This window comes from Paenibacillus sp. LS-5 (assembly GCF_056121505.1).
In genome coordinates this window covers 1-57,671 of the sequence record NZ_JBWAVA010000006.1, presented here as the reverse complement: position 1 = coordinate 57,671, position 57,671 = coordinate 1, and the positions used below count along the sequence as shown (strand labels likewise).

Here is a 57,671-nt window from a genome sequence, read left to right as displayed (position 1 = left end):
ATACTTTCAACAGATTAAGGGTGCAGAATTGAAGATCTGCCAAGTTAAGAACATCATCCCCTGTTGTTTCTTCTGTATGGATTGCCGTGACAATATCGTCAATATTTTGTTGTGATCCGGGCATCTGTAAATCATTTCCTGCTTTGATGCAGAGCACACTGGATGAAATCGGGTACTTATGGATCTCACCTGTTAAATCAATGGAGGTGTACCAGTCACTCATAACCAATCCCCTGAAGCCCCATTCATCCCTGGCGACAGCTTGAATCAGTTCTGCATGATTTGCCGTATGTGTCCCGTTGAGCAGATTATAGGAGGTCATGATGGCTAGTGGCCCAGATTCCTTCACGGCAATCTCGAAACCCCGTAAATAGATTTCCCGAAGAGTCCTTTCGTTGACATGCACGTTGGTGAACATACGATTATCCTCATGATTATTGGCTGCGTAATGTTTAAGGGTGGTTCCGCGTCCAGGATAAACTTGAACCCCACTGGTTACGGCGGCCGCACACTTCCCCGTAAGCAGCGGATCTTCGGAATAGTATTCAAAGTTCCTTCCGCACAGCGGGTTCCGGTGGATATTCATGCCCGGCGCCAGCCACAGATGAACATGGAACTCCTCCATTTCCTTGCCGACGATTCCTCCGACAGTCTTCAGTACCTCCATGTCCCATGACTGCGCAAGCGTAGTAGCAATCGGAACGGCAGTGCAGTATTGATAATAATCTACGGTCCCTTCCGGTGCTTCCACAGACAGCGGATTCACCTGATCGCCGAACGTTTCTCCGCCGGCTAACAACTCGCCTTCCAGTGTAGTCCGGAAATGTGGTGTTAGACGCAGTCCTGCCGGTCCGTCAGCCAGCACCATACTCTTAATGCCTCTGTCTTCGAGTGCAGCCGATTCGCCGCCCGCTCCAGGCACACGCTGTGCCGCATTTCCGACAACCGCCGCCTGGCCTCTTGATGTTCCAACACAAAGCCCGGCCATTTCCTGAACGGTTAGCTGTGCTACCAGCTCTTCCAGTGTATATTTTTGATTTTTCACATCTTTAATCGTAATTTTCACACCGGGGTGTAGGTCCCGTAATAAAGGTCTCTGGCTTTTATAGCTGGCAGTTTCACAACGGATTTGTCCGGAGTCCAGAATAATGACTTTGGCCTGTTTTTTTTCGGCTGCCTCAGAAGCATAGGAGTATGGCTCAGCATTTACGAGCTCCATTTCCTTCAGTTCTTCGTTGTCCCGGAACAGGTTGTTCAGTTGAACGGTCTTTACCTTGTCCGGCAATGAGACTGCGGCTTCAACCTTGGTATTTCTGGAGTGGTTTCCTACCCGCACATAATAATTGCCAGCTTCGAGCACCCATGCCGCTTCCTGTTCACTGTACGACGCCATAGCACGTACCGGAAAAGAAAGGTGTAGCACCTCCTTTTCACCTGGAGCCAGCAGCCTGGTCTTGGCAAATGCGGCTAATTCCTGGTACGGCTTCCCCAAAACACCCGCAGGTGCAGAGGTATATACCTGGACAACCTCCCGACCCCGGTGATGTTTGCCGTTGTTCTCTACTTCGACGGTAACCGTGATAGTCTCCCCTTCAGCTGCAACATCCAAAGTCCGAATTGTGAAATCAGTGTATGATTTTCCGTAGCCAAAGCAATAATTCGGCGCAATATTCAATGTATCAAAGTAACGGTATCCAACATAAATTCCTTCCTTATAATACTCGTCGTCTACATTTCCGTTCATATGACTGAAGCTATCCGCGGACGGATAATCCCAGTAGCTTGCGGCCCAAGTATCCGTGAGCTTGCCGGATGGGACAGTCTTTCCGAGCAAAGCATCCGTTACTGCATAACCAGCGACATTCCCAGACTGACCTACCAGTACAATAGCGTTAATGTCCTGAATTTCTTTCAGCTCGGAGGTATCGATGACCCCGCCAATGTTCAGTACAACAATGCACTTCGCATAAGAATCGGCAAGGAAACGGATCGCCGCCAATTCCTCTTCAGAGAGTAGATAGTCGCCTTCATCATAGGTCCTGTCCTTGCCTTCACCCGAATTTCTGGCCAATACATAGATTGCCGTATCCGTGTCTGAACCTTGATAGTCCGCATTTGTTATGGCTTGGACATGCGGTTCCTTAAAGGGATTTCCTAAGTAATATAGAACGCTTGCGCCTTCTCCGCGTTCTCTTTTTACGGCCTCCAGCTTTTCGGAGTAAGCCTTCTTGGCGTTCTCGACCCGCCGCTGGTATTCATCCAGCCATGGCTTAGTGGTTACCGCAATGCCTGCCGCCTCCAAGCCTTGCTCAATATTAATGACATTCCGGGAATTTACATCCCCCGATCCGGTGCCTCCTTTGACGGTATGTCTGGCTCCGTTTCCGTAAAGGGCGATCTTAGCGGGAGGATTTTGCAGTGGCAAGGTCCCGTCATTCTCCAGCACAACCATACATTCTGCGGCAAGCTTGCGAACAGTGTCCATATGCCGCAGTTCTCTCTCACTGATTTCTGCTGATGTAGCTGCATAGAATTTAGCCATTTAATTTCTCCTGTTCAATGTCGTTGTCTAGATTCAGTCCATCAACGTATTCGAATTCCCGGCTTGCCGGAAGTCTCAAATAATCGGGTGTAAAAGCTCTGTGGTTAGTCATCGGGCTTACGATCCACACTCAGTCGATAGCCGCTAATTCAGCCTCAATGGCATCAAATTGATTTGAAGTGATGAGAACCATTCCGTTCTCGTATAACTGCTTCAAACTCTGATTTCGGATCAAGTGAACGGAAGTTTCTTTTATGGCATCGGGAATATGTTTGCTCAACACTTCTAGCGCCGCTTCATCTGACAACAGTTCTTCAATAATCGTGTCAGCATTATAATGGGTTCGGAAAATTTCCCCGGTTTCATAAGTAAAATGATACGTACCAGATCCAACTTCAAGCCGTACGCCCACATCTGTAACCGTCACGGAAAGAATTCCGTTCACCCGTTCAACCGCCTGCCCGTTTTCTGTCAAGCCTGAAGCCGTCGCGCCTCTCAGCATCACTTCTGCGGTGCAATTGGCCGGAATCCGTACCGTTACCGTGACACGTTTGCGGTCCTCAATACACCAACCGGATTCGATTTGTCCATACATTGATTGATGTGCCGATCGCGCATAGGTTAGCCTATCGCGGCCGAACATCGGCTCAATCCGTATCCGTTTGAAAGCTGGAACAGTTAGATCCATGTCAAGTCCCGCCACTTTGCGGTACATCCAGTCGCCAATTGCACCATATGAATAATGGTTGAACGAGTTCATATCATCCTTCCAGAATGAACCGTCTGGCTTGATGCTGTCCCAATGCTCCCAAATAGTCGTTGCGCCTTTCGACACGGAATACAACCAGCCTGGATAGCTTTCCTGCATCAGCAATTTTACGGCGGTATCGTGATACCCATTGTTAGAAAGCGCGAAGCATAAATAGGGCGTTCCGACAAAGCCCGTTGTCAGATGATACCCATTATTAACTATTAATTTGTTTAAATCTTTTGCTATCCTTGCACGTATCTTCCCTTCAACGAGCTCGAACGTCAGGGCAAGCACATGTGCCGTCTGAGTCGGAGCAGCCATTCTTCCATTGACCGTTACAAATTCATTGCGAAATTCCTCAACGATGCGGCTATAAAGTTCACTGTATTGACGTGCTTCTTTCGTGCGACCGAGTAAATGCGCAGCATCTCGAACGATTCGCGTTGAGTAAGCGTAATAAGCTGTGGCTACGAGGTCATCCGGGGTTGCCCCGAAATAACTGTTCTCCTTAGCATCAAGCGCTAGCCAATCTCCGAAATGAAAGCCGGTATTCCATAGATATTCGTTATCGCCTTGTGAACGAATGTATTCCACCCAAGCCTTCATGCTGTCATATTGTTCGGCAAGAAGACGCTGGTCTCCATAATATTGATAAACAGCCCAGGGACAGATCACAGCGGCATCTCCCCAAGCAGCAGAGTTCGCGTCTCCTACGATATCCGGGATCACGAATGGCACGCCGCCATTCGGATGCTGCTCCGCCCTCAAATCGTGCAGCCACTTCGTAAAGAATGGACCTCCTTGATAATTGAACAAAGCCGTATTGATGAATACCTGCGCGTCCCCCGTCCAACCTAGTCGCTCATCCCGCTGCGGGCAATCGGTTGGCAGGTCGAGAAAATTGCCTCGTTGTCCCCACTTGATATTGCTTTGCAACTGATTGACATGCTCATTTGAGCACTCAAACTCCCCGGTCGCTGCCATATCGGAGTGAATGACTTCACCAACGAAAGCATCCAACGGCAACCCGTTCTCTGCGCCCGGGAATCCTTCTACTTTGACATAACGGAAGCCCATAAAGGAGAAATGCGGCGTATAGCTCTCTATCTCTTCACCTTTAGTCGTGTAGACAACCGTCTGTTTTGCGAAACGAAGATTACCGAAGTAAATATTGCCGTCTTTGTCAAGCACCTCTGCGTGCCGCAACGTGATTCGAGTGCCTGCGGGTGCAGACACAGTGAACCGAATGCGGCCAACCATGTTTTGCCCCATATCAAGCACATGATCGCCGGACGGGGTGACGATGCCGGCAATGGGACGAATGGTTTCTGTCACCCGTGTCGGCCAGTTTTCCTGGGCAACCAACACGTTCATGGGAAGGTTCAGTGTCTCCGTCGTTTTCCAGTCTACATCATCAAAACCCGAGCAGTTCCAATCTTTGATTTCCCGCCGGGCATCATAAGTTTCGCCATGATAGATGTTAGAATAGAGAATCGGTCCTATTTCCGCCTTCCAACTCTTATCTGATGTAATAATACTTTCCGTTCCGTCTGTATAGGTCACGTGCATTTGTAGCAGAACCGCTCGATGCTCGCCATACAGATAATTTGCATTTTCAAAGCCCAAGCGGCCTTTGTACCAGCCGTCGCCAAGCTGAACGCCGATAGCGTTCTCACCCTGTACCAGAAATTCGGCAACATCGTACGTTTGATACTGAATGCGTTTCCGATAACTGGTCCAGCCAGGAGTGAACAAGTCTTTCGAGATACGGCAGCCGTTGATATAAAGCTCATAAACGCCCGCAGCCGTCGCATAAATCCGCGCTGATGCGACTTCCTTCTGAAGCTTGAAAGTCTTACGAAGCAAAAAGGAAGGCTCAGTATGAGGATCAATTTCTTTCGTATCCGGCGTAATCCAATCAGCTAACCATTCCGTATGTTTAAGCAGGCCCGTCTCGAACCAAGAAACTTCGCTCCAATCGGACTCTTCACCGGCTTGATCCCAAACTTTGACCTGGTAATAATAACGTGTACAGGACTTCAGGTCAGTCCCGTCGTAAGGAACATGGATCGATTGTTCCGATATTACGCGTCCAGAATCCCAAAGCGGCTGTTCGAAATTCCGTTCGGGACCGGAAACGGACAGACGGTACGCCTCCTGCAGCGTTGCTCTGCGGGTTGATTCCATCCTCCAGCTAAACCGCGGCCGCTCAACTCCGAGTCCAAGCGCCTCCATTCTATACTCGCAGGTTAAATCCTTTACACTAAATTTTGTCATCGGCTCTAATTCTCCTCCATAATCACTTCTTTTGGAACTAGCTCCTTTGTGCACTCCGATACGCTCTTATCCAGAATGAAGTTATCTATTAATTTCTCCGTTCTATAAATCATTATCTGGCTTCGTTCAAAACAATTTGACCGGACCAAGCAGCCCACAGGTATCCAGTGAAGCATAGGTCGAAGCCATCAGAGAAATGGCAAAGCCCTCATTCTGCCGGTTGTCCCTCGAACGCGTCCGATTATTGGTTACAATAATTTCGAGGCGATTCGTTCCTTTCCTGATAGCGTTGTTCAACTCAAAGCGATAAGGGGAAGCTACAGCAGCACCCAGGAATTTGCCGTTAACCCATACCTCCGCACATTCCGATACTCTGCCTAAATCCAGCATCTTGGGCATAGCTTCTTCCACTGCAAACGAAGCCGTATATTTAATTTTTCCAAAGAAATCCGGCTGCGTGCCGGCAGCCCCGATATCAACCAGACGGTCCGTTGTAAATGTCTCCGGTGACGGCCCACCGTCCAAGGACTCAAAGGAAACCTCCCATACCGTTTTTATTTCATCTGTGTGCAGACCGGAGAGCAACGGGGCATCCTCAAGTTCCTCTCCAAACAAGAACAGTACCGATTCGAACTGTCCGAGCCGTAACGGGATTTCTGTATAGCCATCCTTAACCTCTACCTTTGGATGATAGAGACGGTTGTTCATCACATCATACAGCCTTACCGGCTTATCGCTGGGAATGGAAACTACGGTTTCGACGTCTTGTGCCGGTTCTTCGTTGTGGAACATGTATAGATCAATAGATTTACGCTTGTAATGCAGGTAGCGCAGATAATGCTGGGAATTGGAAAGGCTGATTTCATAGATACTGGCTTGTCGGAGCTCCTCTGCAAGCTCGCTAAGCGGGATCGCTTTGCAGGAGAAAATCTCTTCTGGCAGCCTATCGTTACTCTCGCAATAGCCTTCAGGATGCTGGTCCACAAAGTAAATCGGGAATTCAGCTTTCAAGGCTTCTATGATGGCTTCAACAAGAACCCCCGGAATACGCTGACAGTAAGGAATGACCAGAGCACTGTACGTTTCCTTATGAATCAGAAGCTTACCGGATGATATCCGGGTCCCATAGTAATCTGTATCAATGAAGACATCCTTCGGTATTACGTCATAGTCGATTTGATTGCTAGCAAGTGCCTTTCCTGCTTTATGGAAGTATTGGAATTCGCCGCTCCACTCCGCATCGGCATGATAGAGAACCGCCACCGGGGCAATATGCACACCGCCATTCAGGATATGGCACATCCGGTCGGTGTATTGATTAAGCATCCGGGAAAAAGCGAGATCAAGCTCCAATCCGGACTGTGCGGGAATGAAATGATTAATGCCGTTTACCAGTAAGTGATCAATTACAAATTTGCGGAGCTTGCTTCCAGCAATATCTCCGTATAATCCCAGGAGCTCGCATATGCTTCTCCCCTGTTTTTTGGGATCAATATGGCCGGCGGAGGAACCCAGCTTGGCGAGACCGTAATGGTAGAACTCTCCATCTCCATCGGTTGCGCCATACCAGCTCATCCCCGGATCATCGAGTCCAGGCCATAGTTGTCCTCCAATTAAATCGATGCCCGCCATATGCTGTCCTTCCATAACGCGGAAGATATTTCCGGTACCACAGCCAAGGCGGGTGTGGGAATTCTCATCCTCCAACACATGCCCTATATAAGTAATGCCTCTTTCCTCACACCACTGGTAGACCTGGCCGTTATAGTTTCTGGCAATTAGTTCAGTAATGATATCCATATAGGCATGTCTGACGATGGATGTCTGCTCTCCGCAAGAGTACCAGAGGCTTGGCAGCAGATCGGCCAGTTTTGTACCCAGCCGTTCCTCCAATAGTTTCGGAACATCCGGATTCCAGGGCAGTGGTATAGTCATTCCTCTATGCGTCTTGCCTGGCAGGCTGTCAAATACATAGCCGCCTAAATTACCAAGCTCTGGTTCATCATAGAAGAAGCCCATCCAGGTTTTTCCGAGCTCCTTCTTTAAGTACTCGTAGTGTGGAGCATGTACGGCATCAATCTGCACACGCACAGACTCTGCATCCAGCAGATTCATGAAGTGTTTTCTGCCGCCGCTGTAGGTTTCAATAAAAACGAATATCCGCCAATTCCCGGGTCCCAGGTCGGTTCTTAATACACCCTCTTCCACCCGCTGGGTAAGGTCGATGACCGAAGCCGGATCATATCCCTCTCCGTCAGGGGATTTGGCAATAGCAACAGCATGCAGAAGCCGGTTGGGAAGATCACTGATGTAATTCAGTGCTTCCAGCACATTGCCTTGTACAGCTCTTACAAGCTTATCAACGGATATGTAGGCATCCTGAACAGGTCCTCTGATATCCATATGTCTTTCTGCAATAAACTTTTTACTTTTTTCACGATGCTCAGATGTTTGAAAAGCGCCATTGGCAGAACCGGTAGGAAAAGGAGCCGCATCCTGCATCCAGAACGTCATCCCCAACTCCCCGCAAATCTTAGCAACATAATCCAGCCGTTCCCACCAGAATTCATCAAACTTTGTCGTTGCGGTAAGTGAAATGCCTGTCTTGTCATACTCCAGCACCATCGAGTAAATCCCGTGCTTGTAAAGCTCCGTGATGCGTTCCCGTAAGCTATCTTCTGTATCTTTATCACTAATTTTAAAAAAGGGCTGTTGGTAATGCAGGCTTTTCCCTGTGATTGCTTCTTGTATCAGCCGATCCATTTGATCACTCCCCCTACCATATATGCGGTACTTCCTTAATATACCGCTGGCCCGGGGAGGAGGCTTGCAGTTAGGCGACTCCTTTGTTATGCTTTCCCGACTTCTTTTAATATTAGCCCGGGCAGTTCCGATTTTTATGGCGGTACTCTATAGGACTACATTCCATATATTTTTTAAAGATAGTAGTAAAATGAGAAAGATTCGTATAGCCTACAGAGCCTGCCACCTGACTGATAGGCATATCGGTTTTAACAATGAGCTCTGCGGCAATCCGGATCCGTTCCTGAAGTAGATAATCCGAAATGGATAAGCCTGTTTCCCGTTTGAAGATTCTTGATAAATAATCTGGATTTAAGAACGTTTGGGCAGCGATCTTATCCCGGGTCAGCTCATCATCTTCCAAATGCAAAGCGATGTATCTTTTAACCTTTTCCACCACACTTTCTACTTCCGCATGTTTCAATGCCTTGCTGATTACATGCTGCACCCACAGCTTCATATCGGAAATAGAGCTGGTAGATTTGCTTGAAAGCTCTGCGGAAGTCGGGTCGCTGAATAACTGGTGAGCCTGGATGCCTTTCAAATTCAGCACATAATAGATCATTTGCATCAAATCAATTTGCAGCTTCTGTAGAAGTTCAGCACTCATTTGGCCGGTTGGGACAAGCCGTTCCAAATAAGCCGTGATCTCGTTAATGATAGTTTCTTTCGCACCTTTTTTTAGCAGCGCAGCCAACAGCTCCATATCAGGCAACTTGGCAGTTCTCGGCTGTATTGTGTCTGTTTTAAGTAGAAACACCTTATTGTTGTAAGCTACATTGCTGCGTTCCAGCATTTTTAGCTGCTCAAACATCCCAACGAGCTCATGGATATGAACAGGTATTCCGATATAGCAGGAAATATCACAATAAAAAAACTGATTGCAGGATTCAATGTAAGCATTACACCTCGTTTTTATGGTGTCTGTTAAGCCTGTTACTTCCGGTTCTTCGGCTAGAATAACCAGCATACGGTTAGGATCCAGTGGAACGACGCTGCCAAATGGGGATTCGGCAATAATTACTTCGACTGCTCCGTTTTTAAGCGCATACTCCATAATCGCCCTGTCTCTTAATGTCATTTCTTTATGATAGCGCTGTACACTAAGCAATAGCGGAATAAATTCCATCTGCTCCGAATAGGGCAAATTGCGTTCTTTCATTACTGACGAAATGGCTTTTGGACTCGAAGGAACAGTCTGCTGCAGTAAATCCAGCCAAAATTTCTCAACCATTAGGGGGTGATGCTGGGTCCAGAATTTATGATAATGATTGAATTCGCTCGTCTGGCTTAGTTTATGGATAGCCTTCTCTATCGCCTTCTCGAGATCAGCAGTTGGAACCGGCTTCAGTAGGTAATCCAGACTCCCTAGCTCAAGTGCTTCTTTGGCATAGGAAAAGTCTGCATGGCTGGTAATGATAATGGTTTCGGTTGCAGGATGATGCTCTTTTACCCATGCCAGGAGCTCAAGTCCGCTCCCCTGCGGCATTTCAATATCGCATAACATCATATCCACCGCGTGCTGAGCAAATAATTCTTTTGCCTTCCGTATGGTATAGGCCGTGTATACCTCAGCAATATTCAGTTTCTCTTTATCAAGATCATATAGCAGTCCATCTACAACATGCATCTCGTCATCAACAATCATCAGGTTATACAATGCTGTCTCCCCCTTGCTTGTTCACAGGCTTCATTGGAAGCATAATCTCGACAACTGCACCTTGCGGCATACCGTTGCTGAAGCAGATCTTGGCTTCATGATCATATAGCAGCCGGATCCGGCGTTGGATATTCCATATCCCAGTATGTTCCCCCTTCGAATTGACTATGGATATTCCTTGGCTGATGGCCTGGAGAACGTGCTCAGGATATCCTTTTCCTGTATCTTCAATCCGGAGAATGATAAAAGTTTCCCCCCCAGCTTCTATGATATCGACATCAAGCGAAATGCAGACAGGCTCATCCAGCGTCACTGCGTGCTTCACTGTGTTTTCAAAGAAGGTCTGAATAATGAGCGGCGGAACTTCAACATCCTGAACATAATCCGGCACACTGATCGCAGAGGTGATGCTTCCCGGAAATCTCAATTCCTGAATCCTTAAATAATTCCGGCTGTGCTCCAGCTCATCCCGTAAGCTTACAAAGGTAGAATCGCCTCGGAAAATAAAGCGGAAATGCTGGATCAGACACATCGTCATTTCCATCATCAGGCTCGTTTTATTCATCTTGGCTAGATTATACAGAATGGTTAGCGAGTTCATAAAAAAGTGGGGATTCATCTGCAGCTGCAATCTGAGCAGCTCTTCTTTTTGCTTGCTTAGCTGCTCCTCGTACACATCCAGCTTCAATTGGCGAATTTCATCCACCATTTCGTTAAAGGTATGATTTACAATTTGAAATTCATCCGTAATTGATGCTGTTTCGACTTTGGTCGTTAAGCTGCCGCTGCGGATACGCTTCATGGCTGAGAGCAATTTGCTCAGCGGGATGAGAATCGTTTTTCTCAAGTAGAACAAACCAAGAGGAATGAGCAGTAGCGTTAATAATGGTAAAGTTAACAACACCCGCTGGAGAGCCGGCAAACTTTGTAAAATTTGCTCATCCGGTATAACAACAATCAAGCTGAAATCGCCATTAACCGAATGTTCTCCCACAACCAGATATTTATGCTTATCACCTGTTAGATCATATCCTGTCTGCTGTAGAGGGAGATGAATTCCGCTTATCTCTGCCAGTTGTACGTTCGTAATTGGACGGCCTTCATCATCTGCCAGCAACACACCGCCCCGTTCTCCCAGTTCAAGCAGATGCAGCGGAGTTGCAAGCTTATTGGCCTCTATAACAGCCGTTATATACTGATTGGAATACTTGAGGGTTTGAATCAGAAAATAACTGCTGCCGATCTGTTTGACCGTCCAGCCAAACGTATGATAGTTGCCAGATGTCTCTTGTGCGGCTTGAGCACTGATGAAATCATACACCTTCACTTTTTTTTCATAGTCAATGACTTCCTTGATCACATCAATGTATTCATTACGGGACTTGTTATATACAAAAAAGGAGCTGGCCGCAGGATACATATTGATATCATTGGTCATTCTGTTGCTGAGCATTAACTTGGACAGAGTATAAATATCTTCCGATGAGGTCTGGGCCATCGCCACAAAGTCCTGGTTGAGCGCAACGACATTGTTCATGTAGATTTCAATATTATCCATACTGTTATCCATCTGTTTCATATACATTTGTGTCATCTGATTATAGGATAGGGCCACCTGATTTCTTACAACTCCAATCGCATAGAAGTTGCTGTATATCAGCATAGCAATCATCGGTAATGTAAGGAGAAACACACCGATTATCAGTTTAGCCCGGATTGTATGATGAAATTGGGTCCATTTTTTCATTGATGCCATCAGGTTAGCCTCCGCCTTGAAGTGTAAGTTGTACATTTCCTGTCAGGAAAGGCAAAAAGTCCACTCGGCTGAAGATATTCACCAACCCCGGATGGACTTAAGCTTACTATTCATTGTTATCCTTTTACTGCCCCTACTGCAATACCTTTAACAAAATACTTTTGGAAGAATGGATAAGCCAGGAGCATTGGCACTACGCCGATTACTGCAATGGCCATTTTTACTGTTTCGAGCGGTGCGCTGGTGTTGGTCATGTTAGCTCCCCAGCTCGTATTACTTGCCAGGAACTGGGCGTCCATCAGAATCCGGTTAAGCAGTGGCTGAATCCCATACAGCTTGGAGTCCGTCAGGTAGATTAACGCGTTATTCCAGTCATTCCAGTAAGCGATCGTCTGAAATAATCCAACTGTTGCCAGAATCGGCATCGACAAAGGCAGTACAATGGACCTGAAGGTACGCCACTCTCCTGCTCCGTCTATTTTAGCGGACTCAATCACAGGCATTGGAATCGATGTTAGGAAGTACGTGCGGATCAGCATCACATTAATACCATTCATCAGTAGTCCGGGAACAATCAATGCCCAAATGGTATTCTTCAAATCGAAGAGTTGAGTGTATACCAGATAAGTAGGTACTAGTCCGCCATTGAACAGCAGAGTGAAGAATACGATAAAAGCCAGCGGGTTACGAGCCGGATAATCTCTGCGGGAAAGCGGATAGGCCAGTAGCGCAGACATTAACAAGCTGGATACCGTTCCAAAAACTGTTATAAACAGGGTAATGCCGTAGGATCGCAGGATGCCGGAGCCCCCATTGAGCAAATACCTGTAAGCATCCAGACTGTAAGCAGATGGGAAAAAGGAATATCCGTCCCGAATAATAGCCTGTGAATCGGTTATGGAAGCCTGAATTAACAGGGCGAATGGTAATATACAGGCTATGGTAAAAAAAGCAAACACAATATGTCCAAGAATACGCCAGCCTCTGTTTTCTGTTGTCATTGTAATACTCCTTTCTAAAACAATGCGTTATCTTTACTGAATTTGCGGACGAGCCAGTTGGAGAGCATTACAAGCGAGAAACCGACGAGCGATTGATACACACCTGCTGCAGCCGACATGCCTACATCTCCTAGTCCAAGGAGACCCCGGTACACATAAGTGTCAATAACATTAGTGGTTTCATATAATGGGCCTGAGTTCATCGGCACCTGATAGAACAATCCGAAATCTGAATAGAATATTTTGCCAATGGAGAGCAGCAGCAGCATTACAATCGTCGGCATAATCAGTGGAATGGTAATGCCTTTAATCTGCTGCCATTTGCTTGCCCCATCTAGACGGGCCGCTTCATAATACTCTTCGTCAATGCCGATAATGGATGCGAAGTATACGACAACGGAAAATCCGATGCTTTTCCACATATGCACTATTGTCAGAATGACTGGCCAGTATTTAGCTTCAAAGTACCATGCAATCTTATCCAGCCCGAGCATAGGCAAAACGGTATTATTCATAAATCCCGTATCGCTGAGAACAGCATAGACCAGATAACTGACAATTATTATCGACACCAGCTGCGGAATCAGGATCATACTTTGATAAAAACGGCCGAAAAATTTATTACGCACTTCATTTAGCAAAACCGCTAGAAAGATGGCTATAGCGATTCCCATGATGATCCACACAATGTTGTACAGCAGCGTATTTCTTGTAATGATGAATGCGTCGGATGTAGTAAACAAATACTTGAAATTTCGTAATCCTACCCAATCGCTTTGAAAGATGCCTTTTGAAAAATTAACATCTTTAAAAGCGATCATCATTCCGAACATCGGCAAATAGTTGTTGATCAGTAAATAAATCATCCCCGGAATTACCATGAAGGTAAGCGGCAAATATTTGCGGAAGGTTTTCTTTCTTGCTCTTTTAGGCGTAATTACGTTTGTTGCAGTCGCACTCTGCTGCATCTCTATCCCCTGACCTTTCAGTTATTTCTTACTTCTATCCTATAAAAATAGAGGCCAGGCAGCCTTCGGTTTGCCGACTTTGTGGTAACGGTTTTCCGACTTTGGACCATTAGAAGGTAAGTTAGCTTTAAAATAAATAATTCCGGAGCATGGATTTATGCTCCGGAATTATCATTACAGGTTTTTCTGTGCCCAAATATCCAGCTGCTTCTGTTTCTCGGCAATAACCTTATCAATGCCCGCACTCTTCAGCTTTGCATTAAATTCAGAAAGATGTTTTTCCGGATCAAGAATACCCGTCTCCAGAGCTTTCTTGTATTGGTTCATAACATTGGTTAATGCAGTAATCTCTGCTTTTACCGGTGTTGAATCGAAAGCGAAGCCCAGTGCTTTAGATTTGATTGCGCTTTGGTTGAAGGCCTCCATCTCAGTCCATTTATTTGGATCTTCACCTTTTCGCACATAGGACAAGAAGCTGTTACCGAATAGCCAGGACAAATCCCAGAAGTAAGGATGATTTGCCGCAGTAAGTCCCTCAGGGAAATCAATAACATTATCCGTTCCTTCTACCTTTACATAATGCTTGCCTTCGATCCCGAAGTTGAGCATATTGATAATTTCAGGATCTGAGAACATTAAATTCAGGAACTGCATGGAACGGTCTGCATGCTTGGCGCTGGTCGGAATTCCCCACATGATCATTGTAACATCTTTGGTTGTAACAACCGGAGGATTGATCTCTTTTTTAATATACTCCCCGCCGCCACTCAGCATAGGCAATGTACCCTCGACAAAGCCTGGAGGCAGCTGAGCAGCCGTTGCAAACAACGTGTTCGCTTTGTAGAGGTCGTAAGACATCGTCTGAGTAGTGGCAATATCCTTCAGAACATATCCAGCCTGATACCATTTATAAATGGTTTTCAGCCGTTCTGCATATTCCGGCATTTCATATTGGTTGACCACTTTGAGAGCATTATCATAATTCGGCAGGATGCCATATCCGTCTCCCAATGAATCACCAAGCGGCAGAAAGTCAATAAAAGTTCCTCCAGCCCCCTGAGTGGTTATAGGGGTGATACCAGGCTCTTTTTCTTTGAATGCTTTAAGCACGGGTTCAATATCATTAAATGATTTAACATTGTCTACGCTAATCTGTGTCTTATCAAGCAGATCCTTACGGAAGATCACCCCGTAACCGGTCCCCATATTACGCTTGGTTGGCACACCATAGATCTTTCCGTCAATTTTCATAGCGTTAAGGAAATCGTCTCCAAGTGCCTCTTTAATGCCGCCGCCATACTCCTCAAGCAATTTCGTAATATCCTGAAGCTGGCCCTTGCCTACGGTAAGAGAATAGTTAGCCGGCGAAAAGGTAAGATCCAGCTCTTCATTACTGCTAAGCATCAGGTTCATTTGCTGGGTCCAATTGGACGAACTGATCGGCATTAATGTGACCGTCGTATTGATTTTGGCTTTAGTCAGTTTATTCAATTCGTCTTGCACAAGCTGTAAATCTTCGGGTTGAACCAGACTTGGAAAGGCTACCTTCAGATTGATGGTTTCTTCCTGCTGACTCTCCCCCACTGCTGAAGATGTAGGTTCCGTCTGTTCATTGTTTGATTTCGAACCACATCCGGAAAGTGTAAGCGCTACCGACATTGTCAAAGCAAGTACAAGAGGAATGGTTGAACTTTTTATTCTCATCTTCTCAATAACCCCCATCAATAATATGTTGCTGTTGATAGTAAAATATTAACACGGATGCAGATTTGCAACTTACGGTTTGGCGACTTCCTGCTTGCGGTTTAACGACTTTAGGAGCTGGAGATAAAGAAACAGCGTCAGTAAGGGACAAAATTCAAATCCATTCTGGCGCTGTTTTATTAAACTAATTTCATAATGCATTATCTTTGTTTCTTTATTTCTCCCCATGCTTGAGTAAACGGTAATCTTTTTGATTCATCAGATATACCTGAAATAGCCTCCTGCATGGCTTTGTCCATTTGTTCAACAGAGTGGTTATCCATCCATACGTTAAGCTCGTCAACCACTTCCTTTTTGTATATTTCAAGAGAACCATAAATAGTATCATTAACACCGACATGTGCTGGAAGCTGAACACTGTTGCCCTGGTATCTTTCTAATAGCAATAAAAGCTTGCCGGGCATAAGTTGTTCTGTTTCCGCAAGAGTTTTCTCCATCATTGCTTTTACATAGCCGGTAACGTCCCATGTTCCACTTCCAAGTGCAGAAGAGTGACTACCATAAGACTGAGTCGGCCCGTCATCGTAGATATTTATATTAAACATTTTACCGATATCATACGGCATAACGGTATCGATGTCCGGATCTTTAATGACTGTCAGGTTTACACTTGTAAGTTCCGAAGGCAATTCATCCACCAGCGAATGTCCAAGCACTCCCGGATTATTCTCGTTCAAGGCAGTTGAAAAGCTTTTTGGCATCGTTTCGCCGGGTTCCTTTACAAACTCTCTGGTGGTCTGATCTATCGGAACGAGAACATCTGAAGTATTATGGTTGATGGCCATCGGACTGCTAAATTCATCTGTCAAAGCCACCGGGGAAAATGACTCCCACCGCTTCATATCCTGTTTGTCAGGAAAATTATCAAGATTGGGTTCAAACACACCTGTTGTCATTCCAACAAATGGAATAGGCAGCTCCAACATGCTTTTGATTAACGTCCCTGTTTTGTTTTCCGAAACAAGCATCCCTGCAAGTCCTTTAATATAGACTCTGGGCATCCATAAGCGATTGATTTCCTTGACGGACATAAAATATTGATTCAGATTAAAATAAATATTGGATATGGGGGAATTTGCAACCGATGCCGTGTTTCCCATCTGGAGGGCATTGAGCATAAGGGTCATATACCCTCCAGCACTACCGCCCACCAACACAATTCTTTGATTATCAACCTCTGACATATGGCGCAAAGTATAGAGAGCTGCGTTATTAAACACAAGATCGTCATCGGTTAGCTTGCCGTTATATTCATTCTTAGCATTGGCAGGAGATGCAACCGCCCATCCCTGTGCCAGATAGGTACGTAATTCCACGGCATCTTCTTTCATTTCATAATGCGGAATATAGACTACCGGCAAGGGCTTCTCTACATTAGTGGGCTCATAAAACCACATGGGTCTCGTATTTACAGTCTCATTTTTCATGATGTAACTCACATCAATTGACTTGATCTCAACATTTTTAAGAGGAGCAATCTCGCCATCAGCCTCTTTTTGCAGAGACATCAGCTTGGTCATATTTGTCTCACCCAGTTTATCCGCATTCTTAGAATAAGGAGTCGGAATAAAAAGATATATCAGCAATATAATAAGAAGAACCAGTAATACAATACCAATTATTTTCAACACTTTACGTCCGCCCCTTTTTGTAGTTTTCTGTACGTTTTCCATCTACAATCCCCCTTAAATTAGGCAAACCGGCTATCATACTGTACATGATAACCTGTTAACTTCAACCCAACCTCAACGGATATGAGTTTCTATAAAGAACCTCTTGCTGCAATGATCATATTATAGTTTGACTCCGTTAAGCATGATATCTGACTGCTAGGTTGATAATTAAAACAGCGACAGTTCAGGACTTGAATTCCTCTCTACTGTCGCTGTTTCCTTTTAAATTATTTATTTCCCGCCTTGTTTCACTAACTATTTTTGATTTAACCGGTAATACAGATCATTCCAGCGCAGCTCCTGTTCAAGCTCTCTAAAGGTGGTGCCTGAATGAATCAATACACATTCGATACCTGCCATCCGCGCCCAATCCGTTAACTGTTCACTGGTTACATGGTAGGAAAAGCCAAAGTGATGGGCCCCTCCTGCCAGAATCCAGGCTTCAGCTGCACTGGTTAAGGATGGCTCCGGCTTCCAAAGCACCTGTGCCACAGGCAAATTCGGCATTGGATTCTTGTTGTGGGCAGCGTTCACTTCATTAACAATCAGACGGAAACGGTCACCCAGATCAACAAGCGTAGCATTTACAGCTCTACCGGCAGCACCATTAAAGATCAGACGGGCCGGATCTTCTTTTCCCCCTACGAACAATGGATGAACTTCAATTCGCGGTTTATTGGCCGCTAGTGTCGGACAGATCTCCAGCATATGAGCGCCAAGGACCATTTGGTTACCTGCCTGCATGTGATAGGTATAATCCTCCATAAAGGATGTTCCCTTATTTTCTGTCATCACTTTCATCAGCCGGACCAAGGCTGCCGTTTTCCAATCGCCTTCCCCACCAAACCCGTATCCGGCGGCCATCAGCCGCTGGGCTGCAAGGCCAGGGAGCTGATTTAGCCCATGCAAATCCTGGAAGCTGGTGACAAAAGCGCCATAACCTCCATCCTCAAGGAATCCCTTTAAGCCTATTTCGATTCGGGCCTGTTCCCGGATTGCTTCACGTTCAGCTCCTTCCAGGCGTCCACCGTCAGTAAAATCATATGATTCTGTATATTCATCCATCAGAGCTCTAACCTGAGCATCAGTCACAGATTGTACCCGTTCTGCCAGATCGCCGGCTGGATAGCCGTTAACCGTCCAGCCAAACCGTATCTGGGCATCCACCTTATCTCCTTCTGTTACGGCAACATAGCGCATATTGTCACCGAAGCGGGCAATCTTCAGCGTCTGGCTTTCGGTGAACGCTGCAGCCGTTCTCATCCAGGATCCGATCCGGCTGCGCACTTGCACTTCCTTCCAATGGCCTGCTATTATCTTGCGGGGAATACTGAGCCGAGCTCCAATATAACCAAATTCCCGGTCTCCATGAGCTGCCTGATTAAGATTCATGAAATCCATATCAATGCTGTCCCAAGGAATTTCAACATTAAACTGGGTGTGCAGATGAAGTAGAGGTTTACGGAGCTGCTTTAACCCGGAAATCCACATTTTGGCCGGGGAGAACGTATGCATCCAGGTAATAACTCCTGCACAGTAGTCATCCGAATTCGCTTCCAGACATACCCGGCTGATTGCTTCCGGAGTCGTCACTACAGCTTTAAACTGAAGAGTATACGGAAGTGCAGAATCTTGATCGAGTTCAGCAACTATCTCTTTCGTGTTCTGTTCCACTTGCGCCAGTACATCGTCTCCATACAACCCTTGACTTCCGGTAACAAACCAGAAGGTGTAACGCTTGTTTTGAATCATTTGAATTCCTCCTATAGGTTATAAAATACTTTCATGGCTTTTTCGATATCTGCCTTCATTCCTTCAGTCGCTGCTTTGGACAGGTCATGGAAAAAATCTACTTTTTGCTCTTTGAGCAAGTTCTCGACGCTGTATACACCGGCCCTGGACATATATGAATAGTAATTGATTTTCCGGATTCCTTTGCTGATTGCGGTTGTATAGTCCTCCGGACTTACTCCCGAGCCTCCATGCATCACAAGCGGGATATTGACGAGTCTGCTAATTTTATCAATGCGTTCAAAGTCCAGCTGCGGTTTTCTTTTATAGAAGCCATGTGCTGTGCCAAAAATGGCTGCCAGTGCATCAATTCCGGTATCCTTCACGAACCTTTCTGCTAAATCGGGGTCAGTGTATACGCCTTCCATCGTTTCTTCTTCCGGCTCGCTTCCTCCGGCTTCCCGTCCGGCAAGAATGCCAATCTCTGCTTCAACGCTGGCGTTATATTTCTTTGCCAGTTCGACTGCCCTGATCGTATTGGCTACATTCTCTTCATATGGAAGAAGGGATCCATCATACATAATAGAGCTGAAACCCAGTTCCAGAGATTTCTCAATATAATCAAGAGATTCGCCGTGATCCAAATGGACACATACGGGAACAGAAGCATTCCTCGCAAAATGCAGCATTACCGGAGCAATTGTCTCCAGCGGCATAAGCGATTCATGAAGCTGGGCATGACTGATAATAACTGGCACATTAAGCTTTTCTGCTGTTTCGATTACGGCCAGAATCGATTCCAGATTTGGCGTATTAAAGGCCCCTATGGCATAATTCTTTTCCTGGGCGATATCAAGTATTTCTTTCAAATTAACTAACATTGTTTATCCTCCTTTACTTTCTCCCAAGCTGACAAACCTTCAATCATATCAAATGCAATGGCATAATGGATCTGTTCACCGGGCTGAATGAACTTTAATGTTCTTTCCTTACGCATAATATCTCTACCGTCGGGATGACAATTTCCAGGCTCTAAGCCGAGCACATAATCCTTTTCGCCAAGCATCTTCCATTGTACGAAGTAATCCAGAGCATTGGCGTCAAAAGAAATCAACAAGCCTTTCTGAATATCAGGATTATAAATGCCGGCCAATCCATTTCCGCCCTCAAACTTATGATAATAGCATTGCTCAATGAACTGTGGCTGAGGTTCCGTTACGCTCCCCCATGACTCTATATCCTTCTGTGCATGCGGGTTTCTCGCGGCCACTTGACTAGAGGGTATATACAATTCGGCCTGTTCACTGAGCAGCGGATATCCGATATTCGTATGGTACAGGATCATAAGCGGGGTTACACAATCACCCATGTTCTTAATCCGGTCCTCTATCAAAATACGGTTGTTGCTTTTAAAGCAGGTAATTTTTCTGTACAGCATGAGCTTGTCGGAGAAAATTCCCATCTGGTTGATTACTGCATTGATGACGATCTTGTCCTCATCTTCACTGTAATGAACCTGTTCTACAGGGGTGTGGTTTAACGTTCCATGCAGCGGGAGTTCCTCTCCTTCATCTACAGAAGGGGCGCCAACATTAGTTAATCCACAGGTTGTCAGAAAGCCTGCTGTAAAAGACTTCAGAAATCCAGTACCTTTATCATCATAGTAAGCTGGGGCAACATATCCGGAAGGTGCAAAAAATCCGAAATTATCGCCTTTGAAAAACAATCTGGAGATGTCCGCTCCCCGATCTACAGAAACCGTGAAATGCAGACCTTGTCCATTTCTGACTTCCAGCAGACGCATTCCGTCACCTTTGCCGCCAACCAAGCGATGCTCTTCCACTCCACTGATCTGAGAGTGATGACCAATATACTTATGCTTCATAGCCATTCCCCGCTGTCATGCTGTTAAGATATCTTTCACAGCACCGTATAATTTTTTGTATTTTTGATACAAACCCATGTATTGCTCATGTTTCTCCAAGTTTGGCATATAGGTTTCTTTCACATGGACCAGAATTTTCTCCGCCTCATCAATTGATTCATAAATGCCGCATGCAACCCCGGCCAGCATAATACAGCCCAACGTACCCGATTGCGCCGCTCCTAATGAAATAACCGGACGATTTAGAATATCTGCTTTCATCTGTAACCAAACAGGCGACAAGGCTCCCCCGCCGGTTGCTCTGATCGTACTAATTTCAATTCCGCTTTCCAAAAGCCGCTCCAAATTCAAGAGCATTTCATACGTAACCCCTTCCATCAACCCTTGATAGATGTCCGTGCTGGTGGTGTCTGTAGTCAATCCAATAATTGCACCACGGGCATCTGCATCCATATACGGGGTTGCCGCACCTGCGAAATGGGGTAAAACCAGCAATCCTGAAGGTCGGGTTGAATCCACCTTGGAGTTAAAATAATGATAGGGGTTATTGCCTTCATCTCTGGCAAGATCCGCCTCCATGTTCGCCAGCTTATCTCTATACCATTTCAACAAAGCCCCGCCGGTAAAAGAAAAGGCATACGTAACATACTGATTATTCAGAAAAGGAACAATGGCATAACTTCCTTCATACAGCGGCCCACGTTCGATATTGCTGTCAAAGACCGGAGTGATGCATTCCACCGTCCCCGTACCGTCAACAGCCATTCCCGGTGTACTGACACCGGTTCCTATAGCTGCGGCTACCTGATCATGGCAGCCCGATACAATAATTGCTCCTACATGAATTCCCAGCTCCTCACCCAGGGACTTTCGGATTTTTCCGGCCCGGGTCCCAATCGGTACCGGTGTGGGCCATAACCCTATGTCGGTACCCGCATATGCCAATATGTCCTCGTTCCACTGAAGGCGATTAATATCAAATGCCATTGTGCGGCTGGCAAGGGAATAATCAATTTGCTTAATCCCGCTTAGCATATAAACAATATAATCCCCGAACAAGGAGATACTCCGGCAATTACTCCACAACTCCGGATACTGCTCTTTGAAATATATAAGCTTGGAGATACTGTACATCGGGCCGGGATGCAATCCTGTACTGTCTGCCAAATATTCTTGTCCGAAATGATTAACTAACCGTTCACATTGCTCTGTACCCTTCGGATGGGTATAGAGCATAGACGGGGCCAGCGGTAGGTCATTCTCATCCAAAAGCACAAAAGCTTCTCCAAAAGAAGTCACACCTATCGCTTCTATTGCTTCGGTTGTACTGGCCGCTTCTTGTAAAACAGCCTTTGTATTTTCCCATACAAGGGCTGCATCGAGTACGTGATCCGAAGTCCATGATGGATACTCCCTGTATGCTTCGTTTAACAACTCTCCCTCCCGGCTGTACACTGAGCATTTACATCCCGTTGTACCAATATCAATGCCTGCTATTGCCACAAATCTCACCCTCATGTGTAGTATTATTGTTTTGTCTCCTTATTGATCATAGCACTGATAAAATGTATGATTATAGTAATAATCGTCTCTTAAAATAGTCATTTTGTTTCGGGAGGTGTTCAAAGTGAGTTTGTTGTTTAATCCTGCTGACTTGAAGGATTTACTACAAAATTTCTATACATTAACGAAAATCCGCACTGTGATTTTCGATGATTCCTTCCATGAGCTGGCAGCGTATCCCACCCGTCATTCCACTTATTGCCACATTATAAGAAGTGACCCCCGCGCAGAATCTAAATGTATTACCTGCGATCAGACAGCTATTATGCACTGTAAAAATGAGCAAAGCATGTATACCTATCAATGCCATGCCGGGCTTACAGAGACAGTCGTGCCCATTAAGGCTGATAATTTGGTCATTGGATATATTATGTTTGGTCAGATGCTGCAAACCGATTCCCGTGAAGAGCTATGGCATACGATCTGTACAAACTTAAGCTCTTATCATATGGATAAAGAAGCACTTTACACTGCCTATCTTCGAAAGAAGAGTATTTCCAAGGACATTATTGCCGCCTACGCCAAGACCATGGAGATGAGCGCAAGTTATCTTTACCTGTCGAGAAAGCTGGTAATCAAAAAGGATGTACTAGCCCAGGAAATTGATACTTACATCACAGAGCATATCCAGGAGGATCTATCGGTTCCGGTTTTATGTAACCAATTTAGAATTAGTAAATCTTTTCTCTATAAACTTTCGGAACAAAGCTTCGGAATGGGAATTGCCGAGTATATCCGCAAAATACGGATACAACTGGCGAAGAAGTTATTAGGGGATTCAAACATGCCTGTTTATGAAATTGCCAATCAAATCGGAATTCCTGATTATAATTATTTCACGAAGGTCTTTAAAAGAGAAGCGGGGCTGCTGCCAACTACCTATAGGAGGGAGTATTCCATGCGTTAGTTGGCAGAGTAACTAGAACAGTATCTATATAGACTGAACTTTTGAATTACATTCGTATACAAAGCCGATCAATGACCTCCATCGGGTTATCATTGGCGCGTTTCATGAAAGCAGCGACGTTGATGCGAATGTGGTAGAACTTCTTGTAAAATACGTTGTGGACAACGTCGCTTTTTAGCCATTTCCATAGCCCTTCGACCAAGTTGAGCTCTGGTGAATACTTGGGCAGGAAAACAAACTGCAGCCGTGTATGCTTTTTCAGGTAGGCTTGCACCTGTTCAGCATGATGAATCCGGCTGTTGTCCAGAATCATTACAATCTTACCTTTCGGATACACTTTCCGGACAGCATCAAGAAACTGGATGAGTGCCGGGGTGTCGTATCGCTCGCCATCCCGGTAAAAGACGTGCCCCGTCTCGTAGTTCAGGACACCAAACAATTTTGCGCCTTCATGCCGGCCATACGTCGGCACCTTTCGCTGCTGGCCTACCGGAAACCAGGTGTATTGCAGCGACTGATAGGCCCGAATCATACACTCGTCTTCGAACAGCAAATGGTCGATTTCATGGTTTATTAGCTTTTTTTTAGTGCAGGAAAGGTTTCTGACCTGAACGTTTCCTGCTCCGCAGGATCGGCCAGTTCCATGGTGTAGGTTGCCTTGGTATGGCTAAATCCGAGCCGGTGCAGCAAGACTGACATTCCTTTTTCCGTGTAAGTTTCACCGAATTCCCGCTCGACAAAGAGCATGGCCAGCTTAAGCGTCCAGGTATACTTGGCTTCGATGCCAACGTCGACGGGACGCTTGGTTGCAACGGTATCCGCCAAAGTCTGCTCCTGCTGGTCGGTAAGTCGACGTGGTTTGCCTGGTGAATGGCCCAGTGTAAGACCTTCGATTCCGTCACGCTCATAGCTATGAATGTATCCGGCAGTCGTTTTCTCTGTGCGCTTGATCATCTTAGAAATGTCCTTGATCGTTCGACCTTCAAGACGGTGTAGAACCGCCAAGTAACGCTCAAACATCCGTTTGTCAGGAGTTTCACGAAGAGCCGCTTCAAGCTTTTGTTTTTCATCGGTGCTTGTCATGAAATCACGTCCTAAATGGTTGTTACTTTCTATTACCCCATCTAGGAGTGGACGATTTTTCTATATGAAGTTCTTTAATTCAGTCTATATAAAAGATTTTTTGCATACATTATTTTCTTATCGCTTAATTGTCTCCAACTTCCGCCACCCTTTGTAGCGTCCTTTCCTCATAATAAGTAAAAAAAATCAACGGAGAATCATAGGGACAAATTAAAGCACAACTTCTACACACAAACTCAGTACAGATTCTGTGTGATCTTCTCCGCAATATATTTAATACGCGGGGTAATGCGACTATCGTCAACTGTATGTAGCTTGTCCTGCTTAAATAGTTGAAACTTCTTGAGCTGGTAGTAGGCGAGCAGCGCTTCGTAAACGGTCAGATGATGCTCCATCAAATATTTTACATCCAACAGGTGCTGTAACATTTGATCCTGTAGCAAGATTAAATGACCATTGACGGGATTAAACATTTCCTCGCGTATTCCCTGGTCATAGAATGCTAATACATGTTGCTCCCAATGCTTTATCGCACTTATCAGCTGCGCCCAACTCTCCGGAAAACTGCTCTCCAGTCCCTTCAGGAACATATCCGTGACCGATTCAAACATCAGAACGGACTGTTCAAAGATCTGCTGAAACCGCTCTGCGTACATCTGATCTGAGTCAGAACCGACCATTACTTCATTAATGTATTGCACCATCACTTCCACAACATAAGCGACCAGGTCTTCTTTGGTCGAGAAATATTTATATAACGTCCCCCGGCTAATGCCTATGATCTTAGCAGCCTCGTCCATACGTAATGATTGAATCCCATTTTTCCTAACGTAAGGCAGCAACTTATCAATTAGTTTGCGCTTGGCCTTATCCAGTTTTTCTTGCTGGCTAACTTTTCTCATCTTAGATCCCCCTTTAGTTATGATTATACTTGATTATCCTGATTATTTGCACTTTAATAAACAAAATGAACAATATATTGTTTACTTTGTTTATTTTTATGTGTTATCATATCGTTTAAGATTAATCATTAGCGTTCTATAAGGGGGATATAAAAGATGAATAGCAAGAAAGTGATTATGCTTACAGGTGCGAGCGACGGCATTGGAGCGGCGGCAGCCCGCCAGCTCCAAGAACTAGGGCACTGTGTCGTCGTCATCGGCCGCTCTGCTCAGAAGACCGCAAGAGTGGCAAACTCCATCGACGCTGACTATTATGTGGCGGATTTCACACGCCTTGACGACGTCCGGGCCCTGGCGGATTCGTTGCATCAGAAATACCCACGTATCGACGTGCTTGCCAATAACGCTGGAGGCGTGTTCGGCGACCCCGGACGCACCGTCGACGGATTCGAGAAGACATTCCAGATCAACCACCTAGCCCCCTTCTTGCTCACCAGTTTGTTGATGGACACGCTGCTGGCTTCCAAGGCGACGGTCATCCAGACCTCCAGTGTTGGCGGAGAGCAAGTCCGAAATTTTGATCCCTACGACCTCAACTTGGAGAAGAACTTTTCTCCCATTCGGGCATATGGTGCAGCAAAGTTAGAAAACATATTGTTCACAATGGAACTGCACCGCCGTTACCATGACCAGGGACTCTCCACGGCTGCATTCTACCCGGGCAACGTGGCCACAAACTTCGGGGCGGAGACCACTAGTAAGTTAATGAAATTCCTGGCTACGAATAAAATTACCCGCTCTATTCTGATCACGCCTGATAAAGGTGCAGAGCAACTGGTCTGGCTGGCAACAACAGAACCTGATACCGAGTGGAAGTCCGGTCAATACTACTCTAAACGCAAGACCAAACAAGCTAGAATGGCCACCCAGGAGAACGCCATTGCCCTTTGGGAAGAATCAGAGAAACTCCTGAATAAGATCATCCATTGATTAACTTGTAGATAAAGGTCGGTCCAAGCTGGGAGAGACTTCGCTTCAAAAATCCCAAGAACGTTGAGCATTCAACATTCTTGGGATTTAGATTTTTTTATCTTATTTAATTGACCTAATGTTCACTCTGATAAATAATTTTGCATCCTTCCATGCTGATGTTCTTCTCGAAAGCTTCTGTAAGTTTATCAATATTGTAGCGATGTGAAATGATAGAGGTGATAGGAATATCGCGAAGCGTGCATTCTTTCAGAAATTCGCAGGCCTGCAGCCAGTCTTTTGAAGCATAGGTCCAGGAACCGACTACTTTTATTTCTTTGTTACAAATATCAAGATGCGGATTATACGAAGTTTCGCCATTGTCTACGAAGAAACCAAGCTCACACAGAGAACCGCCGCGTCTCACATAATCCCAGAGCATGGATGCTGCTTTCGGAGATCCTGTAACCTGAAAAGCCATCTCTGCGCCGAGACCACCTGTCACCGCTTTAACTGCTGCTACAGGATCTGGCGACTGTGAAATGTTCACAACTTCAGTAGCTCCTAATTGTTTGGCCAAGTCCAGCCTTTTTTGATCGGCATCCACAGCGATAATGTTCCTTACGCCCATCGTCCGTATCAAGCTCAGTAGAAGCAGCCCGATTGGCCCGCATCCTTGGATGAGCACATAGGAATCATGTTTAAAATTGAAAATCTCTTTGGCCTTCTCAACCGCATGAACAACAACAGCAGCTGGTTCAATCAGAATACGCAAATCTGTCTCCATGTCGCTAACGTTGAACACCACACCGCCTGCATTTACTTTCATATAGTCACCAAACCAGCCGTTAAAGTAATGAACTTCCCCAGGCAGTAGTCCGAAAATCTCACCATTCTCGCACAAATGAATTTGCTCCGGATGGTTCAGACAAACATCGCATTTTCCACAGGGTTTTAGGCCAGTCACGATCTTATCGCCAACATTCAGCGGCTTACCAGAATAGTCAAGGGTAACATTTTTGCCGAGCTTTACAATTGTGCCGGTTCCTTCATGCCCCAAATGAACTGGAATGTAGCCAAACGGATCGCCCTTGTATTCATGTACATCCGTTCCGCAAATACCGCATCCATCCACACGTACCAGAATTTCATCATCGCCTATTTCAGGAATAGGAAGCTCTTTAATCGTAATTTCCCGATTACCAGTTAAGACTGCAATTTTTCCTGTTGCCGGAATATTAAACTCTTTCAATGTAATTCCTCCATAACATAAAATTAATTGTGAATGATTTCACAACATTATTTTAGTACTGGGAGCATTTTCACGCAGTTTCCATTCAGGAATATCTGTCACTATACGTTACAACTTCATCGTTCTGTAACATCAGGAGCTTTGCGTTCCGGTTAAGTGCTGCAAACACCGATATACTTTTTGTAGCATTAAATCGATTAGTAGTGAGGTCATATATTCCGAAGTAATATATTACGAGGTGTCCGGAATGACTGAAAAATAAAAATCACATGCTGGCTTGTTATACCAACCTAATGATCCAGAGCTTGTTGCGGACAGTGATGTCACTGTGAAGAAACTGTACGACGACAATAATCTACACCCAGATGTGGAGCAACGTTTGGCGGGACTAGAATACAAAGCTCCTGTCACGATTGGCAACGCTGTCTGGATCGGTGCAGGAAGTGTTGTTATTAAGATATTGCGCCGAAGACTTTGGCTGTCGGCATCCCTTGTACGGCAATCCGCTCACTTTAATTGTCACACAGACATTATCATGCCGCATAAGGTGAAGTAGATACTTGTGTACGGCTCTCCGCGCTGTCTGTAACGGCAAGTTTTAGGGCCATCTTTTTGCGAGATGGCCCTATCCTTTTTCTCGCTTTGTTCAACTATCGTACCCGTTATTGTAAAGAACGTATGCTTCTAGTTCTCGACTGATTTTATGGCCGCAAAGCTCCATCCCAGTTAAAATATGCCTACTCCTCCCCCAGGGACGATTTCTCCATGTTTCATAATATCAATTGGGCAGCACCCAGTTCGGTTTCTTCGCTGATCTCTTGTACTCAATAGCTTCACGCCAAGTAGGGTTAGCTTCCGCAGAGGACAACTGCTACTGAGTCATTGAACTAAAGTTCCTTCATCAGCTTAATTTTTCATTACCAAAGAAGCGTAAGTATGTATACATGCCATAAATTATTGCTTTCAAAGGAATAACTATTATTTCATCCCATGTGATGAGAGAAGCGACGACATGGCATCGGCTGATTCTTGCATGCCACGACCAATCCATTCTTCGATCCAGCCATAAGTCCTTAGGCGACAAAAGATATAACATAGGCTGTCATCTTGTCATACTCGGTTTTGGCTCCATATAGGTCGGTAAAAAATGTTTAAAAACAGATAAAATAAATTTCTTTTTTTAGTAAAAGATAAAAATCGCTATATTCTTTTAAGTGCTTAAACAAACTGCCGTAAGTCATGCATTGGAATCATTTATTAGTTGTTAATCCGCATCCCACTTTGAAATATAATTCTTAATGTGCTTCAGTAAGATATCCTCTTTATCGACATAATTTTGGTAGAAAGAATTTCTGCTCACCTGTGCTTTGGTAGTGATTTGACTTATAGAGAATTGAGAAAGTTCGTATTTCATTAATAGCTTTAGGGTAACTTGCGTAATTTGTTCTTTTACAAATGTGTTTTTTCTTCGTTATTCAAGATGATACATTTCCTCCTGATTTGTATCATTTTTGTTGTAAATGTTGATCTTGCCAATAAGGGCTGATACATTTGATACGTCGATAGAGTGTATCTACTGCAACAGATTGTCAGGGACAAAGGATACGATTGAAAACGCAGAGATAAAGGAGATACATAGTGCGAATTGTTTATTAATCTGATGGTCGGCGGATCATTGTTCTAAGGTGACTTTCATGAGTAAAGGTAAAATAGAAGGGAAACAAAACAGGCATGTTTATTCTGCTGTATATAGGGGCGTCTATCCTTTCTTCTGCAGCGTCGGCTATCTTCAAGACTTATACTTCTCCGGAATTAAAAAATATTCGGTAGACTGGAACGATGAGACTGGAACGATGAGATTGGAACGATTAATACCGATTTAGCTTACGGAGATGGCGAAGCTAAAAGCAAAATTCCCGCTGTTGTCAAAGAGGCTCAAAAGTTAGTCTACAACCTAGATTAGATGGCAATATCCGGAGGCGGCAGCCGGATTGTTTTCAATCATGACCGGTACTGAAATTACTGCGGATAAGTTCGGCACGGAAGCTTATGAAGAGGCGATCAAACCGATTTCAGCATACAAGTGGGTCTATAGAAATTCGGTCCCTATAGGTCGTTGCCTAAGGTGAATACGACAAAGTGTGACCGTTTGATACAGTAAAGCATTTGATCTATGCATTTAGAAAAAAATAACATAACCCATGATTACATCGAATTCCCGCATTCGGGGCACGCACTTCAGAATGACAATGCTCTGTATGTAAAGCATATGGAAACAGCGGATAAATATCTGGATACTTATCTACCAGTCGAATAATTTAGCAAACAGAACAGCAGTTCCGTTAGTCGTATAAAATTAGAGTGTGGAGGTAAACATAATGAGAAAAAAAATGACAGTGAATAATAGAAGTGAAAAAAGAAAAATTAGGTGGTGGCGTATTCCAATTATTATTTTGGCAGTAGTAGGTGCAGGTTCACTTCTACTTAATGGGTGCGGGAAAGTTATGGAAAATATTCAGAGTGTCCCTGAGAATTACACAACAACAGTGAAAACAGCCGGTGAACTGGAAGCTAAATATATGGCTCTGGGCAGCCATAATGTAAGTTATTTTGAAAGCTATGCAATGATGTCGTTTCAAAAATACGAGATTTTTTACCCCTCAGACATTGCAGATATAAACAAGCAGCTTCCTGTGATAGTTTTTGTCAATGGCACGGGAATCAAAGGTTCTAAGTATAAGGCTCTTCAAAAACATATGGCATCATGGGGATTCATCACAATTGCTACCGAAGAAGATTTCGCGTGGAATGGTTTTTCTGCCGAAATGAGCGTCAGATTCCTTGAAAAGCTGAACAGTTCCGAACTATTCGACAACAAAGACAATGTTTTCTATCAAAAAATAAATTTAAAAAGCATTGGTGTTACAGGACATTCACAAGGTGGTTACGGTGTTGTTAATGCAATTACCGTTCAAAAACATGCGGCAAGCTATAAGGCTGCTGTTATCCTCAGCTCAGACGCTTCTTTTAGTGGCAATGATTTTATGTGGGATGCTGATTCAACTCTTATTAAGACACCTTCGCTGATTGTTGGCTCTACAGGTAAATTCGATTCTGTTGTAGCATCTCTTGAAAATTTGCAGGGACTGTATTCAAATATACAGGATGGAACAACTAAAGTATTGGCAAGAAGAAACGATGCCGATCATGGACAAATGCTCTACTATGCAGATGGATATGTTACTGCATGGTTTATGTATTATCTGCAGGATGATGAAGAAGCCAAAGTGGCATTCTTTACAAATGATGCTGAAATATTAACCAATCCACTTTACCAGAATCAGCAGATTTATCAGGCAAAATGACATAACTTTTAGATGAAGAAAGAGCGAATAAATATCAGCAGATATTAAAGAAAACGATACCTAAATTCAATGAACAAGCTGCTGCACACTTGTTTATTGGGGATGGCTTACTATGCTATGATGATCCAATATATTTAACAGTGTAAATATGTCTTGAATGAGGTTAATGGCAAGTTGGAAGATTACGGTCTGGATGTAGTTGACAAGACATACCCTTCGACTAATGAAGACTAAATAATACAACAAGATATGTAAGTAAAGGATCGGGAAACCGGTCCTTTACTTATGCCCAAAAAACGGAGGTGATGAATTTGTATTTTGTATCAAGCTTTTCTCAGTATCCATATTCTCCAGTATTCTTGGCACTCTATCTTTCTACTGTAAGCGTCAAACCCAGACCACCTTCAATAGCCCAATCATTCATGAGAAAATGAAGGCAACTCATTAACAGGAGGTTGCCGCATGACCGACAGAGACAAACGCCGCCACGAATGGACAATCCGTGTGGCAGATTACAGAGCCAGCGGCCTTACCATGTCTGAATGGTGTGCCGCCAATCAGCGCTCGAAAGAATCATTGAAATATTGGCTCCGTAAATTGAAACAGGATTCCTCTTCATTATCTACGCATTCAATGAATTTGCTACCGCTCACCGTTGTCGATCCGCCCAGTGCTGCAATCGTCAAAGTTTCGTCCCTCATCGTTCGGATCGGACAAGCAAGTATCGAGCTCCATCCAGACTTTGATCCTCATCTGCTGCGCAAAATCGTCCATGCTTTGGAATCCTCATGCTGATGTTGCCAAGTGTTCCGCATGTTTATCTTGCTACTGGCGCAACCGATCTGCGCAAGTCCATTGACGGTTTAGCTGCCTTGGTGCAAGAAGGCTTCGGTCTGAATCCCTTCGAGCCGTACCTGTTCGTGTTCTGCAATCGCGAACGCAACAAGCTCAAAATCCTCTACTGGGAGCATAACGGCTTCTGGTTATTCTATCGTCGGCTTGAACGCGGTACGTTCCAGTGGCCGGCCGGCGGTAGCACCCCGCTCACCATCTCCAGTCGAGAACTGCGCTGGTTGCTCGACGGGCTTTCGCTAAGCCAACGGCAAGCCCATCCACAATTCACAGCGCAGACAGTCATTTAAACCAAAGTTCGCTGAATTGACATACCTGTGAGCAGGGTGACACGAATGGCTTTCGAATATATGTAAATATGGAAAATATGACAGAAGCAGCAAGCCTTATAACCGAAAATTACGAAGCGACCATCGCCAAGCAGGACGCGCAGATTGCCAAGTTAACTGCCAAGCTCAGATGGTACGAAGAGCAGTTCCGCCTCGCGCAGCAGAAGCGCTTCGGGGCTTCAAGTGAAAAGACGAATCCGGATCAGATGGAGCTCGATCTGTTCAACGAAGCCGAAGTGCTGGCAACACCCGAGACGCAGGAGCCGGACATTGAGACGATCACGTGCAGCCGCAAAAAGTCGGCAAGCCGCAAAACCCAGCTGGAGCATCTCCCCATTGAAACGGTCGTCTACGAGCTGCCTGTTTCGGAGCAGGTCTGTTCTTGCTGCGGCGGCAAACTCCATGAGATGAGTACGGAGACGCGCAATGAAATTGCGATCATTCCAGCAGAGGTGAAGGTCGTTCGTCATGTGCGGCAGGTATATGCGTGCCGCCGCTGCGAGCGCGAAGAGATTCGCACGCCGATCGTCACCGCTCCGATGGCGAAGCCTGTCTATCCGGGAAGCCTGGCTTCGCCGTCAATCCTGGCGCATGTGATGAGCCAGAAGTATGTGGACAGCCAGCCGCTCTACCGGTAGGAGCAGCAATTCGCACGCATGGGACTGACTCTATCCCGTCAGACACTTGCCAATTGGATGATCTATGGTGCGGAGCACTGGCTAACGCTGCTGACCCAGCGGATGAAGACGCATCTATTGAAGCAAGATGTCTTGCATGCCGACGAGACAACGCTGCAGGTGCTGCACGAACCGGGCAAATCGGCAGAATCCCAGTCGTATCTATGGCTGTATCGTACGGGTCGTATGGGTCCGCCGATCGTTCTGTACGACTACCGTCCAACGCGAGGCGGCGAGAATTCGCGGGATTATCTTAACAGTTTCAGCGGCTACCTTCACGTGGACGGCTATGCCGGTTACCACAAGGTGAAGGGTGTCACGCTCGTGGGCTGCTGGGCGCATGCACGCCGCAAGTTCGACGAGGCTTTGAAGGTTTTGCCTCCTTCTTCGGACAAAGCGGAAACGGCGTCCAAGCAAGGGCTTCAGTTCTGCAATGAACTATTTGCCATTGAGCGAGAACTGAAGGATGCAGCGCCGGAAGAGCGTTTTAGCATTCGAATGGAGCGAAGTCGCCCCATTTTGGATGCTTATTTAGCATGGCTGAAACAGCAGCGGTCCCGTACGCTGCCGAAGAGCCTGCTTGGCCAAGCGATTGCTTACAGCATGAACCAGTGGGAGAAGCTGACGGCGTTTCTAAAGGATGGTCGGCTGGAGATTGACAATAACCGAAGTGAACGGTCGATTAAGCCATTCGTCATCGGGCGGAAAAACTGGCTGTTTGCCAATACGCCTCGCGGTGCCAAGGCCAGCGCCAACATCTACAGCGTTATCGAGACGGCAAAGGAAAACGGACTGAACCCGTTCCAATACTTGAAGTACTTGTTCGAGCAACTACCGCAGCTTCCCGATCCGAGCGATCTCGAAGTGCTGGATAGTCTGCTGCCATGGTCGCCGACTTTGCCTATGGCTTGCCGGGTGTTTAAGTCTTAAAAGATAAAGTAAAATCTTTATCAGGGGTTTTGACATAAGGTGCTGGTGCGGCGGCTGACATTTCTCGTATGAGGGATGTCAGCGTTTTTTTTTAGTGAATTCGCGTACATATTCATTGGCGTAACCTCCTCGTTTTTCAAGGGGCTGCACCTCACATTTCTACCTACTCGTCAAGTCTTATTTCCTTTTTTTACGCAAAAAAGAGCAGGCTATCTTTTCGATAATTTGCTCTTGTTCTTCCAGGCCTTATTTCGAATACATATCAAAGAAAGGAGGGATTTGATTTGATTATTACTCCAGATTTACCAAACTTATCGTTTACCGAAAGAAACGGAGTCAAGTATTTTGAACTTGTCGCCGAACCTGTAAAACAAGAGTTGTTGCCTGGTTTATTCATTAACGCTTTGGGATATAACGGCAGCTCTCCAGGACCCACAATCATTGTTTATCCCGGCGATTATGTACAGATTCGAGTACACAATAAACTCTCGGATCCAACAAGCGTACATTGGCATGGCTTAGATGTTCCTAATGTTATGGATGGAGTACCAGAAGTAGAACCATCTCCCAAAATTCAACCGGGCTCCTATTATGATTATCATTTCAAAATTGTAAACTCTCCTGGCACACATATGTACCACACTCATTTCCATTCGGTAAAACAAGAAATGATGGGATTAGGTGGAGCATTTATCATCGCTGACCCGAACGAATATAGGACAAAAATTCAAAGAGATTACTTTATAATGCTCCAAGAATTTAAAGTTAAGGGATTAGAGAAAGGTGAAGTGAAAGAAGGGAATTATAATTTAGATCCTTATTCGGATATGTTTAATTTCTTTACGATGAATGGTCGATGTTTCCCATATACGACACCTTTGCAAGTTCGATACGGTGAACACGTACGAATACGTCTAGGAAATTTAATGATGAACGCCCATCCGATTCATATGCATGGGCAGCAATTTGTGGTCACTGCGACAGATGGAAATTCACTTGCTCCACATAATAGATATTTTAAAAATACTATCTTGGTCGGTTCAGGAGAAACCTATGATGTCGAATTTAAAGCTCATAATCCTGGGACGTGGGTCTTTCATTGCCACATTCCTCACCATATGGCAAACAACTTTACTGAGAAATTAGGCGGAATGACTACTACGATTAGATATGTTTAATTGGAGAACCACTCTCTTTACAACGAGAGAGTGTTTCTTCCTCCCTTCTAAACCGCTACCATACCCGCCATCTGACGATATGCTTGAGCACATTCGCGGCAGATTTTTGCGTAATCTTGACAGTGCGCGTCTTTAAACGTAAGCGTACTGTTCAATGAAAATAAAGAATTAGATTGACTTGCCTGAAACAGAGCGCATTATGGCGGTTAAAATCATCAGGATTGCGATAATAAGTTATAGACTGGCTTGGATAAAGACGCAGCGGCAGCCTCGGACTGAAAAATAAAGTCCTAGACTGCCGCTGTTTATTTGAACTAACGTCTCCCGTTAGGAGCTTAATGAAATGATGCAACTGGAAGAAATATACTCATATCGTTAATCAAAATTTCCCTTCATCAATGTATGTTACGTGAACGTTTTTCCTTACTATCTCGCTAAGTCCATTTTGATTATAGTAAGGCATCAGTCTATCTGCCTGTTCAACATCTATCCACGATATTTTCATTATTTCATCTGGTCTATTAATTTTTTCAAGTCCGCCTATTATCGAGGATCTAAACGTAACATAAACAATGTGCTCTGATTTCTTTTCAACTTGATATTCATTCAATGCAACAACACCAATTAATCTAATGTCTAGTCCTGTCTCCTCTTTAGCTTCCCTAATGACTGCTTCTTCAAACGTTTCATTTTTTTCCACTGCACCTCCAGGAAGTGTCCATCGGCCTCCATCTCTATTTTGAACCATTAAGATTTTGGAATTTGTTTGATCAGTGATTAACGCATATGCTACATCGATTCTTTTCAAAATACCGATCTCCTTTCAAAAAAATAAAAAACGCTGTACCTGCAGGAGCGAGTACAGCGCGCGTCAACATGACAAATATGCGCATATATATGACTCCCTACGATGGCATTATCCAACAGGTACTTTCGGTCTACGACGGTATAGCCGTACTCTCAGCCTGATCCCACAAGCTTCCGCATATATTTTTATTTTACATTAAATGAGTTTACTACAACTCGATGAAGTTAATCAACGAATGCTACGCTAACCTCCTGTTAGCTTAATGCCGCTTGCCAGTCTACAACTTTATTTTCCGGTCTAATACTTTATTTTCACTGAACACGTAAATTACCCCTACTTGATAAGGTGGGGGCTATTTTACGCTTACTTTCTACTCTTAATCCGTCGCTTGCTGACCCAGTCATTTGACATGAAATTTTAAAATAATGATTGTACAGGCTGCCGAAGAATGCGACTTACGAACTACTTTTTGTAATTCTCGATGGCTTTTTTGCGCTTCTTGTTTAATTCTTCAGATAAACCTCCCAAAGTACCATTCAAAATGCCTTGTTTTATTTCATCATAGCCTCAACAACTTTAGGCTCCAATCCCATGCCTCACTTTTTCATACGATAGGAGATATTGATTGAATTCCATAGCTCCTAGCTCGGTAAAAGACTTGTTGTGAGCCACACCTTTGATAGAAGTGAGGTCGGTACCGACCTTCAATTCGTCCATGTAATCCATCATGGCTTACCCCATATCCTTCCTGGTCGGTCGGATGGATCTTTTTTATTATTGTAATTTCGGCAAAACACAAAGAAAAAGGATGAACGATTCATACCCTCATCTATTCATCCAAACTTTTCTTATAATAGAACTATTGTTCATTTTATAAATAATCCTGCTTCCCTCCATGCTGATGTTCTTCTCAAACGCTTCAGCAAGATTATTGCGTCTTACATAATACCAAAGCATAGATGCTGTCTTACGTCTGAGAGATGTTCACTACTTCAGCAGCGCCTAATTGCTTAGCCAAGTCCAGCAGTTTCTGATCGGTATCCACAGTGATAATAATATTGCCTACGCCCATTGTCTGCACCAAGCCCAGCAAGAGCAGTCCAATTGGCCCGCGCCACAACGCCTGCATTCACTTTCATATAGTCACCAAAGCAGCCGTTAAAGTAATAAGTTTTCCCAGCTAGCAGCCCGAAAATCTCGCCGTCTCGCACAAATGAATCTGCTCCGGACGATTGAGACAAATATCACGTTGCCGGTCCCTTCATGACCCCGATGAACCGGAATATATCCAAACGGATCGCCCTTGTATTCATGGACATCCGTTCCGCAAATTCCGCATCCGTCCACACGGACCAGAATTTCGTCATCATTGATTTGGGAATAGGAAGCTCTTTAATCGTAATTTCCCGATTGCCAGTTAAGACCGCATTTTCTCCGTTACCGGGATATTAGACTCTTTCAATGTAATTCCCTCATAACTTAAATATAAATTATGAATGATTTCCAATAATTATTTTAGTACTGAGGACATTTCCTCGCAGTTTCCATTCAGAAATATCTGTCGCTATGCGTTACAAATTTAATGATCTTTAACATCAGGAACTTTGTATTTCGGCTATGTGATGAAGGCTTTGGTATACTTTTAACGGCATCAGATCGATCAGCAGTGAGGTCATATGTTCAGGGGATTGCTTCATCCCATGGAGCACCCAGTCACCGGTCATTTGCAGTGCTGAGCGGCAATAGTATTGGAGCAAGATGTCTATATCTTCGTCCAGCTGCATTTTTACCCGAATTGTTTCTTTGAAGAACCGGTAAATACATTCATAATCATAATGCAGCAGACTGTTATAATCAGAAGAAGAAAAGGCAGAAATGAAAAAATAACGATCTTCCTTCATCAGCTCCAGCTTTTTGATCAGCCCTTCCTCAATCGTAAGGCTCCGCCCCATTTGCCTGATTGTCTTCTGCACAATTTTATCAAAATACCAGTTTACCAGATCATATTTATCTTTGAAGTTACGGTAAAAGGTTTGTCTTGTTGTGCCGCACTCGGCAACAACTACACTTACACTAATTTTGTCCAGTGGAGTCGTCTTCATCAATTCCTTAACGGCATTGGCTAAAGCATATTTGGTCCGTTCTTGAAATTCCATGCGTTTGCTCCTTTTCCATACCATTTGCTATTCTATGTCCGGGCTGGTGTATCTTTCCCTATACTCCTTCGGTGTAAGACCATGTTTAGCTTTAAATAACCGGTAAAAATAAGTGCGATTGGTGAACCCCAGACTCTGTAGAATCTCTGAAATACTGCTGCTGCTGCTCTTCAAAAGTGTTTCGGCTTCCTTCAGAAAGAAAGTTTGCCCATATTCAAGCATACTTGCTCCGGTATATTTCTTGACGATACGGTTTAGATAATCAGGGTTATAGCTTAAAAGCTTAGACAGCTCGCCCCGTGAGATATGGCCTTTATGAGCTTCTAGCAAATAGGATATCCGCATAAAGAGCAGATCTTCGTGATTGGCAGAAATACCGATGCGTTTTGACTTATATAGTGATAAATCTTCCAGTACGAAGAAAATCCGGGAGAACAGGCCTTTAACCATATAGGACCATCCCGGCTTCTGACTTAATATTTCCATAATTAAATCGTTGATTAAGCGTTGCAGCTGATCAGTGTAGCCGGGAGCAGGTGCCATATCGTTTAAAGAAAAGTGTAGATATTCCTTTCTATGATGCTGCCGCTTGTTCAAGCTATCCATGATAAACGTATAAACCGGACTCGTATGGTTTACAAGCTTGTTGTCCTCCTGATAAACCAAGTCATTGTGAATGATGTCTCTGATAAATTCATGGGAAATACAAAAGTAAACCGCATAGAAATCGGTTGTAAATTCCTCAAAATGTCTGATGTTGGGCCCAAGTATACACACATCGCCCTTCCTATACCGAATACAGGTATCTTCAATATAATTCCGCACTTCTCCGCTGAGCACAACCATAAATTCGAAATAATCGTGATTATGGATGGTCCGCTCATGATATTGGGAGCTCAATTCTTTCTTGGATAAGTAACGGAGATCATGTTGACCGGGTATCACCGTGTTCACAATCAGGGCAGCATCTGGGTTACTGAGATCACAGTACATGCTGAAAATGCTATAAGGAACAATAAGCATGTATTGTTCTGCGACAGTACTCCCCGCGTTTTGTACACGCAGAGATGTATTCCACGAATTCATAGAAACCTTTTTCATCCTGGTTGAGTTCATTAGATAACCCTCTTAACTTTAGTCTGTTTTTGATACACTTCCTGAATATGAAGGCCTGTAATCAACATTGCCCCGTCTAATGAAGCGGTTACAATTGTATTATAAGTACTGCTCCAGGGCTTAGCAAGCCTTCCCAAGGCAGACTTTTGATGATGGAAAACTAATCATGGGGGGTTTAAAATGCAACTAACAACAAAAGTATCACAACAACCTTTAACCGAGGTAAGAAAAATCGGGTTGGGAGAGCGTCTGGCCTATGGTTGCGGCGATGCTGCCAGTAATGTGGTCTGGGCTTCTATAGCTGCGTTTATGGTGTATTTTTTCACGGACAAAGCCGGACTGACTGCAGGGGTGGCCGGGATCATTTTACTGCTAGCGCGTATTCTTGACGGTTTTGTAGACGTGCTTGTAGGAATTTTGGTAGACCGCACCCATACCCGTTTCGGTAAAGCACGTCCTTGGATTTTATGGATGGCCTTGCCATACGGGATTTTGACCGTCTTGCTGTTCAGCGTACCGGATTTCGGAGTGACTGGCAAAATTGTATACTACTCCATCACTTACCTGCTCATCAATATTGTATTCTCGTTTATTAATATCCCATACGGTACGCTGAATGCTATGATCACCCAAGACCAGTACCAGCGAAGTATCCTGAATTTCTTCCGGATGAGCTTTGCCCTCGTGATGAGTATTGTTGTCAGTGTAGGTACCACCGGCTTTGTGCATGCACTGGGAAATAACGCGGGAGCCTGGCAAAAGCTTTTTATTATTTATGCTGTTTTGTCTGTGATCCTCTTTATGATTACCTTTATGTTCACTCGGGAGAGAGTAGCGGCCACCACTGCAAATCATGAAACGACGACCCTTCCGCTCAGTAAACAATTGGCCTCCTTATTCAAAAACAAGTACCTCCTTCTGATCACAGGCGCTATGCTTATGGCATATATTATCAATGGTCTGCTAGGGACGGTGATCTATTATGCCAAGTATGTTCTGGGAGACGAGAAGTTAAACGGTATTCTGCAGTTAGCCGGGCTGCTTCCCATCGTCGTTATCATTCTGATTCTCTCTCCTTTTGTCAAAAGATTCGGAAAACGTAATTGCTGTCTTGCCGGTACGGTACTCATGCTTCTCGGTAACCTGATAATTTCGCTTAATTCATATGGCCTAGAAATTGTATTGGCAGGTACAGTAATTAGAAGCGTCGGTACTGCACCGATGATCGCCTGTGGATTCTCAATGATTTACGATACAATCGAATACAATGATTGGAAGACAGGGGTGCGTTCTGAAGGACTTGTTACGAGTATGGCAGGTCTGGCGGGCAAAGTAGGCTCCGGGCTTGGAGCGGCTTTGATTGGATGGATGCTTTCGAGCGGCGGATATGTTGCTGACCAGGCGGTTCAAACCTCAAGCTCCTTGTTTGCTATTAAATTTGGTTATATTTATCTGCATGCTATTTTGGCTGTAGGAATTTGTGTTTTACTTTGCTTTTACAAACTGGATAAGCTTTATCCGCAGATTATGGAAGAGTTAAAACAGAGAGAGCAGTAACAACAGGTCTGTAATAGATACAGGCTTAAGCTTAATACGTCTAGAACCGACATTGAGCAAGCTTAGGTATGAAATTATACTAAGTGTTACGCTGGAAAGTGGAAGGAGACTTAAGGTTATGATCAAGCAAAACTTTAATGCAGATTGGGAATTCTCTTATCCTCTAGGGATCCTCACCATGGAGGATGGAAAAGGATTTCTGCCTGGTAAATCTGTGCATCTGCCCCATGATTACATGATCTTAACGGAACGCAGCGCGGATGTACCGGGCGGCTTCGGTTCTGGATATTTCGAGACTTCGGATATGGATTATGTTAAAAAGTTTGTAGCCCCTGCGGATTGGGCAAGCAAAAAAATATGGATTGAATTTGAAGGCGCTTACTCTAATGCAGTGGTATATTTGAACGGGCATTACCTTGGCAAACGGCCGTTTGGATACAGCCAATTCTGCATGGATCTGACACGTTACCTGAAAACTGGTGAAACTAATAAACTCAAGGTCGCCATCAAGAATGGTACCGGCATGAATTCGCGCTGGTATTCAGGTGCCGGGCTCTACAGGAACGTTAACCTCTACGTTACTGAGTACACGTATATACAGCTTGACGGAGTGAAGATCAGCACGCCTTCCATTGACCCGAATCTTGCTGAAGTGCTTGTGAACACGACTATTGTGAGTGAAGACCGCGGTTACCGGGAGCTGCGGATTCTTACCGAGCTGTATGATGCAGACGGTAACAAGCTGACATGGGACAGCACGCCTGTCACCATAGGCACCATGGAAACCCTGCAGGTCCGTCAACGAATGTATGTTGATAATCCGAGACTCTGGTCGCTGGAAGACCCGAATCTTTATTATTGCGTGACGAAGCTGATATCTGATGACAGCATTCTGGATGAGACAAGAAACCACTTTGGCATACGGAAACTTCAGTTTGACACCAAATACGGTTTTCGGCTCAACGGAACGCCAATTAAGCTCCGCGGAGGATGCTTTCATCATGACAACGGAGTGATCGGCGCTTGCGCATTTAACCGAGCGGAGGAACGAAAGGTAGAGCTGCACAAGGCAGCAGGTTTCAATGCACTGCGTTCCTCCCATAACCCTACCTCTCGCGCACTTCTGGATGCCTGCGACCGCTTGGGCATGTTGGTCATGGATGAAGCTTTTGACGTCTGGAACGTATCCAAAACCGATCATGACTACAGCCTATTTTTTGAAGAATGGTGGGCTAAAGACCTGCAGGCGATGGTGGACAAGGATTTCAACCATCCGTCAGTAATTATGTATTCCACAGGAAATGAAATTCCCGAACGGAACGGGTCATCCGCCGGTGCTGCATGGTCCCGCAAACTGGCCGAATTCGTCCGGTCCATCGATCCAACCCGGCCTATTTCGAACTCCCTATGCGGCGTTAACGGCCCGATAGACTATGCTTTTGATGATATGTTAAGGGATATGGCAAAAATCATGCAAAAGCTGAAAAATCAAAATGAAGGCGCTGCTTCTGGTTCTGAAGGAGTAAACAGTACGGAAGTTAACCCTTATTTCGATTTAACGGAAGAGTATGCCTCTACCATTGATATTATGGGTTATAACTACCTGCACAACCGTTGGGAAGCGGATGTTATGCGCTATCCGAACCGCTTGATCTGCGGCACGGAATCCATGCCTTCGCAAATTGCTGATATTTGGCGGTTGGTATCTAAATACCCTGCAATTCTCGGAGATTTCGCCTGGACCAGCATGGATTATATTGGTGAAACCGGCTGCGGCAAAATTGACTACGACAATAAGCCATCGGCCTCTATCTTCGGCGCCTGGCCGTGGATATTAGCGTACTGCGGCGATATCGACCTGATTGGTACACGCCGACCGCAATCCTATTACCGCGAGATTGTCTGGGGATTGCGTAAGGATCCTTATATTGCCGTTAGCAGGCCTGAACGCTTCGGTCACAAGCCTTCGGTTACCGCATGGAGCTGGACTGATGTAATCGAGAGCTGGAGCTTCCCCGGGTATGAAGCGACTCCCATTACTGTCGAAGTCTATGCCGATGCTGATGAAGTGGAACTTCTGAGAAATGATGTCTCCCTAGGAAAGCAGCCTGTAGGAAATACGGCTAACTTCAAGGCGGTTTTTGAAACCACCTATGAACCCGGTGAATTGTTGGCAATCGCATTTACTGAGGGAGCTGAGAGTGGGCGTATGGCACTGCGTACAGCCGGTACTCCACAAGCCATCCGGATTGAGGCTGATCGTACCACTATTAATGCCGGAGCGGAAGATCTCAGTTACTTGATGATTTCATTTATAGATGAATATGGTAACCTCCTTCCTTACATGAATCAGAAGGTCAAAGTTACAGTAAGTGGCGCGGGCAGTCTTCAGGGCAGCGGCAGCGGCAACCCGGTCTCAGACGAAAATTACTATGATGATGTGACCACAACCTTTGACGGTCGTATGCTTGCGGTTGTGCGATCCGGGCAAGAGCCTGGCAAGATTGTAGTAGTTGCAGAGAGTGAAGGCTTTGAACCGGTGAGCCTTGTATTAGACTGCCAAATAATTTAAAGCATACGTACAAATGCCCTGGTTGAACTCAAGATGGCTTTGAGCCATGTTATAACTCAATACACGTTCTACACTATTCTTCTATTATTTCATTTTTCAGTTCAATTATATAAGACAAGATTTCAGTCTTAACCTAAAAATTTCGTTTGTTAAAAAATCGACAGTTCATTTAAAAAGTGACCTGTCGTTTTTTTATTTAAAAAAGAGCAAAACGGTTCAAAACAAAGGCATTATCTTACTCATTTTTACATTTTAATACTTAAGTTGCCTTTTTTCGAGTTCATCCCCATTTTATTATTTGAAAGGAGATGAAATGATGCGAAATGGTAAAACTGATAAAGAAGCAGTAAAAAAGGCTTTTAGTAGTTATATAAAAACATGCTTACGACATTCCAGTAGAGATTATTTCAGAAAGATGATTTACTATTCCTCGCACACGACTCTGTTTGATGAAAAGAAAACACAATACAATAATCTCAGTGTTAATATCTATCTACCATCTTTATTGCAGGTTGAAGATAAACAAGCTATTTTACAGATTATTAAAGAACTTAAATTAAGTCCTGTAGAAAAGAAGATCTTGTTTCTAAAATATGTTAAGGACCAAACAGATACAGATATTGCTCACAGCCTCGGTATAACTAGACAAGCTGTGAGCAAAACCAAAGCTCATACTTTATTAAAAATTAAAAGACATTTTGAAATGCATTTTTAATTCCAAATTCGTGGAAATTAACCTTCACAAGGATGGGAGCCTAATGGATGAAATAGAGTTCTTGATTGAACTTGCTCAAAATGGCAATCGAGATGCCGAGGCTGAGTTGATCTTTAGATATCAACCATTAATCAATAAATATTCCCGATTTAATGGACAAGTTGATGAGGACTGTAAACAACATCTGACGATAGAGTTTATTTTGGCAATACGTCGATTTGATCTTGATCGTTATCGATTGTATCACTAGTGGGATATTTGAGCTAAACAGAAATGTTAATTCAATATAATATTCTTTACCTTACATTGGCTCACTACTACCGTGAGCCGTTTTACTTGACAGAAACCGCAATATTATAAAAAACTTCAAAACATTGAGTTGCCCTTGTTGTGGTTCTTCCCCATTTATATTTTAGGAGAAAAGCTAATAAGCGTAATCCGGCATGCCCTTTGACAATTCCATATTTCCTATACAGGCACATTCCTTTTGCCACTGCGATCAGCATGAGCGACAGAGCGGAAGCGCCAAGACGGTTTATAGAATGAACCTGAGCGATTTAGTGTCCGGCTCAAATCATCCTGTGGTAGGATGAATCGCGACGACCAGCATTTGGGATAATGATACTTCTGTCCGGCCAGCGTAACGGCATTGGGGGCAGCCTGCTCGGATGAGGGGGAATTTCAGTTTAAACTGAAGTTATGATGCTGTCTTACCCACAGCAGCCTGATATAGGTCTTTAATTTATCTAATGAAGTTTGAAATCCCAGTCTTTATTCCTACTCCTATAAACTTCAAGGAAGGGACTTTTTATTATGTCAAGCGATAAATTCAACGACTCAAAATTATTGTATTCTCTAATGTTTCAAGATTATCCTGACGTCGTCAATATTGAGCAAATGTGCACAATGCTTGGAGACATTAGTACCAAAACAGGTTACAAATTACTACTCGCTAATCGAATTCAGCATTTTAAAATTGGACGATCCTATCGAATCCCAAAATTCCAAATCATATCCTATCTCCACTCAATTATGAATCCTGATGAGCCCACTCCCTTCACCACTTTAAAGCATTGAATTAACAATATTACTATGTTATACTCAATGTGTCAATGGTGAGGAATAAGGGCTGCTAAACCAAGGAGGGAATTGGTTTATGATAGCAGGCCACCTACAAGAGAAAAAAGGGCTCTTTTATATTGTTTTGAACTGCAAAGATGAACAAGGTAGACGCAAACCGAAGTGGATTCCAACTGGCCTTCAAGTGAAGGGAAACAAGAAAAAAGCCGAGATTTTGTTACAAGAGGCAAGGAAGAATTTTGTAAATCCACTACAGGTTGAAGAAAAACGAGTTAAAGAACCTCAAGAACAAACAGATGGAAAAACAATACTTTTTGCTGATTTTATGGAACAGTGGCTGGAAATGATGAAATATCAAGTCGAAATCAGTACACATGCAGCTTATACTTTTGGAGTTAAAGGACGTATTGTTCCTTATTTCCGCGAGAAAGAAATAACTCTTCAGGAGCTTCATCCAAAGCACATTCATGATTTTTATCATCAAATGTTAACAACATATAAATTAAACTCAAATACCGTACAACACTTCCACGCTTATATTCGTCAGGCACTTCAATACGCCTTTAAACTGGATATGATTTTGAGTAATCCTGCTGATAAAGTAGAACGACCTAAGAAGGGACATTTTGTAGGCAATTTCTATGATGTTCAAGAATTAAACGAATTGTTCAAAGTTGTCAAAGGGGATCCTATAGAACTTGCTGTAATCTTAGCTTCGTTCTATGGATTACGCCGAGGTGAAATTGTAGGGCTCAAATGGAGTGCTATAAACTACCAAAGTCAGAGACTGACCATTCGGCACACCGTCATTCCAGTTTCTTATGGAGGCAAGCAAATCATTGTTGAAAAAGATAGGGCTAAAAATAAGTCCAGTCATCGTACAATGCCATTGGTTCCTGAATTTCTGAACTTGATGCAAAGATTACAGTATGAGCAGCAAAAAAATGTACGCCTCTATAAAAATTCTTACAACACTGATTATGCAGATTATGTATATGTAGATAAATTAGGTGAACGAATTAAACCAAACTACATTTCGCAACATTTTCCTATTCTCCTGAAAAAACATGGCTTACGCCGAATACGGTTCCATGATCTTCGACATAGCTGTGCAAGTCTGATGTTGGCATATGGTGTAAGCATGAAAGAAATTCAAGAATGGCTGGGTCACAGTCACTTCTCAACAACAGCCAATATTTATGCTCATTTGGATTACAGCTCGAAGATTTCATCTGCACAGGTTATGAGCAGTAAATTAAAAATTCCACAAAAATAAAAAACAGATTCCCATTGGCAAGATGCCAATATAAGAATCTGTGAAAGTTAGGTGTGATGCGGTCGAGAGGACTCGAACCTCCACGGTATTGCTACCACACGGACCTGAACCGTGCGCGTCTGCCAATTCCGCCACGACCGCATAATTTGCTCTCAATATGTTCCTCAGAAAACGGAAAGAACTACAGGAGAGAACTTAAAATCATTACTTTAGAAAAACCGCATAACCACAATACTTCCGGGTCAAAATCCTCGACTTACGCACAAGTACCTGAAGCCAGCGCGTCTGCCAATTCCGCCATGACCGCATATTCTAATGACTTGCTTGCGCAGTCACAAGATAGATCATATCATCTGAAGATAAGAAAGTCAACAATATTTCCGTAATTATTTTATTACATAAATTTTTGGTTAAATATTGCTTTTATTTGTGAATACGCTGTATAATGAGAACAAAGGTTCGCATACTATAAATGAGGTGATTTATATGGCGACTACCAAGAAAACTCCACTATATACCCCAACAATCCCAGAAGATATAACCAAAGACGAAAAGTCCCTTGTCAGAAGCTATTTGCTGCTAACGTTCATTCATAAAGTATTTGAACGCGATTGCCGGGTCATCGGCAAGAGCGGATTGTTCAAGACCCCACAGCTGTATATGGAGCTGGTATCCGGCGCAACCAAGAAGACTTCGCTTATGCTCCAGGAGGTTACCCGTGAGCTTACTTCCCATCATCTGAAGATCACCACTATCCGCCAGGATCAACGGGGAGTAGAAGCCGAGTATTCCTGCCGGGGTTATGTTGGCGAGATGAATATCCCATGGCCTGGATTCCGTAATGAAATGATGCTGCGCATGCGCGCCTATCTCGGTCTGGCACCTGAGCTTACTGTTCTCCCCCGGGAAGATACTGTGGAACAGATGGCGTTATCCATATAAGACCTGTACTTATCATAAGTAACAGCCCCCTCCGCTATGGAGGGGGCTGTTCTTGCTAGGTTTATACATTATACGTTCTCCGGCTCTTGTCTAGGTTCGGCAAAGGGCTGGAATATATAGTTGCGGTCAAGCTTCACTACCCGTTTATTGGGACGGCGTATCATCACCTGAGACTCGTCCCAGGCGAGCACAATACCTTTTACATCATTGCTCTCCAAAGCGTCGCGTACAACGCGGATCTTCTCTCCGGAAACCCGGTAGGCATCCAGCTGTTCGTCACTAATCATGAAGGTCAAATCTCCTTTCCATACATTCTTGCCTGATCTATCCGTGAAAAAGACCCAAATGAGTAATCATTCGGGTCTAGTTACATGCGGATCTATCTTTATATCGTATGAAGTTCTATATCAGTGCTTCATTCTTCTCAAACCAGAAGTCAAGAACTTTAGCGGACATCACACGTTGTTCCAAATATTCTACCTGATGATCAGTGAATGTCTGTCTCCAGTTGAAAGACAGTTCTTCACACAAACTTGTGATCGTCAAAAGTTCAGACCAAGCGACGTAACGTTTGTACCAGAAAAACTGAGGATGTTCAATCATATAGGGATACAGATCGTCGAATTCCGTATGTTTGCAATCCAGCGCACGCTCGAAGTGATCCTTGGCCTCGGTTAGTTTATCAATAAAAAATTGCTCTGTCACCGGTTCTTTCCCCATTGTGACGCCTCCTCTCTCATGTCTAAATTTTATTATAAAGGAAAACTTATAGAGTGAAAAGCAGTTGTTTTTAAAATAGGCTAAGTTCCTATAATTGTCACCCTTTATTCGTCAAAGACAATGGTTCCTTCACTAAGAGACATAATCCGGACAAGGGACTCCAGTCGGATACCCTGCTCCCGGATGGTTCTGGCCCCTGCCTGAAAGCTTTTCTCCACCACTACACCAAGTCCGACCAGTTCGGCACCGGATCGCTGAATGATTTTGATAAGACCGCGTGCGGCGTCGCCATTTGCGATAATATCGTCAATGAACAGCACCTTGTCATCCGCAGATATAAATTGACGGGATAGCATGATGTCTGTAACAATGCCTTTGGTGAACGAAGGCACTCTCTCACACAGCGCATCCGGATCAGCTAACAGCGTTTTTTTGCGGCGGGCAAATACCAGCGGCACCTTCATTTCGTAAGCGGTGGCAAATGCCACGGCAATACCCGAGGATTCCACGGTAACCACACGTGTAACTCCAGCATCAGCAAATCTCCCGGCAAACTCCCGTCCCATTTCCATCGTCAGCATAGGATCAACCTGGTGGTTGAGCAGTGCATCCAGCTTCAGTACCTGGTCTGAAAGGACGACCCCTTCCTGCAAAATCCGTTGTTTCAATAATTCCATGACTATGAACCTCCATTACCCTTTATAATTCCAGACGTTCCACAATAATGACCGTATTTAAGCACTAGGCGGAAGTCATGTCCTTCTGCTCATCATCATAACCTGTACTATATGGACTGCACAAGGCTATCCTTTGGCACAGCCATTTTTATCTTCGCAGCACAATTAAGGAGGGGAGCCATGAAATCCCATGTCCGTACTCTGCAAATCGCTTTTACCTATATTGGCACCATCGTAGGTGCCGGATTCGCCACCGGTCAGGAAATCCTGCGGTTCTTCACAAGATATGGTCACTGGGCAGTACTGACCATTCTGCTATCCACCGCTCTGTTCATCTGGCTCGGTACCAAAATGATGATCATCAGCCGGCGCATTGAAGCAGGTTCTTATGAGGATTTCAACCGCCATCTCTTCGGTGAACGTGTGGGCAAAAGCATCAGCCTGTTCACGATGATCATCCTGATCGGCGTTAACAGTATTATGCTGGCCGGGGCAGGAGCTATTTTTCAGGAGCATCTCGGATTGCCCTATCAGGCAGGACTTTTGCTTACAATCCTCGGGTCTTACCTGCTCCTGAAGCGCGGGATTTCAGGTATCCTGCAGATCAACAGCCTGGTCGTACCGTTAATGCTTACTCTGTCGCTAATTATTATTTTTAATACGCTGGGCGTGCCGGGTGCAGAACGGTTTTTGTTTCTACCTACGGATCACAGCTCATTTAGCGCTTGGATGTCTCCCCTGCTCTACACCGCATTCAATTTGGGCATGGCCCAAGCGGTACTGGTACCGCTGGCCCGGCATACGAATGATGAGACGGCTCTACTGAGAGGTGGAATTCTCGGGGGGATTGGCATCGGCTTCATGCTGCTGGCCGCACATTTCGCCATGAGCTCGCAGATGCCGGGCATTCTTCAGTTCGAGATTCCGATGGGCAGCATCGCGGTCCGTCTCGGGCCAGTGGTGCAGGGGATCTATCTGCTGCTGATATTCATGGAGATATTCAGCACCTTTGTGGCAGATATTTATGGCGTTGGCGCACAGCTTCAGCAGCGTCTGCCTATCGCTCCCTCCCTAGTGACCCCTCTCCTCATGTTAATCTGCTATGTGTTCAGTCAGTTTGGCTTCAGCTCGCTGCTCTCTATTTTTTACCCCATCTTCGGTGCCGTATCACTGGTATGGGTCGTGATGCTGCTCCGCACCCCAATGTCGCCGCCTCCGCGAAACGACGATCCCCCTTCCACGGATGGCAAAGGGATCACGGTCATTGCCGTTAAGCCAGTGATTAGGTTTACACGGAAATAGCAGGTGAAGCGGGTGAGCCTTTCAAAGGTGTTTCTTACTTTTGATGCGCCGAGTGACACTGCCGTAATGACCTTATCAGGCACACCTTCACTTGTCTCGCTATGAAATCCAGACTACTGTGCTCTAGACGGAGATCACCGAGGCGGCGGGAACGATCCGGGATACCGCTTCAGCCACATGTCTGTGGCAGGTCATCATGATGATCTGCCGGGTTGCAGACAGCTCACCGAGCAGGTTAAGCGCGGCATGCAGCCGTTGTTCATCGAAATTAACGAACAAATCATCGAACAGCAGAGGAAGGTTCGCCTGCTGCGTCATCGTCTCCGCAAGGGCTAAACGGATGGCCAGGTACAATTGCTCCGCCGTACCACGGCTTAGCAGACCGCTTTCCAGAAGCCCCATGCTCTTGTGTTCCGCTTTCAGTTCTTTGTTACCCACAGTCATCACTACCCGCTGATACTCCCCCTCCGTAAGTCTTGCGAAATATTCAGAGGCAAGTCGCAGTACCTGCGGCTGCTTTTCCTGTTCATAGATACGGCGAGTTCTGCCAATCAGCTCTGCAGTAAGTGCGGTCACCGCATATTGGCCTGCAATTCCTCTCAGCGCCGCACGTTGTTCTTCAAGCTGCTGAGGGACTGAATCCTCCATTCCCCGCTCCTTCAAGTATTCCCGCTCTTGCAGCAATTTACCGCGATGCTGAAGCAAGGCATTCCGTTCTTCCTCTATGCGTACCGCAGTCTCTTCGGCAGCATTCCTGGCCTGCTCCAGAGCATACGAATCGTTATGCTCCAGATGTGTCAATAGCTCAGCAGCGGATTGATTCTCCCAGCCTCCGAACATGGCGAGCTCCCATTGACGGATCAATTTTGTCAGCTCGATGCGCCGCTGCACAGCCGATGACCGGCGCAGAAAATCCTCAGGGTCCTTAGCACCGCCTTCTTGCAGGAGTTCGCCGGAGCGTCGTGACAAATCCTCCAGTTCCCTTTTGCTCACCGCCAGCTCTTCCAGCAATTCCTGCAGCCGTGCATTCATCCCTTCCCGGCGATGCATCTCAACCTGCAGCAAATCCCAATCCCGCTTAGCCAGCTCCAGCCAGCTGAGGAGAGATAGACCTCCTGCTTCAATCTCTTGCGGAAGTGAACGGGCGCTATTACGTGGACTTCCATGATCCCATTCTGAGATTGAAACCGAATCTAATTCCTTCAGAGAACCGCTGCTTGACGAAAAATCCCCGTGATCGGAGTCAGCAGGCGCCTCCCCCTCCTCTTCAGCCACGTTCACCTGCTCTGCCCGGCTCTCAATCATCAGCGCCATCACTTCCTGCTCAAATGCTGAGCACTCCGATTCCAATGTCCTCAGTCGCATGGTTAGTTTGTGCTCCTGACGCAGCAGCTCGTTGCCCTGATCCACCGACGCAAAAATATCCGGCAGTCCTTCTGGTGACAGCCCTTCAGGCAGCTTGCGTTCATGGAGCCACTGCTCATAACGTTCGTTCAGCTCAGTGAATTCCGCCTCGGCATGTTCCAGTTCTGCGGCGAGCGCACGCTCCTGACCCGAAAGTGAATCCATCTCTACCTGACAGGACTCATGTTCAGCAACCAGCCTGTCAACACGCTGCCGCCATGCGTTCCAAGCCTCCATGAGCCTGCGAAGCTCTTTCATTCCAGCCTCCAGCCCGCTTGCATCAGGGCTGGCGCCTTCCGCCGGCCGCCGTCCCAGCCGGCCGCCCCCGCTCTCCGGCTCCGCGCCGGAGAGCAACAGCCCGCGCAGCCGCCGCATCTCCGCTGCGGCTGCACTGCCCGCCCCGCCGTGCTCCGGCGGGGAAGTGTCTGCCCTACGCGCGGAGCGCAGGGCAGACCACAGGGCCAGGTCCGCTGCGGCCAGCAGGCCGAGCGCGGCCCAGGCGCTGACCGGCGGAGCACCGGTCAGCCATAGGGCTGGCGGCAGCAGCAGCGTGAGCGCTGCGCCCGCCAGCAGGAGGCGCCGGTAGCGCTGCGCCCGGCGCCCGTTCGCGCCGCTGCCTGCGGCGGCGCGGCCGCGCAGCGGCTCCCCGCCGAGCTGCGCTTCGCGCCAGCGCTCGGCAGCCAGCTGCAGCTCGTCCCAGAGCTGCAGCAGTTCACGCGGGCTTCGCGCAGCAAGGCCCGCAAAATCAGCGGCGCCGGCGGCGTTCTCGCGCGCCAGGGCCCGTTCTGCCGCCTGCAGCGAAGCGGCGGCAGCCGCGAGGCGGGAGCGCAGCGTCTGCCGCTCCGCTTCACGGGCTTCCATGCGGCGGTCATACGCACTGAATCCCGCCGCAAAGCGCCGTGCGGCTTCGCGATCCGCCGCCGCTGCTGAGAACCCAGCCAATTCGGTTGTGCCCCAACCTGTACCGATTCCGCGCAAAACCCGTTCCAAATGCCCCTCTAACGCCTCTTTTTCTACTGCAAGGCGTTTCGCTTCTGCTTTCTTGTCCTCGTAGCTGCTGAGGCGGCGGTCCAGTGCTTCAAGACGCGGTCCTTGCGACTGAAGACGCGCGTCTGGAAGGTTCTTCGCCAATTCTGCGGCAAGCTCGCTGTACTGCCGCTGAAGACGGAATACCGTTGCTTCAGCACTCCGTAAATCGGACTCCAGCGACTGCCAGCGGGCAGCACCATTCTCCGGAAAAGAAAGAATCACCGGAAGCTCTGCAAGCTCCAGCCGGGCTTCACTCCACTTTAGCCACACCTCACGAATCTCCTGGGCTTTACGTGTCAGGATCAGTCTTGCGGCTACCGACCTGCGACCTTCCTCCAACTGTGCCAATTGCAGCTCGGCTGCTTCCAGCGCAGCGCTGTTCTGATTATAGCGCGGCAGATACAACCGGCTCTCGGCGGCTTCCCTCTCCAGCTTTTCAATGGACTGCAAGATTTTGGCTGCCTCCTGCACCTTGCCGCGCGGCTTGTACAGCTTATCGGCATCCTGCTGCAGGCGACGTTCCGCCCGCATAATTTCACCGCCGCCTCCCATCCCTGCATGAAAGAGATAGCTGCTCATTTCCTCGGATTGCAGAGCACCAAGCTCTTGAAGCTCATCAAGCGAGACCGCAAATAACTGGCGGAACATGCTTCGTGAGATACCTCCGAGCAGACGCCGCTCCATTTCTGCCTGACTCTGTTCTTCGGTTATTCCGTCCGGATGGCTTACCGTGATGTGCAGCTTTTCACTTCTGCCTTGTCCCTCACCACCTGCCATATACCGCCGTATTCTCCACAGGGCACCTTCCCGGTCTCGTGCAACGAGCATACCGCCATGCTGTCCCCCTTGAGCAGGCTCATAGCGCTCCAGAGCATTAGCTCTCCCCGGAATACCAAAAAGCATGGCGCGGATGAACTGCAAGGTAGTGCTTTTACCGGCTTCATTACGTCCGTATAGTAGGCTTATACCGGTATCCAGCTTCAATTCCCGGTTGTGCAGGCGGCCGTAACCGCCAATTTGCAACTCCTCGATCCTCATCCAGCATTCCCCCGATCTTCCTGAAGAAGCCTTAATTCATCCTCATACACGAACTCCGAACCCGGTTCACGGGTACCGACTTTAGACCGAAATCCGCCTTGGGCACCCGTTCCCGGGTTCTCATCCATGCCGGCAAGCAGTGTAATTCCGAGCTCAGCCGCACTTCTCAGCCAGCCTAACTTTTCCTCTTGCGATACAGAAGCGAGCATACGGCGTAGTTCCCGGTTCTCCATTAGAGGCTTAAGCGCATGATCCACCAGTTCATCCAGCACATTTGAGGACTGTTCGCCGTCCCCGGCCAAACGCAGCATTTCACCAAGGAAGCTGTCCTCCTCAGCCAGACGATCCAGGTCAATGGCAAGGCCTGTTTCCAGCGCAAATCCTTCCGTCCACACCAGACCGGCGTACTCATTGCGCTCTGCACGTATAACCTCCCGCCGCTGCAGCTCAGCAAGCAGATCCTCCGCTGCGCCTTTTTCTGCCAATACTCTGTGTACAGCCCCTCGTCCGTTCAGCCTGATACGCACCACGGACATCCGTTCCGGATGCTCATCCCTGATCTCTTCAACTGTCCTTTCCACTGCCTCAGCCCACTGCGCTTCATCTTCCAGTCCTTCGATGGAGAGCTCCCGGACATGCCAGCGGACGGCATCCAATTCGTGAAACTGAAGAGCCACCTGACCTTCCTGATTCACATCTACGACATAACATCCCTTAGGTCCAGTCTCTTTGATACTGCGTCCCTGTATATTTCCGGGATATACAATAGGCGGCTGCTCATGCAAAATGCTGCGTTTATGTATATGTCCAAGAGCCCAATAGTCGTAACCCCGGCCAATCAGATCCTTACGGCTGCAGGGAGAATAGGTCTCATGCTGCAGATCTCCATCGACGTTTCCGTGCAAAAGAGCGATGTGGAACAGCTCACTTCCCGGCCGGCGTTTGAACTGCAGCGACGTGTTCTCCGTCACTTTGGCTGTGGGATAGGATATTCCACTGACTACAGCCACTTCCTGACCGTCACTGCGTCTTGAGGCAATAGCTTGTCCCGGTTCCCCGCTGCCAAATACAGTTACATGTACCGGAGGCTCAGACGAGAGACGGGGTCCATCAAGAGGATCATGATTGCCATGAATCAGGAATACAGCGATACCATGTCTGCCCAGCTCCTGAAGCGCCTCCTGAAAGCGCAGCTGACCCTGTAGTGAAGCGTCCGAGACATCATAGACATCCCCGCTAATGACCACAAAATCCACCTTTTCCTGAACAGCTACGCCAACAAGCCGCCCGAGGGCGGCGAAGGTGGACTCCCTCAAATAGGAGCGGATAGCCTGCGGAAGCTGTGCCAGACCGGAAAAACGGCTATCCAAATGCAGGTCTGCGGCATGCAGAAAACGAAAAGGAATCATAACCTCACCCTTTCAATCCCGGCTGATACTGCAGATACGTTTTTTTGAGCTCATTGGCTACACGTGTTAAGGAATACAAGCTTTTGGCTTTATCCCAGGCTGAACGCGACAGCTCGTAACGATAGCCCGGATCGGTGATCACCTTTTCCAGAGCATCGGCCAGGGCCATCTCATCATCGGGATCAACCAGCAGTCCGTTTACCCCGTCTTCAATCTGTTCCGGAATTCCGCCTACATTGGTCCCTACCAGCGCCAGACAGCTGAGTGCTGCCTCTGCAAATACCGACCCGAAGGCTTCCGCCCGCGACGGCAGCACAAAAATATCAAAAAACGGCATGAATTCTTCCGGGTGCAGTGTATAACCATAAAAGATAGTTTCATTATAAATGCCAAGATTCTGCGCCAGCAGCTCTAGCTCCCCACGGCAGGGACCATCTCCAATAATATGCAGCACATATTCATGATTGCGTTTTTTGAGCTCGGCGCAAGCCCTGAACAACGTATCGATTCCTTTTGCAGGTACGAGACGGGTTACGGTTACCAACTGCGGAATGTCGTTATCATGCGGCACCGGCTTGAATCTTTTCTCGTCAAAACCGTTAGGAATGACTCCAATGCCGTCTGGCCGGTCAATATAGGGAGCCAAATATTCGGCAAAAGAGCGTGACACGGTCATCAACCGTTCACTGACATGCTCCAGCTCCCGGTAAATCGAGACGAGGAATTGATGCTCCAGACCACCTTCCATAATCGCACCATTCAGGATCAGCTCACGTTCGTAGCTGGAATGCAAGGTCTGAATAAGCGGGATCTCAGGATAAATTTTTTTCATCGCCAAGCCTGCAATCGGATGATGGGCATGGATCAGGTCATATTTTTTGGTCATACGCAGCTTGGTCCACCATATATAATCCCTGTAAGTTTGAATATATTTTTGCACAACAGGACTTTCGCCATAAAGAGTCCAGTCAAAGGTTTCAAAAGTGATTTCTTCGCGGCCTTTGCCCCGGATGCGCTTAGGCAGCCAGAACAAATCCATCTCCCAGCGGCTGGAACGAAACCGTTCTTGTAGATAAGGGATCATAGAAGATACACCACCGGGTTGTTCCGGAGGGAAGAATAGCGCTTGCAGCAAGTTCATAAGGCACATCCCCTTTACAATTGCCCTGTATACGGTGAGACCCGGCAATTATGATATAGTTATATATGTAGATTTACAGGTACGCTTAGGTCCCATACCTTGATTTTATCGGTATCCACCTGAAACAGCAACTAAGAAGAACCCGAAACTATTCTGAGATTTAACAAGAGGAGAAATGATGTATGAATGAAGAACGGCTGCCCGCTGCTTTTACTGACAGCATTAGAGAGATGCTGGGACAGGAAGCGGACGCTTTTCTGGAGAGTTACACTGCGCGGCGGACCCAGGGTCTGCGGTTCAACACGCTAAAAAGCACTACCGCCTCAGGCAACGCGGCTGCTGAGCATGCAAAGAATCAATTTGGACTGACCCCCGTGCCCTGGTGCTCTTCGGGATATTATTACGAGGAACCTTCACGGCCGGGACGGCATGCATATCATGCCGCCGGATTATATTATATTCAGGAGCCCTCTGCAATGTCCGCAGCCGAACTGCTGGCACCCCTGCCGGGTGAAATTGTACTCGACCTAGCCGCCGCACCAGGAGGCAAGACCACCCACATCGCTGCACTCATGAAGGGACAGGGCCTGCTCATCTCCAATGAGATTCACCCGGAACGTGCCAAAATACTTGCGGAAAATGTGGAACGCCTAGGCATCCCCCATGCCGTTGTAACCAGCGCTGCTCCGGGAGAATTGTCCCGCCGGTTCCCGGAGGCTTTTGACCGGATTATGCTGGATGCTCCTTGCTCAGGAGAAGGTATGTTCCGCAAAGACCCCGCAGCCATCGGCGAATGGTCCCCGGAGCACGTAGAGATGTGTGCGGCCAGGCAATGGGATATCCTGCAGGATGCCTATATTATGCTGAAGCCCGGGGGCAGTCTGGCCTACTCCACCTGCACCTTTAACCGCAAAGAGAATGAAGACACCATATCGCGTTTACTGAATAACTATCCTGATATGGAACTAGTGGAAGAGAAACGTCTGTGGCCTCATCTGGAAAAAGGCGAAGGCCATTTCGTCGCCTTACTCCGTAAGGCGGCCTCCGAAGAAGCTGCCCCTAGCCGCAGTAAACGCGGCAGTGGTAAGGGTAAAAGCGGATCCAAGCTGCCTTCGTCTGTCCGCGATGCCTATCAGCAATTTATGAACTGGGCGGCTGATGAGCTGCCGGGATTTACCGGTCAAGGTGTGCCACTGCTCTTCGGTGAATCGCTCTATCTGCTCCCGGAAGCGTTCAACACCAGCTTGCACACAGGGCTCTTGGATGGTCTGAAGGTACCCCGTGCAGGACTGCATATTGCGCATCTCAAGAAAAACCGCATTGAACCGGCACACGCCCTGGCTATGACACTTCAGCCCGAACAGGCTTCACGCTGTTACGATCTGGCAGCAGGCAGTCTGGAACTTCAGGCCTGGCTGCGCGGCGAAGGTCTTCCTGTCCCCCCCGAGCTGCACGGATGGACGCTGGTAACCGTGGGCGGACTGCCTGTAAGTTGGGGTAAAGCCAGCTCCGGACAGCTGAAGAACCATCTCCCTAAGGGGCTGCGTATACTTAAATCCCAGAATGATGAGGAATAGACGGCCGGTCCGTTCAGTCCAAGCTATAATGGCAAATAAACTTTAAGACAGATAATAACAAAAGCATGTCCACTGGAAAAAAACTCAGCTGGACATGCTTTTTCTTATTACCGCAACAACACATTAGCCTCCGGCTTGATACCTTCTACCAGCCCTGGCTCAGGTAGGTGGCAATATAGCCGGAGACTTGGACAAGTGGGAGTGGCGAATTACAAGAAAAAAGGAGGATACAAACAGGCCAGTCCGATGATTATGTTCGAGTCTGTAAAATATATTGTGTAAACTCTCAAACCCATTAAAATGGAAGTAAGAGAAAGGTTGGGGAGAGCACATGG

At 46.0% G+C, this 57,671-nt stretch carries 43 protein-coding genes, 1 tRNA gene and 1 pseudogene (1 of these 45 running past the window's edge); 16 read left to right on the top strand and 29 right to left on the bottom strand.

Translation table 11 applies throughout. From position 1 onward, the window contains the following. The 13 genes from AC0MA3_RS11615 to AC0MA3_RS11555 all read right to left on the bottom strand — a co-directional run. Window positions 1-2,542, bottom strand: partial view of a glycoside hydrolase family 3 protein gene (locus tag AC0MA3_RS11615; protein ID WP_474656291.1) — the 5' portion only. 17 nt of this gene lie to the left of the window's left edge; the window shows 2,542 of its 2,559 coding nt (coding positions 1-2,542); its start codon is at window positions 2,540-2,542; its stop codon lies off the left edge, out of view. A gap of 130 nt (window positions 2,543-2,672) precedes the next feature. Next, the gene (locus AC0MA3_RS11610) at window positions 2,673-5,570 is read right to left on the bottom strand and encodes a family 78 glycoside hydrolase catalytic domain (RefSeq protein ID WP_474656290.1); all 2,898 of its coding nucleotides are present in this window, start codon (window positions 5,568-5,570) and stop codon (window positions 2,673-2,675) included. A 126-nt stretch (window positions 5,571-5,696) separates the two neighbouring features. After that, on the bottom strand, window positions 5,697-8,333 hold the full coding sequence (locus AC0MA3_RS11605; protein WP_474656289.1) for a glycosylhydrolase-like jelly roll fold domain-containing protein: 2,637 nt from the start codon (window positions 8,331-8,333) through the stop codon (window positions 5,697-5,699). A gap of 112 nt (window positions 8,334-8,445) precedes the next feature. After that, on the bottom strand, window positions 8,446-10,032 hold the full coding sequence (locus AC0MA3_RS11600; protein ID WP_474656288.1) for a response regulator transcription factor: 1,587 nt from the start codon (window positions 10,030-10,032) through the stop codon (window positions 8,446-8,448). Next, window positions 10,025-11,788 (bottom strand): sensor histidine kinase, encoded by a 1,764-nt coding sequence (locus tag AC0MA3_RS11595; protein ID WP_474656287.1) that lies wholly within the window; start codon window positions 11,786-11,788, stop codon window positions 10,025-10,027. Before AC0MA3_RS11595 ends, AC0MA3_RS11600 begins: the two co-directional genes overlap by 8 nt. Before the next feature lie 116 nt (window positions 11,789-11,904). After that, window positions 11,905-12,789 (bottom strand): carbohydrate ABC transporter permease, encoded by an 885-nt coding sequence (locus tag AC0MA3_RS11590; protein ID WP_474656286.1) that lies wholly within the window; start codon window positions 12,787-12,789, stop codon window positions 11,905-11,907. A 14-nt stretch (window positions 12,790-12,803) separates the two neighbouring features. Next, entirely contained in the window at window positions 12,804-13,757 is a 954-nt protein-coding gene (locus AC0MA3_RS11585) for an ABC transporter permease (protein ID WP_474656285.1), read from the bottom strand. A gap of 174 nt (window positions 13,758-13,931) precedes the next feature. Then, the gene (locus AC0MA3_RS11580) at window positions 13,932-15,461 is read right to left on the bottom strand and encodes an ABC transporter substrate-binding protein (RefSeq protein ID WP_474656284.1); all 1,530 of its coding nucleotides are present in this window, start codon (window positions 15,459-15,461) and stop codon (window positions 13,932-13,934) included. 200 nt (window positions 15,462-15,661) lie between these two features. Continuing rightward, window positions 15,662-17,194: an alpha/beta hydrolase family protein gene (locus tag AC0MA3_RS11575; RefSeq protein ID WP_474656283.1), complete on the bottom strand. Its 1,533-nt coding sequence runs from the start codon at window positions 17,192-17,194 to the stop codon at window positions 15,662-15,664. 255 nt (window positions 17,195-17,449) lie between these two features. Continuing rightward, on the bottom strand, window positions 17,450-18,946 hold the full coding sequence (araA, locus tag AC0MA3_RS11570; RefSeq protein ID WP_474656282.1) for an L-arabinose isomerase: 1,497 nt from the start codon (window positions 18,944-18,946) through the stop codon (window positions 17,450-17,452). 11 nt (window positions 18,947-18,957) lie between these two features. Beyond that, window positions 18,958-19,806 (bottom strand): class II fructose-bisphosphate aldolase, encoded by an 849-nt coding sequence (locus AC0MA3_RS11565; RefSeq protein WP_474656281.1) that lies wholly within the window; start codon window positions 19,804-19,806, stop codon window positions 18,958-18,960. Then, complete coding sequence (locus AC0MA3_RS11560) at window positions 19,800-20,810, bottom strand: aldose 1-epimerase family protein (RefSeq protein ID WP_474656280.1); 1,011 nt, start codon at window positions 20,808-20,810, stop codon at window positions 19,800-19,802. The genes AC0MA3_RS11565 and AC0MA3_RS11560 overlap by 7 nt, the downstream gene beginning before the upstream one ends. Window positions 20,811-20,825: 15 nt before the next feature. Then, window positions 20,826-22,328, bottom strand: coding sequence for an FGGY-family carbohydrate kinase (locus AC0MA3_RS11555; RefSeq protein ID WP_474656279.1), 1,503 nt, complete (start codon window positions 22,326-22,328; stop codon window positions 20,826-20,828). A gap of 109 nt (window positions 22,329-22,437) precedes the next feature. Here AC0MA3_RS11555 and AC0MA3_RS11550 point away from each other — a divergent pair, with 109 nt between their 5' ends. Continuing rightward, window positions 22,438-23,280 (top strand): PocR ligand-binding domain-containing protein, encoded by an 843-nt coding sequence (locus AC0MA3_RS11550; RefSeq protein ID WP_474656278.1) that lies wholly within the window; start codon window positions 22,438-22,440, stop codon window positions 23,278-23,280. A 46-nt stretch (window positions 23,281-23,326) separates the two neighbouring features. Here the strand turns inward: AC0MA3_RS11550 and AC0MA3_RS11545 are convergent. Both AC0MA3_RS11545 and AC0MA3_RS11540 read right to left on the bottom strand, forming a co-directional pair. After that, window positions 23,327-24,363 (bottom strand): IS630 family transposase gene (locus tag AC0MA3_RS11545; RefSeq protein ID WP_474656277.1). Its coding sequence is split into 2 segments (ribosomal slippage): window positions 23,327-23,863 and window positions 23,866-24,363, totalling 1,035 coding nucleotides; the frame shifts between segments, so codons are not numbered across the junction. Between the two features lie 236 nt (window positions 24,364-24,599). Then, a complete protein-coding gene (locus AC0MA3_RS11540; protein WP_474656276.1) occupies window positions 24,600-25,265 on the bottom strand; it encodes a TetR/AcrR family transcriptional regulator in 666 nt (221 codons plus the stop codon). A gap of 156 nt (window positions 25,266-25,421) precedes the next feature. On the opposite strand from AC0MA3_RS11540, the gene AC0MA3_RS11535 reads away from it, so the two are divergent. Continuing rightward, window positions 25,422-26,255: an SDR family NAD(P)-dependent oxidoreductase gene (locus AC0MA3_RS11535; protein WP_474656275.1), complete on the top strand. Its 834-nt coding sequence runs from the start codon at window positions 25,422-25,424 to the stop codon at window positions 26,253-26,255. A 115-nt stretch (window positions 26,256-26,370) separates the two neighbouring features. On the opposite strand, the gene AC0MA3_RS11530 is transcribed toward AC0MA3_RS11535, so the two are convergent. Continuing rightward, window positions 26,371-27,486, bottom strand: a complete 1,116-nt coding sequence (locus AC0MA3_RS11530) for a zinc-dependent alcohol dehydrogenase (protein WP_474656274.1) — start codon at window positions 27,484-27,486, stop codon at window positions 26,371-26,373. A gap of 277 nt (window positions 27,487-27,763) precedes the next feature. Between AC0MA3_RS11530 and AC0MA3_RS11525 the strand changes: the two genes are divergently transcribed. Then, complete coding sequence (locus AC0MA3_RS11525) at window positions 27,764-28,042, top strand: hypothetical protein (RefSeq protein WP_474656273.1); 279 nt, start codon at window positions 27,764-27,766, stop codon at window positions 28,040-28,042. Window positions 28,043-28,750: 708 nt separating this feature from the next. On the opposite strand, the gene AC0MA3_RS11520 is transcribed toward AC0MA3_RS11525, so the two are convergent. After that, window positions 28,751-28,927 (bottom strand): TetR/AcrR family transcriptional regulator, encoded by a 177-nt coding sequence (locus AC0MA3_RS11520; protein ID WP_474656455.1) that lies wholly within the window; start codon window positions 28,925-28,927, stop codon window positions 28,751-28,753. Window positions 28,928-29,864: 937 nt separating this feature from the next. Here AC0MA3_RS11520 and AC0MA3_RS11515 point away from each other — a divergent pair. The 5 genes and pseudogenes from AC0MA3_RS11515 to AC0MA3_RS11495 all read left to right on the top strand — a co-directional run bounded on the left by AC0MA3_RS11515 (window position 29,865) and on the right by AC0MA3_RS11495 (window position 34,817). Beyond that, the gene (locus tag AC0MA3_RS11515) at window positions 29,865-30,851 is read left to right on the top strand and encodes a poly(ethylene terephthalate) hydrolase family protein (RefSeq protein WP_474656272.1); all 987 of its coding nucleotides are present in this window, start codon (window positions 29,865-29,867) and stop codon (window positions 30,849-30,851) included. Between the two features lie 462 nt (window positions 30,852-31,313). Next, window positions 31,314-31,646, top strand: coding sequence for an IS66 family insertion sequence element accessory protein TnpA (gene tnpA / locus AC0MA3_RS11510; RefSeq protein WP_474656271.1), 333 nt, complete (start codon window positions 31,314-31,316; stop codon window positions 31,644-31,646). Beyond that, window positions 31,640-31,993, top strand: a complete 354-nt coding sequence (tnpB, locus tag AC0MA3_RS11505; RefSeq protein ID WP_474656270.1) for an IS66 family insertion sequence element accessory protein TnpB — start codon at window positions 31,640-31,642, stop codon at window positions 31,991-31,993. The genes tnpA and tnpB overlap by 7 nt, the downstream gene beginning before the upstream one ends. Window positions 31,994-32,061: 68 nt before the next feature. Continuing rightward, window positions 32,062-33,639: pseudogene (gene tnpC, locus AC0MA3_RS11500) on the top strand (IS66 family transposase). 284 nt (window positions 33,640-33,923) lie between these two features. Further along, complete coding sequence (locus AC0MA3_RS11495; RefSeq protein WP_474656269.1) at window positions 33,924-34,817, top strand: multicopper oxidase family protein; 894 nt, start codon at window positions 33,924-33,926, stop codon at window positions 34,815-34,817. Between the two features lie 379 nt (window positions 34,818-35,196). On the opposite strand, the gene AC0MA3_RS11490 is transcribed toward AC0MA3_RS11495, so the two are convergent. The 5 genes from AC0MA3_RS11490 to AC0MA3_RS11470 form a co-directional block, all read right to left on the bottom strand. Continuing rightward, a complete protein-coding gene (locus AC0MA3_RS11490; protein ID WP_474656268.1) occupies window positions 35,197-35,625 on the bottom strand; it encodes an NUDIX hydrolase in 429 nt (142 codons plus the stop codon). A gap of 967 nt (window positions 35,626-36,592) precedes the next feature. Continuing rightward, a complete protein-coding gene (locus tag AC0MA3_RS11485; RefSeq protein ID WP_474656267.1) occupies window positions 36,593-36,754 on the bottom strand; it encodes a hypothetical protein in 162 nt (53 codons plus the stop codon). A gap of 29 nt (window positions 36,755-36,783) precedes the next feature. Then, entirely contained in the window at window positions 36,784-36,981 is a 198-nt protein-coding gene (locus tag AC0MA3_RS11480) for an alcohol dehydrogenase catalytic domain-containing protein (RefSeq protein WP_474656454.1), read from the bottom strand. Between the two features lie 239 nt (window positions 36,982-37,220). Next, the gene (locus tag AC0MA3_RS11475; RefSeq protein WP_474656266.1) at window positions 37,221-37,781 is read right to left on the bottom strand and encodes a TetR/AcrR family transcriptional regulator C-terminal domain-containing protein; all 561 of its coding nucleotides are present in this window, start codon (window positions 37,779-37,781) and stop codon (window positions 37,221-37,223) included. A 27-nt stretch (window positions 37,782-37,808) separates the two neighbouring features. Beyond that, a complete protein-coding gene (locus AC0MA3_RS11470) occupies window positions 37,809-38,774 on the bottom strand; it encodes an AraC family transcriptional regulator (RefSeq protein WP_474656453.1) in 966 nt (321 codons plus the stop codon). A 303-nt stretch (window positions 38,775-39,077) separates the two neighbouring features. Here AC0MA3_RS11470 and AC0MA3_RS11465 point away from each other — a divergent pair, with 303 nt between their 5' ends. The 5 genes from AC0MA3_RS11465 (at window position 39,078) to AC0MA3_RS11445 (ending at window position 46,097) form a co-directional block, all read left to right on the top strand. Beyond that, complete coding sequence (locus AC0MA3_RS11465; protein WP_474656265.1) at window positions 39,078-40,454, top strand: MFS transporter; 1,377 nt, start codon at window positions 39,078-39,080, stop codon at window positions 40,452-40,454. A gap of 118 nt (window positions 40,455-40,572) precedes the next feature. Beyond that, window positions 40,573-43,026, top strand: coding sequence for a glycoside hydrolase family 2 TIM barrel-domain containing protein (locus AC0MA3_RS11460; protein ID WP_474656264.1), 2,454 nt, complete (start codon window positions 40,573-40,575; stop codon window positions 43,024-43,026). 316 nt (window positions 43,027-43,342) lie between these two features. Further along, entirely contained in the window at window positions 43,343-43,741 is a 399-nt protein-coding gene (locus AC0MA3_RS11455) for a sigma-70 family RNA polymerase sigma factor (RefSeq protein ID WP_474656263.1), read from the top strand. 43 nt (window positions 43,742-43,784) lie between these two features. After that, window positions 43,785-43,991 carry a helix-turn-helix domain-containing protein gene (locus AC0MA3_RS11450; RefSeq protein WP_474656262.1) on the top strand — a complete coding sequence of 69 codons (207 nt, stop codon included), beginning with the start codon at window positions 43,785-43,787 and terminating at the stop codon, window positions 43,989-43,991. A 906-nt stretch (window positions 43,992-44,897) separates the two neighbouring features. Further along, the gene (locus AC0MA3_RS11445; protein ID WP_474656261.1) at window positions 44,898-46,097 is read left to right on the top strand and encodes a site-specific integrase; all 1,200 of its coding nucleotides are present in this window, start codon (window positions 44,898-44,900) and stop codon (window positions 46,095-46,097) included. Window positions 46,098-46,154: 57 nt separating this feature from the next. On the opposite strand, the gene AC0MA3_RS11440 is transcribed toward AC0MA3_RS11445, so the two are convergent. Further along, window positions 46,155-46,238, bottom strand: a tRNA-Leu gene (locus AC0MA3_RS11440). A gap of 345 nt (window positions 46,239-46,583) precedes the next feature. Here AC0MA3_RS11440 and AC0MA3_RS11435 point away from each other — a divergent pair. Beyond that, on the top strand, window positions 46,584-47,039 hold the full coding sequence (locus AC0MA3_RS11435) for a YhjD family protein (protein WP_379153702.1): 456 nt from the start codon (window positions 46,584-46,586) through the stop codon (window positions 47,037-47,039). 68 nt (window positions 47,040-47,107) lie between these two features. Here the strand turns inward: AC0MA3_RS11435 and AC0MA3_RS11430 are convergent, their stop codons facing one another. The 3 genes from AC0MA3_RS11430 to AC0MA3_RS11420 all read right to left on the bottom strand — a co-directional run bounded on the left by AC0MA3_RS11430 (window position 47,108) and on the right by AC0MA3_RS11420 (window position 48,436). Beyond that, a complete protein-coding gene (locus tag AC0MA3_RS11430) occupies window positions 47,108-47,326 on the bottom strand; it encodes a hypothetical protein (protein WP_474656260.1) in 219 nt (72 codons plus the stop codon). A 115-nt stretch (window positions 47,327-47,441) separates the two neighbouring features. After that, complete coding sequence (locus AC0MA3_RS11425; RefSeq protein WP_379153706.1) at window positions 47,442-47,759, bottom strand: hypothetical protein; 318 nt, start codon at window positions 47,757-47,759, stop codon at window positions 47,442-47,444. A 104-nt stretch (window positions 47,760-47,863) separates the two neighbouring features. Continuing rightward, the gene (locus tag AC0MA3_RS11420) at window positions 47,864-48,436 is read right to left on the bottom strand and encodes a xanthine phosphoribosyltransferase (protein ID WP_074085100.1); all 573 of its coding nucleotides are present in this window, start codon (window positions 48,434-48,436) and stop codon (window positions 47,864-47,866) included. A 180-nt stretch (window positions 48,437-48,616) separates the two neighbouring features. Between AC0MA3_RS11420 and AC0MA3_RS11415 the strand changes: the two genes are divergently transcribed. Then, entirely contained in the window at window positions 48,617-49,738 is a 1,122-nt protein-coding gene (locus AC0MA3_RS11415) for a YkvI family membrane protein (protein WP_474656259.1), read from the top strand. A gap of 123 nt (window positions 49,739-49,861) precedes the next feature. Here the strand turns inward: AC0MA3_RS11415 and AC0MA3_RS11410 are convergent, their stop codons facing one another. Genes AC0MA3_RS11410 through AC0MA3_RS11400 form a run of 3 tightly spaced genes read right to left on the bottom strand, consistent with a single transcriptional unit; the run spans window position 49,862 to window position 55,759 of the window. After that, window positions 49,862-53,209, bottom strand: coding sequence for an AAA family ATPase (locus tag AC0MA3_RS11410; protein WP_474656258.1), 3,348 nt, complete (start codon window positions 53,207-53,209; stop codon window positions 49,862-49,864). Continuing rightward, on the bottom strand, window positions 53,206-54,618 hold the full coding sequence (locus tag AC0MA3_RS11405) for a metallophosphoesterase family protein (protein WP_474656257.1): 1,413 nt from the start codon (window positions 54,616-54,618) through the stop codon (window positions 53,206-53,208). The genes AC0MA3_RS11410 and AC0MA3_RS11405 overlap by 4 nt, the downstream gene beginning before the upstream one ends. Window positions 54,619-54,622: 4 nt before the next feature. Next, on the bottom strand, window positions 54,623-55,759 hold the full coding sequence (locus AC0MA3_RS11400; protein ID WP_379153716.1) for a glycosyltransferase family 4 protein: 1,137 nt from the start codon (window positions 55,757-55,759) through the stop codon (window positions 54,623-54,625). Window positions 55,760-55,941: 182 nt separating this feature from the next. Here AC0MA3_RS11400 and AC0MA3_RS11395 point away from each other — a divergent pair, with 182 nt between their 5' ends. Continuing rightward, on the top strand, window positions 55,942-57,336 hold the full coding sequence (locus tag AC0MA3_RS11395; RefSeq protein WP_474656256.1) for an RsmB/NOP family class I SAM-dependent RNA methyltransferase: 1,395 nt from the start codon (window positions 55,942-55,944) through the stop codon (window positions 57,334-57,336). Window positions 57,337-57,671: the final 335 nt, after the last annotated feature.

Coding starts and splice junctions, on each gene's coding strand:
- AC0MA3_RS11610 (WP_474656290.1), bottom strand. CDS start 5,570: ATGACAAAATTTAGTGTAAAGGATTTAACCTGCGAGTATAGAATGGAG.
- AC0MA3_RS11605 (WP_474656289.1), bottom strand. CDS start 8,333: ATGGATCGGCTGATACAAGAAGCAATCACAGGGAAAAGCCTGCATTAC.
- AC0MA3_RS11595 (WP_474656287.1), bottom strand. CDS start 11,788: ATGGCATCAATGAAAAAATGGACCCAATTTCATCATACAATCCGGGCT.
- AC0MA3_RS11590 (WP_474656286.1), bottom strand. CDS start 12,789: ATGACAACAGAAAACAGAGGCTGGCGTATTCTTGGACATATTGTGTTT.
- AC0MA3_RS11585 (WP_474656285.1), bottom strand. CDS start 13,757: ATGCAGCAGAGTGCGACTGCAACAAACGTAATTACGCCTAAAAGAGCA.
- AC0MA3_RS11580 (WP_474656284.1), bottom strand. CDS start 15,461: ATGAGAATAAAAAGTTCAACCATTCCTCTTGTACTTGCTTTGACAATG.
- AC0MA3_RS11575 (WP_474656283.1), bottom strand. CDS start 17,194: ATGGAAAACGTACAGAAAACTACAAAAAGGGGCGGACGTAAAGTGTTG.
- araA (WP_474656282.1), bottom strand. CDS start 18,946: ATGATTCAAAACAAGCGTTACACCTTCTGGTTTGTTACCGGAAGTCAA.
- AC0MA3_RS11565 (WP_474656281.1), bottom strand. CDS start 19,806: ATGTTAGTTAATTTGAAAGAAATACTTGATATCGCCCAGGAAAAGAAT.
- AC0MA3_RS11560 (WP_474656280.1), bottom strand. CDS start 20,810: ATGAAGCATAAGTATATTGGTCATCACTCTCAGATCAGTGGAGTGGAA.
- AC0MA3_RS11555 (WP_474656279.1), bottom strand. CDS start 22,328: ATGAGGGTGAGATTTGTGGCAATAGCAGGCATTGATATTGGTACAACG.
- AC0MA3_RS11540 (WP_474656276.1), bottom strand. CDS start 25,265: ATGAGAAAAGTTAGCCAGCAAGAAAAACTGGATAAGGCCAAGCGCAAA.
- AC0MA3_RS11535 (WP_474656275.1), top strand. CDS start 25,422: ATGAATAGCAAGAAAGTGATTATGCTTACAGGTGCGAGCGACGGCATT.
- AC0MA3_RS11515 (WP_474656272.1), top strand. CDS start 29,865: ATGAGAAAAAAAATGACAGTGAATAATAGAAGTGAAAAAAGAAAAATT.
- tnpA (WP_474656271.1), top strand. CDS start 31,314: ATGACCGACAGAGACAAACGCCGCCACGAATGGACAATCCGTGTGGCA.
- tnpB (WP_474656270.1), top strand. CDS start 31,640: ATGCTGATGTTGCCAAGTGTTCCGCATGTTTATCTTGCTACTGGCGCA.
- AC0MA3_RS11485 (WP_474656267.1), bottom strand. CDS start 36,754: ATGCAGGCGTTGTGGCGCGGGCCAATTGGACTGCTCTTGCTGGGCTTG.
- AC0MA3_RS11475 (WP_474656266.1), bottom strand. CDS start 37,781: ATGGAATTTCAAGAACGGACCAAATATGCTTTAGCCAATGCCGTTAAG.
- AC0MA3_RS11470 (WP_474656453.1), bottom strand. CDS start 38,774: ATGTACTGTGATCTCAGTAACCCAGATGCTGCCCTGATTGTGAACACG.
- AC0MA3_RS11465 (WP_474656265.1), top strand. CDS start 39,078: ATGCAACTAACAACAAAAGTATCACAACAACCTTTAACCGAGGTAAGA.
- AC0MA3_RS11460 (WP_474656264.1), top strand. CDS start 40,573: ATGATCAAGCAAAACTTTAATGCAGATTGGGAATTCTCTTATCCTCTA.
- AC0MA3_RS11455 (WP_474656263.1), top strand. CDS start 43,343: ATGCGAAATGGTAAAACTGATAAAGAAGCAGTAAAAAAGGCTTTTAGT.
- AC0MA3_RS11450 (WP_474656262.1), top strand. CDS start 43,785: ATGGATGAAATAGAGTTCTTGATTGAACTTGCTCAAAATGGCAATCGA.
- AC0MA3_RS11445 (WP_474656261.1), top strand. CDS start 44,898: ATGATAGCAGGCCACCTACAAGAGAAAAAAGGGCTCTTTTATATTGTT.
- AC0MA3_RS11435 (WP_379153702.1), top strand. CDS start 46,584: ATGGCGACTACCAAGAAAACTCCACTATATACCCCAACAATCCCAGAA.
- AC0MA3_RS11430 (WP_474656260.1), bottom strand. CDS start 47,326: ATGATTAGTGACGAACAGCTGGATGCCTACCGGGTTTCCGGAGAGAAG.
- AC0MA3_RS11425 (WP_379153706.1), bottom strand. CDS start 47,759: ATGGGGAAAGAACCGGTGACAGAGCAATTTTTTATTGATAAACTAACC.
- AC0MA3_RS11420 (WP_074085100.1), bottom strand. CDS start 48,436: ATGGAATTATTGAAACAACGGATTTTGCAGGAAGGGGTCGTCCTTTCA.
- AC0MA3_RS11415 (WP_474656259.1), top strand. CDS start 48,617: ATGAAATCCCATGTCCGTACTCTGCAAATCGCTTTTACCTATATTGGC.
- AC0MA3_RS11410 (WP_474656258.1), bottom strand. CDS start 53,209: ATGAGGATCGAGGAGTTGCAAATTGGCGGTTACGGCCGCCTGCACAAC.
- AC0MA3_RS11405 (WP_474656257.1), bottom strand. CDS start 54,618: ATGATTCCTTTTCGTTTTCTGCATGCCGCAGACCTGCATTTGGATAGC.
- AC0MA3_RS11400 (WP_379153716.1), bottom strand. CDS start 55,759: ATGAACTTGCTGCAAGCGCTATTCTTCCCTCCGGAACAACCCGGTGGT.
- AC0MA3_RS11395 (WP_474656256.1), top strand. CDS start 55,942: ATGAATGAAGAACGGCTGCCCGCTGCTTTTACTGACAGCATTAGAGAG.